At 66.0% G+C, this 43140-nt stretch carries 40 protein-coding genes and 3 pseudogenes; 22 read left to right on the forward strand and 21 right to left on the reverse strand.

Annotated features, from left to right (window positions below):
• Window positions 1–275 precede the first annotated feature (275 nt).
• A pseudogene (locus AB4061_RS34650) lies at window positions 276–945 on the forward strand (NAD(P)/FAD-dependent oxidoreductase).
• A gap of 9 nt (window positions 946–954) precedes the next feature.
• Here AB4061_RS34650 and AB4061_RS34655 read toward each other — a convergent pair.
• The gene (locus AB4061_RS34655; RefSeq protein ID WP_441640674.1) at window positions 955–2034 is read right to left on the reverse strand and encodes a maleylacetate reductase; all 1080 of its coding nucleotides are present in this window, start codon (window positions 2032–2034) and stop codon (window positions 955–957) included.
• Between the two features lie 10 nt (window positions 2035–2044).
• Window positions 2045–3061 (reverse strand): tripartite tricarboxylate transporter substrate binding protein, encoded by a 1017-nt coding sequence (locus tag AB4061_RS34660; protein WP_441640675.1) that lies wholly within the window; start codon window positions 3059–3061, stop codon window positions 2045–2047.
• A 184-nt stretch (window positions 3062–3245) separates the two neighbouring features.
• Between AB4061_RS34660 and AB4061_RS34665 the strand changes: the two genes are divergently transcribed.
• Entirely contained in the window at window positions 3246–4178 is a 933-nt protein-coding gene (locus AB4061_RS34665; RefSeq protein ID WP_441640676.1) for a LysR family transcriptional regulator, read from the forward strand.
• 55 nt (window positions 4179–4233) lie between these two features.
• Here AB4061_RS34665 and AB4061_RS34670 read toward each other — a convergent pair whose 3' ends face one another.
• The 11 genes from AB4061_RS34670 to AB4061_RS34720 all read right to left on the reverse strand — a co-directional run bounded on the left by AB4061_RS34670 (window position 4234) and on the right by AB4061_RS34720 (window position 14949).
• A complete protein-coding gene (locus AB4061_RS34670) occupies window positions 4234–5007 on the reverse strand; it encodes a helix-turn-helix transcriptional regulator (protein WP_441640677.1) in 774 nt (257 codons plus the stop codon).
• Between the two features lie 49 nt (window positions 5008–5056).
• On the reverse strand, window positions 5057–6247 hold the full coding sequence (locus tag AB4061_RS34675; RefSeq protein ID WP_441640678.1) for an ATP-binding protein: 1191 nt from the start codon (window positions 6245–6247) through the stop codon (window positions 5057–5059).
• 5 nt (window positions 6248–6252) lie between these two features.
• Window positions 6253–6924 carry a response regulator transcription factor gene (locus tag AB4061_RS34680; RefSeq protein WP_441640709.1) on the reverse strand — a complete coding sequence of 224 codons (672 nt, stop codon included), beginning with the start codon at window positions 6922–6924 and terminating at the stop codon, window positions 6253–6255.
• 464 nt (window positions 6925–7388) lie between these two features.
• Window positions 7389–8417, reverse strand: coding sequence for a LacI family DNA-binding transcriptional regulator (locus AB4061_RS34685; protein WP_441640679.1), 1029 nt, complete (start codon window positions 8415–8417; stop codon window positions 7389–7391).
• Window positions 8418–8517: 100 nt separating this feature from the next.
• Window positions 8518–9486: a tripartite tricarboxylate transporter substrate binding protein gene (locus tag AB4061_RS34690; RefSeq protein ID WP_441640680.1), complete on the reverse strand. Its 969-nt coding sequence runs from the start codon at window positions 9484–9486 to the stop codon at window positions 8518–8520.
• A gap of 79 nt (window positions 9487–9565) precedes the next feature.
• On the reverse strand, window positions 9566–10624 hold the full coding sequence (locus AB4061_RS34695) for a porin (protein ID WP_441640710.1): 1059 nt from the start codon (window positions 10622–10624) through the stop codon (window positions 9566–9568).
• A gap of 223 nt (window positions 10625–10847) precedes the next feature.
• Window positions 10848–11186: a cupin domain-containing protein gene (locus AB4061_RS34700; protein WP_441640681.1), complete on the reverse strand. Its 339-nt coding sequence runs from the start codon at window positions 11184–11186 to the stop codon at window positions 10848–10850.
• The gene (locus AB4061_RS34705; protein WP_441640682.1) at window positions 11183–12160 is read right to left on the reverse strand and encodes a quinone oxidoreductase family protein; all 978 of its coding nucleotides are present in this window, start codon (window positions 12158–12160) and stop codon (window positions 11183–11185) included. The genes AB4061_RS34700 and AB4061_RS34705 overlap by 4 nt, the downstream gene beginning before the upstream one ends.
• Before the next feature lie 68 nt (window positions 12161–12228).
• Complete coding sequence (locus AB4061_RS34710; RefSeq protein WP_183034932.1) at window positions 12229–13113, reverse strand: 3-keto-5-aminohexanoate cleavage protein; 885 nt, start codon at window positions 13111–13113, stop codon at window positions 12229–12231.
• Between the two features lie 114 nt (window positions 13114–13227).
• Entirely contained in the window at window positions 13228–13995 is a 768-nt protein-coding gene (locus AB4061_RS34715) for an SDR family NAD(P)-dependent oxidoreductase (protein ID WP_441640683.1), read from the reverse strand.
• Between the two features lie 24 nt (window positions 13996–14019).
• On the reverse strand, window positions 14020–14949 hold the full coding sequence (locus tag AB4061_RS34720) for a dioxygenase family protein (RefSeq protein ID WP_441640711.1): 930 nt from the start codon (window positions 14947–14949) through the stop codon (window positions 14020–14022).
• A 147-nt stretch (window positions 14950–15096) separates the two neighbouring features.
• Here AB4061_RS34720 and AB4061_RS34725 point away from each other — a divergent pair, with 147 nt between their 5' ends.
• The 5 genes from AB4061_RS34725 to AB4061_RS34745 all read left to right on the forward strand — a co-directional run bounded on the left by AB4061_RS34725 (window position 15097) and on the right by AB4061_RS34745 (window position 21338).
• Window positions 15097–15840, forward strand: coding sequence for a YoaK family protein (locus tag AB4061_RS34725; protein WP_441640684.1), 744 nt, complete (start codon window positions 15097–15099; stop codon window positions 15838–15840).
• A 117-nt stretch (window positions 15841–15957) separates the two neighbouring features.
• Window positions 15958–17352, forward strand: coding sequence for a selenium-binding protein SBP56-related protein (locus AB4061_RS34730; RefSeq protein WP_441640685.1), 1395 nt, complete (start codon window positions 15958–15960; stop codon window positions 17350–17352).
• A 62-nt stretch (window positions 17353–17414) separates the two neighbouring features.
• Window positions 17415–18098 carry a hypothetical protein gene (locus AB4061_RS34735; protein WP_441640686.1) on the forward strand — a complete coding sequence of 228 codons (684 nt, stop codon included), beginning with the start codon at window positions 17415–17417 and terminating at the stop codon, window positions 18096–18098.
• Between the two features lie 103 nt (window positions 18099–18201).
• Window positions 18202–18969: an N-acetylmuramoyl-L-alanine amidase family protein gene (locus AB4061_RS34740; RefSeq protein ID WP_441640687.1), complete on the forward strand. Its 768-nt coding sequence runs from the start codon at window positions 18202–18204 to the stop codon at window positions 18967–18969.
• A gap of 263 nt (window positions 18970–19232) precedes the next feature.
• The gene (locus AB4061_RS34745; RefSeq protein ID WP_441640688.1) at window positions 19233–21338 is read left to right on the forward strand and encodes a TonB-dependent siderophore receptor; all 2106 of its coding nucleotides are present in this window, start codon (window positions 19233–19235) and stop codon (window positions 21336–21338) included.
• Window positions 21339–21817: 479 nt separating this feature from the next.
• On the opposite strand, the gene AB4061_RS34750 is transcribed toward AB4061_RS34745, so the two are convergent.
• Entirely contained in the window at window positions 21818–24004 is a 2187-nt protein-coding gene (locus tag AB4061_RS34750) for a TonB-dependent siderophore receptor (protein WP_441640689.1), read from the reverse strand.
• A 266-nt stretch (window positions 24005–24270) separates the two neighbouring features.
• Window positions 24271–25161, reverse strand: a complete 891-nt coding sequence (locus tag AB4061_RS34755; protein WP_441640690.1) for a LysR family transcriptional regulator — start codon at window positions 25159–25161, stop codon at window positions 24271–24273.
• A gap of 100 nt (window positions 25162–25261) precedes the next feature.
• Between AB4061_RS34755 and AB4061_RS34760 the strand changes: the two genes are divergently transcribed.
• From AB4061_RS34760 to AB4061_RS34775, 4 genes are all read left to right on the forward strand, one after another.
• Entirely contained in the window at window positions 25262–26815 is a 1554-nt protein-coding gene (locus tag AB4061_RS34760; protein ID WP_441640691.1) for an AMP-binding protein, read from the forward strand.
• 11 nt (window positions 26816–26826) lie between these two features.
• The gene (locus AB4061_RS34765) at window positions 26827–28008 is read left to right on the forward strand and encodes an acyl-CoA dehydrogenase family protein (protein ID WP_441640692.1); all 1182 of its coding nucleotides are present in this window, start codon (window positions 26827–26829) and stop codon (window positions 28006–28008) included.
• Between the two features lie 63 nt (window positions 28009–28071).
• Window positions 28072–29055: a tripartite tricarboxylate transporter substrate binding protein gene (locus AB4061_RS34770; RefSeq protein WP_441640693.1), complete on the forward strand. Its 984-nt coding sequence runs from the start codon at window positions 28072–28074 to the stop codon at window positions 29053–29055.
• A 17-nt stretch (window positions 29056–29072) separates the two neighbouring features.
• A complete protein-coding gene (locus AB4061_RS34775) occupies window positions 29073–30170 on the forward strand; it encodes a CaiB/BaiF CoA transferase family protein (protein WP_441640694.1) in 1098 nt (365 codons plus the stop codon).
• A gap of 20 nt (window positions 30171–30190) precedes the next feature.
• Here AB4061_RS34775 and AB4061_RS34780 read toward each other — a convergent pair whose 3' ends face one another.
• The gene (locus AB4061_RS34780) at window positions 30191–31150 is read right to left on the reverse strand and encodes a GlxA family transcriptional regulator (RefSeq protein ID WP_441640695.1); all 960 of its coding nucleotides are present in this window, start codon (window positions 31148–31150) and stop codon (window positions 30191–30193) included.
• A 139-nt stretch (window positions 31151–31289) separates the two neighbouring features.
• On the opposite strand from AB4061_RS34780, the gene AB4061_RS34785 reads away from it, so the two are divergent.
• The 5 genes from AB4061_RS34785 (at window position 31290) to AB4061_RS34805 (ending at window position 34043) form a co-directional block, all read left to right on the forward strand.
• Window positions 31290–31598 carry a DUF1272 domain-containing protein gene (locus tag AB4061_RS34785; RefSeq protein WP_441640696.1) on the forward strand — a complete coding sequence of 103 codons (309 nt, stop codon included), beginning with the start codon at window positions 31290–31292 and terminating at the stop codon, window positions 31596–31598.
• 107 nt (window positions 31599–31705) lie between these two features.
• Window positions 31706–32047 carry an FKBP-type peptidyl-prolyl cis-trans isomerase gene (locus AB4061_RS34790; RefSeq protein ID WP_441640697.1) on the forward strand — a complete coding sequence of 114 codons (342 nt, stop codon included), beginning with the start codon at window positions 31706–31708 and terminating at the stop codon, window positions 32045–32047.
• An 89-nt stretch (window positions 32048–32136) separates the two neighbouring features.
• Complete coding sequence (gene fabV, locus AB4061_RS34795; RefSeq protein WP_441640698.1) at window positions 32137–33333, forward strand: enoyl-ACP reductase FabV; 1197 nt, start codon at window positions 32137–32139, stop codon at window positions 33331–33333.
• A 17-nt stretch (window positions 33334–33350) separates the two neighbouring features.
• A complete protein-coding gene (locus AB4061_RS34800; RefSeq protein WP_441640699.1) occupies window positions 33351–33716 on the forward strand; it encodes a glyoxalase superfamily protein in 366 nt (121 codons plus the stop codon).
• A gap of 39 nt (window positions 33717–33755) precedes the next feature.
• On the forward strand, window positions 33756–34043 hold the full coding sequence (locus tag AB4061_RS34805; protein ID WP_150984935.1) for a DUF6881 domain-containing protein: 288 nt from the start codon (window positions 33756–33758) through the stop codon (window positions 34041–34043).
• Window positions 34044–34075: 32 nt separating this feature from the next.
• Here the strand turns inward: AB4061_RS34805 and AB4061_RS34810 are convergent, their stop codons facing one another.
• The 3 genes from AB4061_RS34810 to AB4061_RS34820 all read right to left on the reverse strand — a co-directional run bounded on the left by AB4061_RS34810 (window position 34076) and on the right by AB4061_RS34820 (window position 36486).
• Window positions 34076–34402: a cupin domain-containing protein gene (locus AB4061_RS34810; RefSeq protein ID WP_441640700.1), complete on the reverse strand. Its 327-nt coding sequence runs from the start codon at window positions 34400–34402 to the stop codon at window positions 34076–34078.
• A 186-nt stretch (window positions 34403–34588) separates the two neighbouring features.
• A complete protein-coding gene (locus tag AB4061_RS34815) occupies window positions 34589–35833 on the reverse strand; it encodes a glycosyltransferase (RefSeq protein ID WP_441640701.1) in 1245 nt (414 codons plus the stop codon).
• Window positions 35830–36486 (reverse strand): TetR/AcrR family transcriptional regulator, encoded by a 657-nt coding sequence (locus AB4061_RS34820; RefSeq protein WP_441640702.1) that lies wholly within the window; start codon window positions 36484–36486, stop codon window positions 35830–35832. Before AB4061_RS34820 ends, AB4061_RS34815 begins: the two co-directional genes overlap by 4 nt.
• A 291-nt stretch (window positions 36487–36777) precedes the next feature.
• Here AB4061_RS34820 and AB4061_RS34825 point away from each other — a divergent pair, with 291 nt between their 5' ends.
• Window positions 36778–38496 (forward strand): serine hydrolase, encoded by a 1719-nt coding sequence (locus AB4061_RS34825; RefSeq protein WP_441640703.1) that lies wholly within the window; start codon window positions 36778–36780, stop codon window positions 38494–38496.
• A 98-nt stretch (window positions 38497–38594) separates the two neighbouring features.
• Here the strand turns inward: AB4061_RS34825 and AB4061_RS34830 are convergent, their stop codons facing one another.
• Window positions 38595–39221, reverse strand: a complete 627-nt coding sequence (locus tag AB4061_RS34830; protein WP_441640704.1) for a LysR substrate-binding domain-containing protein — start codon at window positions 39219–39221, stop codon at window positions 38595–38597.
• Between the two features lie 14 nt (window positions 39222–39235).
• Between AB4061_RS34830 and AB4061_RS34835 the strand changes: the two are divergent.
• The 3 genes and pseudogenes from AB4061_RS34835 to AB4061_RS34845 all read left to right on the forward strand — a co-directional run.
• A pseudogene (locus tag AB4061_RS34835) lies at window positions 39236–39553 on the forward strand (short-chain dehydrogenase/reductase); the annotation flags it as partial.
• A 174-nt stretch (window positions 39554–39727) separates the two neighbouring features.
• Window positions 39728–41359 (forward strand): FAD-dependent oxidoreductase, encoded by a 1632-nt coding sequence (locus AB4061_RS34840; protein WP_441640705.1) that lies wholly within the window; start codon window positions 39728–39730, stop codon window positions 41357–41359.
• Window positions 41356–41688 carry a 4Fe-4S binding protein gene (locus tag AB4061_RS34845; protein ID WP_441640706.1) on the forward strand — a complete coding sequence of 111 codons (333 nt, stop codon included), beginning with the start codon at window positions 41356–41358 and terminating at the stop codon, window positions 41686–41688. The genes AB4061_RS34840 and AB4061_RS34845 overlap by 4 nt, the downstream gene beginning before the upstream one ends.
• Window positions 41689–41820: 132 nt before the next feature.
• Here AB4061_RS34845 and AB4061_RS34850 read toward each other — a convergent pair whose 3' ends face one another.
• Window positions 41821–42057, reverse strand: a complete 237-nt coding sequence (locus tag AB4061_RS34850) for a hypothetical protein (protein WP_441640707.1) — start codon at window positions 42055–42057, stop codon at window positions 41821–41823.
• A 174-nt stretch (window positions 42058–42231) separates the two neighbouring features.
• Between AB4061_RS34850 and AB4061_RS34855 the strand changes: the two genes are divergently transcribed.
• Both AB4061_RS34855 and AB4061_RS34860 read left to right on the forward strand, forming a co-directional pair.
• Window positions 42232–42762: an isochorismatase family protein gene (locus AB4061_RS34855; RefSeq protein WP_441640708.1), complete on the forward strand. Its 531-nt coding sequence runs from the start codon at window positions 42232–42234 to the stop codon at window positions 42760–42762.
• Between the two features lie 194 nt (window positions 42763–42956).
• Window positions 42957–43140 (forward strand): annotated as a pseudogene (locus tag AB4061_RS34860) (hypothetical protein); the annotation flags it as partial.

Genomic DNA, 43140 nt, shown 5'->3' on the forward strand with positions numbered 1-43140 from the left:
CGGCGAAAAGGCGAAAAGAGCGGAAAAGAGGGACCCATGTCTGAGTATCGCCTTAAGGCGATGCGAGTTTGGGTCCCGGCCGCTCTTTTCGCCGAAGCCCGAGGGGGTAGTCGCCCCATCCGGCGCGCCTTTTTTGCCTACTTTTTTGGCAAGACAAGAAAGTAGGTCGCCGCCCCGCAGGGGTGGTGAAACTGCAGTTGCCTTTGACCTTGAAGTTAAGCAGTTGCAGTGACAACCAACAACCCCAATCCCCCATCAACCGGATCCCCCCAAAAATGGAAAGCGTTGACTGCGCCGTCATCGGCGCCGGCGTAACCGGCCTCGCCATCGCCCGCACCCTCTCCGCCACCGGCCGCGAAGTCATCCTCCTCGAAGCCGAAAACGCCTTCGGCACCCACACCAGCGCCCGCAACTCCGAAGTCATCCACGCAGGCATCTCGTACGCCCCGGGCTCGCTAAAGGGCTAGCTCTGCGTAGCCGGCAAACAAGCGCTATACGCGTACTGCGCCGAGCGCGGCATCGGCCATGAGCGCATCGGCAAGCTGATCGTGGCGGTGCAAGAAGCCGACATTCCCGAGTTGCACAAGTACGTGCAGCTGGGCACTCTCCCGCCCCTCGCCCTTTCGCCGCCTGGTCTATCCCACCGGCCGCGAAGGCGCGCTGCGCGCGCACGTTACGCTGGACCTGGGCGGGCAGTGCAAGTTCGGCCCCGACCTGGACTGGCGCGACGGCGACCTGCAGCCCGGCTACACCGGCATCCGCCCACGCCTGGCCGGCCCGGGCTCGTCGATGCACAACAGTGCAACCGATTTCATCGTGCAAGACGCGAGCGAGCACGGGATTCCCCGCCTGATCAACCTGTTTGGCATCGAGTCGCCCGGGCTGACAGCATCGCTGGCGATTGGCCAATACGTGGGTGAGCGGGTGGCGGCGCTGGCGCACTGATTGCGGCCCTCATGCCGCAGGCCGCGCCCCTTCAAACGCATCCTGCAGCAACTGTCGGATCGCTGCCCTCTCCAGCGGGCGCGGATTCGGGTACTGGTTCAGCAAGGCGAGCTCGCAAGCACGATCCAGGTCGCCGCCCTGCATGCCGATATCGCGCAGCGCAACCGGTGCGCCATTGTCGCGGGCCAGATCGAACAGCGCTTGTGGAGCGCTCGCCGCGCCAAGCGCCGATGCCACCGTGGCGATCGCCTCCGGCGCGGCGCTCGCGTTATAGGCCAGCGCATGCGGCAGCACGATGGTGTGCACCTCGGCGTGCGGCAGGTTGAAGCTGCCGCCCAGCGTATGGCACAGCTTGTGATGCAGCGACATGCCAACGTTGGCCAGCACGCTGCCGCACAGCCACGCGCCATACAGCGCATCGCTGCGCGCGGCCAGCATGGCCGGTGCGCTGCCGCTGGCGTGCGCCTGGCGCAGGGCGGGAAGCGCGCGGCCCAGCGCGGCGATGCCTTCGCGCGCCATGAGGCTGGTGACGGGATTGGCGTCGCTCGCGTAGAGCCCTTCGGCAGCGTGCGCGATGGCGTTGATGCCGCTGGTCACGCTCAGCATCAGCGGCAGGCCGAGTGTGAGCTCGGGGTCGTACACCACGGTGCGCGGCAGCACGCGCGCGTCGCGGCCGGTGCGCTTGATGCCGCCTTCGGTCAGGCCGAAAATCGGCGTCATCTCGGAACCCGAGTAGGTGGTTGGCACCGCCACGACCGGCAGGCCCGACTCCAGCGCGATGGCCTTGCCCAGCCCGATGGTGGAGCCGCCGCCGATCGCCATCGCGCAATCCGCGCCCAGGCGCGCTGCCTGCTCGCGGGCAGCGCGCGCGGATTCGATCGGCACGTGCATCACGGCACCGTCGAAGACGCCCGCGGCACGCTCGCCCAGCAGGTCCGCCACATGCTCGGCCTGGCCGCGCTGGCCTGGCGTGCACAGCACCAGGACGCGGCGCGCGCCTAGCGCGTCGATCTCGGCCCCGAGCCGGGYCAGCGCGCCGGCGCCAAACACCACGCGCTGCGGATGACTTTGGTAGATGAAGGATTTCATGATGCGATGCTCAGTCGGCCACGATATTGCGGCTCTTGATCACGCGGGACCAGCGCTGGGACTCGCTCTTGACCAGCGCATTCATCTCCTGCCGGCCGCCCGCCACCACCTCGAAGCCACCGTCGGCCAGGCGCTGCGCCACCTTGGGGTCGCGCAGGGTGGCGCTCATGTCCGCCGCCAGCCGGTTCAGGATGGCCTCCGGCGTCTTGGCCGGTGCGATCATGCCCACCCACGAATAGACTTCGAAGCCTTTGTAGGTCTCGGCAATCGCCGGCACCGCAGGCAGGTGCGCGTCGCGCTTGGGCGAGGTCACCGCCAGCGCGCGCAGCTTGCCGCCCTGGATATGCGGCAGCACCAGCGGCAGGCTGGCGATCATCGAATCGACGTGGCCGCCAAGCAGATCCGAGATGGCCGGGCCACCGCCCTTGTAAGGGGTGTGGATGCCGCTGGTGCCCGCGGTCTCGTGGAACAGCTCGGCCGCGAGCTGGTTGGAGCTGCCGGCACCCACCGACGCATAGGAAACGGTGGCCGGCTTCTTCGCGGCGGCCACGTAATCCTGCAGCGTCTGGAACCGCGAGCTGGCCGGCACCACCAGCACCATGGGCGAGCGCACCATGTATGACACGCCGGTGAGGTCACGCTCCGGCGCGTACGGCAGCTTGGGGTACATCGACGATTCAGTGGCGAAGGAGTCGAAGATCATCCCCACCGTGTAGCCGTCCGGCGCGCTGCGGGCGATGGCGCCGGTGCCGATGGTGCCGCCCGCGCCGGCGCGGTTCTCGATGACCACCGTCTGGCCAAGGCGGCCGCGGAAGTCCTCCTGGACCATGCGGCCCACCTTGTCGACCGTGCCGCCGGCTGCAAACGGGATGATCAGCGTGACCGGCTTGGCCGGGTAGGTTTGCGCCTTGGCACCGCCAGCAAGACCGAGCGCCAGCGCTGCTGTGGCCGCCAGGCGCCACAGCAGCGCCTGGCCGCGTGCGGCGCGGGGTTGATCGGAACGGCTTGTCTCCAGTCTTGTTGTCATTTTGTCTTCCTGTTGCGGTGATCGCGCCTCGCCCGGCGTGCACGCCGAGACAGGTGCACGATGGCGTTCTTTTGCCAAAATTGCGAAGATAGCCCGAGCGAAAGGCATGGATTCGATGCTAACCTGTCGCATCGGCCAGGGCAATCTGGCCTGGCCGCGAAATGCCTTTGCACAGGACGCACAAATGGAATCGGCAAAATTTGCGGAGAATCTTTCGATCTTTGTCGAGGTGGCCCAGGCGCGCAGCTTCTCCGCCGTGGCCCGCCGCAAGGGCATGGTGGCCTCATCGGTGGCCCGCCAGATCGACGCCCTGGAAAACGAGCTGCAGGTGGCGCTGTTTACCCGCTCCACCCGCGCGCTGGTCCGCACCGATGCCGGCAACCTGCTGTTCGAGCGCGCGGTCAAGATTCTGCACGACATGACCGACGCGCGCAGCGAGGTCACCTCGCTGGAGCAGGGCGTGAGCGGCCTCTTGCGCGTAAGCTGCCTGCCCGCCTTTGGCCGGCGCCACGTGGTGCCGCACCTGGCCGCCCTCTATGACAAGTACCCGCGCCTGGCCATCGAACTGGACCTGACCGAGCGCATCGTCAATCCCGTGGTGGAGCGCATCGACCTGGTGATCCGTGTGGGCCAGCAGGCGGACAGCAGCCTGATCGCCCAGCGCGTGGCCAGCCAGCGCTACGTGATCTGCGCCTCGCCGGCCTACCTGGCACGCCACGGCAAGCCGCGGCACGCCAGCGAGCTGGGCAGCCACCGGCTGATCGACCGCCGCCACAGCACCAGCATGCGCGGCTGGCGGGAGCTGCTGGACAGCGACGCCACGCAGCAGGCCATGTTCGCCTTCGAGTGCGACGACTGCGACGCGCGGCGGCTATCGGTGCTGCAAGGGCTGGGCATTGCCCTGATGCCGGACTGGTCGATCGGCGGCGATATCGGCGATGGCCGCCTGATCGAGCTGGAGATGGATGGGCTGGCCCCGCAACCGGAAACCGGCATCTACCTGCTGCGTGCGCTGCCGCGCGCCAGCGCCAAGGTGCGGGCGTTCTGCGAGCACCTGAGCGCCAGCATCGGCAGCCCGCCGCGCTGGCAGGTGGCCATGGCGCCGGTGGGCGAATAACGCCGGGCTGGGTGACACAGGATCGTGGAGGATCGCGCAGGCGAACCTGGCCGCGCTATTCGCCTGGCAGCAGCCCCAGGGCAATCGCCGTGCGCACTGCCTGCAAGCGGTTTCCCACATCAAGCTTGCGCATCACGTTGCGCATGTGGTGGGAAATACCATGCTCGGAGATGCCGAGGATCTGCCCGGCCTCCCAGGAAGTCTTGCCCAGCGCCACCCAACGCAGCACCTCCAGCTCCCGCGCCGTCAGCGACACCGCCGGCTCGGCGCGCCCGCGCGCGATCACGCAGAAACGATCGAGCACGGCTTGCGTGATGGCCGGGCCGAACAGGCGCGCGCGACAGACAGCGGCCTCGTCGTCGCCCGCGCTGCCATCGAGCGACAGCAGCGCCAGCGTGCCCATCTCGTGGCTTGGCATGCTGGCGGAAAAGGCAATGGCCGCGGTCAGCCGGCGGTCCAGCTCGGCCCGTGCCAGCGCCGCGTCATCAGGGGCCCGCACCAGGGGTTCCGCGCTGCTGCACACCACCGGCCCCAGGGAGTCGCGCGCCTTGACCACCAGCGCCGCCAGGGCCTCGCCGTGGGCTTGCAGCGGCAGGCTCGTGCCGCCAGGCAGGCTGGTCAGCGAACCGGCATGCGCCGCGCCAGAGCCCGGCAGCCCCTTGTAGCGCAAATAGAAATGATTGAACCCGAGCAGCCTGGCGGCGGTGCAGACGGCGTCCGCCAGCCCCTCGATATCCTGGGCACGGTTGATGTCGCCAAGCAGCACGGCCAGGGCGGGGGGCGCATCCGCGGGAATCGCGGCGCCAAGCGAAATATCGGGAGAACGCATGTGTGAAAACCGCCGCTCCTGCTGCGGGATGGCATCTGTCAGACACCAATCATAAGCGCGTTTCCCGCACGGGGAGCGTAAAGCGGAATGTGGCGCCCGGACCCGGCTGCTCGTCGACCCAGATGCGCCCGCCGTGCGACTCCACCACCGAGCGGCAAATCGACAAGCCCATGCCCAGGCCCTCGGGCCGGGTGGTAAAGAATGCGTCGAACAGGTTGGGAATGTTCGCCGGCGCGATGCCCGGGCCCGTGTCCTGCACCGTGCAGAGCAGCCGCGGCGGCGCCGCGCCGAGCCGTTCGCACCGCACCAGGATCGAACGCAGGCCGGCTGGCACCGCCGCGCAGGCCTGCATGGCATTGAGCAGGAGGTTGATCAGCACCTGCTGCAGCTGGATGCGATCGCCCAGCACCGCCGGCAAGCCGGGCACCACATGGGCGGACACCGCCACGCCCTGGTTGCCCATTTCCGGCATCAGCAGCGCCAGGGATTCCGCCAGGGCGGCGCCCAGGTCCACGGGCGCGCGCTGCGGCACGCTCTTGGCCGCCAGCGAGCGCGTGCGGCCGATGACGGCGCTGGCGCGCCGGCCCTCGCTGATCATGCGCTGCACCGCGCTGCGCGCCTCCTCCAGGTTGGGTTGCGCCCGGTCCAGCCAGCGCAGGCAGGCTTCCCCATGCGTGATGATGCCCGCCAGCGGCTGGCTGACTTCGTGCGCGATGGATGCCGTCAGTTCGCCCAGCACGGCGATGCGCGACACGTGCGCCAGCTCCGCCTGCGCCACACGCAGTACTTCCTCGGCGCGGCGGCGCTCCGTGATATCGACCACGGTGCCGACAAAGCCCAGGCTGTGCTCGCTGCCCCGGCGCGGCTGTCCCACACAGATGAGGTGTTTTTCTTCGCCGTTGTGGCACAGAATGCGGAACTCCTGCTGGAACGGCGTGCCCTCCTTGCACGCGCGGGCCATGCCGGCGAGCACGCGGGCACGCTCGCCGGCATGGATCATCGCCACCAAGGTGTGCATGCCCGGTGCGCCAGGCGCGGGGTCGAGCCCGAAGAGCCGGTACATCTCCGCCGACCAGCGCATCTCGCGCCGCGCCGGCCACCATTGCCAGCTGCCGGTCTTGCTGATGCGCTGGCCCTCGGCCAGGGAGACCTCGCTTTCATGCAGGCCGCGCCGCCTCGCGCGGGCATTGCCCAAGCTGCCTTTGCGCAGCGAATGACGTGAGGAATAGGGTCTGCGCATCGTGATCACGCCTGCGCCGCCGCGTTGTTCAGGCCAAGCACGTGCGCCATCACCACCAGGTCGGCAAAGGTGCGCGCGCCCATCTTCTTCATGGCCTGCGCGCGGTGGATCTTGACCGTGACCGTGCTCAGGCCCACGTCGTCGGCAATCTGCTTGTTCATCAGGCCCGCCGCCGCCAGCGTCATGACTTCGCGCTCGCGCGATGTCAGCGTCTCGAACGCCGCCCTCAGTTCGCGCCCGCGCCGTTCGCAAGCGCGCCGCTGCACGTCCCTGCCGATGGCTTCCGTCACCGCATCGAGCAGGTCCTGGTCGCGGAACGGCTTGGTCAGGAAATGCGTTGCGCCGGCCCGCATCGCCATGACCGACATGGCAACGTCCGCGTGGCCGGAGATGAACACCACCGGCACCGGGCAGCCCACCTCGGCCAGCATGGCCTGCAGCTCCAGCCCGCTGGCCCCCCTGAGGCGGACATCCAGCACCAGGCAGCACGGCACATCGGGCATCGGAACGCTCAGGAACTCGGCTGCGGAGGCAAAGGTCCTGACCTGGATGTCCATCGAGCGGAACAGGCTGGCAATGCCATCGCGCAAGGCTGCGTCATCGTCCACGACCAGCACCACGCCGTCGTCGACGAGCCAGGCGCCGCCGGGACTGGGATAGCTGCCGGATATCGCCATGCCGCGTCCTATGCCCGGCACCTGGGGAAAAGGCATGCGACGATCATTGAATCCTCTATTCTCAAACTCCGGGATAAACGGCAACGCGAGATGCGCCAACCTGCCTGGCGGACAGCGCGATTCTTCCCTATCCGCATGGGGCCGGCCATTGTCCAGGGGTGTGCACAGCCCATCCCTGGGTGTAGCCGGGCCGTGAGCCCATGCAAAGGCACCTCGCCAGCCTCACGATTCCGGCTAATTCCAGCCGCTTCGCGTCGATTTTGCAATCGTTTGCATTGTGGATGAAAGCACCGAAAGGTCAAGGCCGAAAACGCTGCCGCATCGGGTCCGCACAACGCGGAAATGGCCTGCAGCCCTTACAGCGCATGACTTTGAAGCCGATGGCCCATGCCCACTACAAGGATGTGTAGTTGACCACCGTTGCGATTCCCGGAAAATGCGGGTTGCTCGCCTGCGCGAGCCGCCTAGTGCGCCGGCGGCGCCGTCGAGCCGCGTACGATCAGCTCCGGGCGGAGCACCACGCTGGCAGCCTCGGCCTTCGCGTTCTCGATGCGCGCCAGCAGCAGCGTCGCCGCCTGCACGCCCATCTCGTGAACGGCAATCCGGATGGTGGTGAGCGGAGGGGTGAGCGCATCGACAAAGGGCATATCGTTGTGCCCGATCACCGAGACGCGCGCGGGGCATGCGATCCCGGCCTCGCGCAGGTAGTCATAGCATCCCAGCGCCACCAGGTCGTTGCCCGCGGCGATCGCGGTCAACGCGGGAAACTGCGCCAGCAGCGCGCGGCAGGCTTCGCGCCCCGCTTCGCGGCCGTAGCTTGCCGCTTCCACGATCATCCATTCGCCTTTGCGCAGCTTGTTGCGCCGCACCGCATCGATAAAACCCTGCTTGCGCTGGTGGCCAGTGGACAGCGAGTCCGGCCCGGCGATATGGCCAATGCGGCGATGCCCGAGCGCCACCAGATGATCGACGGCGAGCCGCATCCCGAGCAGGTTGTCGCTGACCACGCAGGGCACCCGGCCGAGATCTTCCCCGCGATTGACCATCACCACGGGGATGTTCTGCTTGACGCAGTAGTCCAGCACGGCATCCTCGCGCTCGGCGGTCGCCAGGATCAGGCCGTCGACCTGGCGGCCCATCATCTGGTCGATGACAAAGCGCTGGCGCGTCTTGTCGGCGCCCACATTGACCACGATGGGCACATAGCCCTGCGCGGCCAGCACGCCCTCGAGCCCGGCCAGGATCGGCGGGAACACGGGGTTGGAGATATCCGGCAGCACCACGCCGACGAGCCCGGAGCGCTTGGTGCGCAGCCCGGCGGCGATGCGGTTGGGCCGGAAGCCGAGCTCGTCCGCCATGCGCAGGATACGCTCGGCCACCTCATCGGCGACCAGGTGCCGCGTGGCGGTATTCATCACCCGGGAAACGGTGGAGTAATGGACATCCGCCTTCGCCGCCAGGTCCTTCAGGGTAATGCGCTTGCGCTGGTCCATGCGGGCAGGGAGGCTGGTGTGCGGTGAGTGAGAACAAGCCATTTTAAGCGAAGACGCACGCGCCGCGCCGGCTTGCCTGCCAACCGCCCTCTCGCGCCTCCTACTGCCCGGCCTGCACGCCGGACTGCCGCACCACCGGCGCCAGCTTGGCGATCTCCGCCTTGATGTAGCGCTCGAACTCTTGCGGCGTGGACGTCCGCGCTTCGGCGCCTTGCACCGACAGCCGCTCGCGCACCGCTGGCGTGGCCAGCGCACTGGCGATCTCGCCATTGAGCGCGGCCACGATCTCCTTGGGCGTGCCCGCGGGCGCCAGCACGCCGAACCATGACTCGAAGGCATAGCCCGGCAAGCCCGATTCCGCCACCGTCGGGATATCCGGCAAGGCGGTAGCCCGCTTCGGCGTGGTGACCGCCAGCGCCTTGAGCTTGCCCTGGCGCACGAACGGCATGGCGGAGACAGTGGGCGCAAACATCAGGTCGACACGGCCCGCCATGACATCGGTCAGCGCCTCGCCCGTGCCCTTGTAGGGAATGTGCGCGATATCCACGCCGGCTTCCATCTTGAACAACTCCCCGCTCAGGTGGGTCGAGCTGCCGGACCCGGCGGAGTCGAAGTTCATCGTGCCAGGCTTTGCCTTGGCCGCTGCCACCACATCCTTGACCGAATCCAGCTTGCTGGCGCTGCTCACCACCAGCACGTTAGGCACCGTCGCCACCAGCGTCACCGGCGCGAAGTCCTTGACGGTGTCGTACGACAGCTTGGGATAGAGCGTGGCATTGATGGCATGCCCGACCGATACCAGGATCAGGGTGTAGCCATCCGGCGCGGCCTTGGCGACCAGCCCCGCGCCGAGCGTGCCGCCCGCACCGGGCCGGTTCTCCACGATCATCTGGTAGCGCCCGGATTCGCCCAGCTTGTTGCTGACGATGCGGGCTAGGATGTCGGTCGCGCTCCCGGATGAGAATGGCACCACCAGGCGGATCGGCTTGGCGGGATACTGGGGCGGCTGGGCGAGCGCGCCCCCGGCGCTCACCGCGAGGGTGGCGCATAGCAGGATGTTTCGAATCACGGTTGTCTCCTCCACCGCCTCGGGTCCGGCCGGATCGTGGTCCGGCCGGGCTGGGCGGCGCGATGGTCAGGTTCGAGGGTTAGAAGTTGTGGCGCATGCCTAGCGCAAAGGTCTGCGGATCGGCGCCTGCCGAAACGCCGAGGCTGTTGATGGCGAAATCGTAGATGGCGTTCTTCTGGTTGTTGATGCGGCTGTAGTAGGTAAAGAGTGCGGTGCGCTTTGACAGCGGGTAGTCATAACCGACCGTGATCTGGGTGGCGCCGGTGTGCGCGCCGCTGCGAAAGAACCCCACCGTCTCGGTGGCATTGCCGGCGCCGTTGCTGGCCAGCGCGAAACCCAGCCTGATGCTGCCGGGCCCGAGCTTTTGCACCACCGAGGCGTAGTAGCCGTTGCGCGTCAGGTCGCCCGTGGCGGTGCGGTAGTGCAGCCGCTCATACAGGGCGGCGACCTTGGCGCTGGCAAACTGGTAGGACACGCCCACCTTGATGGCATCGTCGTTGCGGCCCGCCGTCTGGTAGTGCTGGTGAACCTCGTAGGCCAGCGCCATGCCGAGCGGCCCGCGCTCATAGCTGGTGGCGAACGAGTACAGCGCCGGGTTGCGCGGCGTGGTGAGCTTTTCCTCGGGCACGCCCCAGCCCACGCCCGCGCGCAGGCCTTTCCATTCGGGGCTGCGGTATTGCACGATGTTCTGCTCGCGGCGATCGAAGGAGTGCGTGTCCTGGATGTTGTTGGTGCTCGATGCCGAGCCATTGCTGATCAGCGCCATATACCCGGCGGTGGTCGGGTAATAGGGGTCGTATTCCATGGTGGCTTCGGTGTAGGGCGTGGTCCAGTGCCCCATGAAAAAAGTACCGTAATCACCACTCAATCCGATGCGCGAGTTTCGTCCCGCAATCTGCCCGGACCCGTTATCGATCGACAGGTTGCTCTCGATTTGCCAGATTGCCTTGAGCGAACCGCCAAGACCCTCCTCGCCCCGCAAGCCGAAGACCGACCGGTTGTTGGTCAGCCGTCCGGTGCCGCCCAGCACTGCGCCGTCGGTGGCGGTGCTGGCTCGCGAGTACTCGATGCTGGTATTGAGCCGCCCATAGACCGTCATCGTGGATTGYGCATGAGCCGGCCCGCACACCGCCACCACGGCGAGCGCCCCGGCGCCAGCCGTCAGGCCCCGCCATCGGGGCCGGGACACGGGGCTCGCCGCGCTGCCCATCGTTGTCTCCTGGCACCCACGCAACCGGTGCTTCCTCTGCCTCCAGGCATTTCCCATGTCTCTCTTCCCCTTTGCGGATTCGCGGCGCGGCGCCGCGCGTCCGTCTGGTCAAGTTGAAGCATATGCAAACGTTTGCAATCTAATTGAAGATTCAAGGCGGGTACGGCATGGCCAGCAGCAGCATGGCGGGACGGTTGCCTGGATTCTCCACCTTGCGGGCTTCACCCGGCGCCAGGCAGACCGAGTCGTACTGCGACAGATGCACGACCTGCGCCCCGGTACTGATGGTGACCTCCCCCTCCAGCACCACATAGTGCTTTTCCATGGGCGACGCATCCAGCCCGGTGTGGCCGCCCGGCAGGATCACCGAGACACCGAGCCAGAGCGACGCTGACGGCCCGGCCTCAAACCCTTGCAGGCGCAGGCAGCGCATGCCCTCGTGGCGGGGCGGGAAATAGGCCGGCGCGGCGGCGAACCGGGTCGTGTTCATGGCATCAGCACCACGCGTTCCGGGGCGCCTTGCAGCACTGCGCGGTAAGCCTCGGCGGCGCGCGCCAGCGCGAAGGTGTAGTCCGCGTGCACCGGGAAGGGCCTGAGCTGCCCGGCGGCAAACATGGGGCCGAGCTGATCGAAGACCGCCGCGCAAGCGATGCTGTCCATGGCCAGCGTGTCGATGCCCACATACGTATGCTGGCCGCGGTAGAAGGCGAAGATGTCGAACGGCACGGCGCGGTCGATGGTCGAGATGAAGATCTGCGCGGCACCGATCGCCATGGCCTTGTTGGCTTGCTCGAAGTACGGGCTGCCGACCGTGTTGTAGACGATATCCGCGCCGTGCCCGCCGGTCTCGTTGCGCACCACTTCGGCGATGTTGTCGCGGCTGGCGTCCAGCATGCGCACGGTGCTGCTGGCGTGGCCGCGAAACGGCCCGGCCTCGCGCGCCACGGCGAAGACGCGCGCGCCCAGCGCGGTCGCAATCTGGATGGTGGCCTGGCCAACCTTGCCGCTGCCGCCGCACACCAGCACCACGCTGCCCGCCTTCGGCAGCCCGGCGCGGCGCAGGCCCTCATAGGCGGTGACAAACGGCACGCCAACCGCGCCGGCTTCTTGCAAAGTCACATTGGCGGGCTTCTCGCGCACCGCGGCAACGTCGAGCGTCAGGTAACGGCTGTGCGTGCCATCGCGGCGAATGCCAAGCTCGCCGCCGCTGCCCCACACTTCCTTGCCCAGCAGGTGCGCGGGGCCGTCCACCACCACGCCGGCGTAGTCGCGGCCTGGCACACGCGGCCATACGGCGTGCGGCATCAATCCCAGCGTGGCCTTGACATCGCTCGGGTTGACGCCCGCACTGGCGACTTCGATGACGCATTGGCCGGAGCCGGGCACTGGCTTGGGAATGCCGACGAACTCGAGTTGCAGCGCGTCGATGTTCGCTGCCTTCTGGGAGACGCGGATAGTGTTCATGATGATGTTTGTGTATGTGTTCGTGCTTGCGTTCGTGCTTGCGCTTGTGTATGCGTTGGTCTGTTCGTTCATGCCGCCCGCAGGCCGAGCGTGGCCCGGGCCTCGTGCGGCGACGCCAGCGCGCCGCCCAGCGATTTGATGATGTCGCGCGCCTTGGCGACCAGCGCTGCGTTGTCCGGGGCGAGCACGCCCTTCTCCAGGTAGATGTTGTCCTCCAGGCCAACCCGGACATGCCCGCCCGCCAGCCATGCCTGCGCCACGATCGGGAACTCCGCCCGGCCAACGCCAAAAGCGGACCAGTGCGCGCCCGGCGGCAGCATATTGCGCGCGTAGAACAAGGTTTCCGGCGTAGCCGCGAAACCGTATTTCACGCCGAGCACGAAGGTCCACAGGCCGGGGCCGTCCAGCACGCCTTCCTGGATGAAGTCGCGCGCCATGTGGAGATCGCCGGAGTCGAAGATTTCAAGCTCCGGCATGACGCCCGCCTCGCGGATGATGGCCGCCATCTTGCGTACGTTCCGGGGCGTGTTGATGACCACGTCCGCGCCGGAATTCATGGTATTGAGGTCCAGCGAACACACATCGGGGCGCAGCGCGGCGATATGCGCGACGCGCACTTCCGGACGGACCAGGGTGGTGCCCGGGGCCGCGTTGCGGGGTTCGTCCTCGCCCGGCACGAAGCGCCCGCCCGGGCCGGTGGTCAGGTTGATGATGAGCGCCTTGTTGCGCTTGCGGATCAGCTCGATCACCTCGGCGTAGTACTCGAGCGCCATCGAAGGACGCCCGGTCTCGGGGTCGCGCACATGGATATGGGCTGCGGCCGCGCCCGCCTCGGCCGCCTCCAGCGCCGCCGTGGCGATCTGCGCCGGCGTCACCGGCAGGCCGGGATGTTGCTCTGGGGTAACGATATTGCCGGTGACGGCGCAGGTAATGATGGTCTTTCTGCTATGCATGGTGAACGTGTTGGTGTCTTGGTGTCTTGGTGTCTTGGTGTCTTGGTGTCTTGGTGTCTTGCCGTGTTGGTGTCTTGGTGTGTTGCTGTCTTGAACCATGCGCCAGGGGCGGGATCAGCCGAGCTGGCGCCCGCCGTCGACCACGATGGTGGTGCCGGTGGAAAAGCGCAGCGAAGTGGCACAGGCCACGATGGCATCGGCGACGTCATCCGGCTTGCCGATGCGCTTGAGCGGCGTAGTCCGGGCAGCTCGGTCGTTGAAGGCGCTGTCGCGCCCGGGCACGAAATCGGTGTCGACCACGCCGGGCGAAACGTTGAGCACGCGGATCTCCGGCGCCAGCGCGCGGCCTAGCGAGATGGCCATCATGTCGAGCCCTGCCTTGACCGCGCAGTACGCCACGTTGCTGCCCATGCCGGTGCGCCCCGCGATGGACCCCACATTGACCACCAGCCCCTCGCCCGTTGCCTTCAGGTGCGGCGCCATGGCGCGGATCGCGGCGAACTGGCCGCGCCAGTTCACCGCGAACATCTCATCGATCAGCGCATCGTCCAGCGCGTCGAGGTCAGCATGCGCAATTGCCTTGGTGAAGCCCGCGCTGTTGACCAGCATGTCGATGCGGCCGTACTTGCGCTGCACGTCATCGGCCAGGCGCACGAGCGATGCGGTATCGCTGATCTGCGCCACCGCCGCAAGATGGTTGCCCGGCGGCAGTTCGGCCACCGCTCGCGCGGAAGTCTGCGCGTTGCGGCTGACCAGCACCACGCTGGCGCCCAGGGTGGCGAGCTTGCGCGCCGTCGCCATGCCGATGCCCCCGGTGCCGCCAAGGATCACGGCAACCTTGCCGGCAAGTTGCGGTGTCGAAGCTTGTTGTTGAATGGTCATCGTCAGTTCTTCCGTGGTCGGTTATCAGTCGATCGGCGGCGTCGGGAAGGTCTGCTCGCCCGGCTCCAGCACAAAGTTGAAATCCAGCGTGTAGAACGGCGCCGCGAAACCGCCCCATGGGCTAGTGCCTTCGTCCACACGCCGGAAATGGCCCACCAGTTCGCGGTGCACGCCAAAGGTCACGTCCGATTCCAGATGCTCGGAATCGTCGGCAAACACCTGCGTGACAAGCGTGCGATAGCCCGGTGCCGCGGCAATGAAATGAATGTGCGCGGGGCGGTACGGATGGCGGTTCTGTTCGGCCAGCAGCTGGCCGACGGGGCCGCCCGTCGGCACGGGATAGCCCGCCGGGCGCACCGTGCGGAAATGGAAGCGGCCTTGCGCATCGGCCCGAAAGGCGCCGCGCAGGTTCTTGTCCGGTTGCGAGGGGTCTTGGTTGTCATAGAGGCCAACCGGCGAAGCCTGCCACGCTTCCACCAGCGCGCCGGCCAGGGGCTCGCCGGCGGTGTTGCGCACTTGCCCGCTCACAAACAATGGCAGCCCCGGCGTCTCGCCTTGCACCACGCAATCCCCGCACGCGTAAATCGGCGCGCCGCCGCGGTAGAACGGGCCCAGCAGGGCGCCCGGCGTGCGGCCATCGGTGATGCCGTTGTTCATCAGCGTCACCAGCGTCGACAGCCCAAGCACATCGGCCGCCAGCACCACCTCGTTGTTGGTTGCGTTGGTCGCATGACCCAGCGCCGCGACAAAGCGCAGCCCGAACTCGAACTCCTCGTCGCTGGGCCGCACCTCCCTCAGGAACGCGTGCAGATGATCGACCAGCGCGTCGACGACCTCCCGCAGGCGCGGGTCAGTGGTATCGCGCATCGCCTGCTTGACCAGTTGGCTGAGCGTGTGTTCGTCGTCCACCACGGACAGGCCGCGGCCGAGCCTCGGGGCAAGTGTCGTCTCCATATTCATCTCTGGTTTCCGTTCTTTGCAAACGTTTGCATTATGGACCGGGTTCTGGAAAAATCAAGGACATTTGCAATTGGACCGGCCCGCACGTCCTATGCTGTAGTACGGGCGAGCGCCCTCCTCTTCACAAACCTGAACTCCGCCATGCAGACCACACCACAGTCCTCGCCGCCCACGCAACCTGAGGCAATCGCCAGCCAGGTGTTCAAGGGCGCCATGCTCAGCCTGGTAGCGGGCTACGTCGATGTCGTCGGCTTTATCGCCCTGTTCGGCCTGTTCACCGCGCACGTCACCGGCAACTTTGTCATGCTCGGCGTGGCGCTCGCGCACGCGACCGGTGGCGTGCTGGCCAAGCTGCTGGCACTGCCGGTGTTCGCGCTAGCGGTGGCGGCGACGAAGATCGCCGTCGATGCCATGCAGGCGCGCGGCAGGCCGCCGCTGCCGCCGCTGCTGGTCACGCAAGGCGTGTTGCTTGCCGCCTTCATGCTGGCGGGCTGCGTGGCCTCGCCCATGGCCTCGCCCGACATGCCATCGGCCATTGCCACCGGAATGCTGGGGGTGGCCGCCATGGCGGTCCAGAACGCGCAATCCCGGATCGTGCTGACCGACCATGTGCCGACCACCATCATGACGGGCAACAGCACGCAGGTCATCATCGACCTGGTCGAGCTGCGCAGCGCCTCGGCCGACAAGGTGGCCGCAGCAAAGAACCGGCTGCGCAAGATGGTCCCCGCCATCGCTGCATTCGCGGCCGGCGCCGTGTCAGGCGCGTATGCCTATGTGCAGGCGTTGTACTGGTGCCTCGCCGTGCCGATCCTCATCCTGCTGGCGCTGGCGTATAGCTACCGGTCCGGCCCCGCCGCATCCCTGGCCAGGAGGCAGGCGTAGCGCCAGGATGCAACCATGGGAGCGTGCCTGAGCCAGCCTGAGCCAGGAACCGGCGCCCGACGTCCGCCGCGATGTGTCCTATAGTTCAAAGCCAGTGGTGGCGCAAGGAGATGCACCATGGCAACCTGGAAGCCCGACCCGAGCTTTTACCCCTCCCCGCGCCTGGCGGCTAAGGCGCCTGCCGAAGCACTCGCCTATGTGGCGATGTTCGATCCCACGCGTACCCAGCCTGACGGCATTGCCGTAGTCGACGTCGATCCCGCCTCCAAGGCCTACGGCACCATCGTCGGCCAGGTCATGGTGCCCAACGCGGGCGACGAACTGCATCACTTCGGCTGGAACGCCTGCTCGTCCTGCCTGTGCCCGAACGCCCCGCACCCGCATATGGAGCGGCGCTACCTGGTGGTGCCGGGCCTGCGCTCGTCGCGCATCTACATCATCGACACCAAGCCCGATCCGTTGCGGCCTGCCATCGCCAGGATCATCGAGCCGGGCGAACTGGCCGAGCGCACCGGTTACTCGCGCCCGCATACCGTGCATTGCGGCCCCGGTGGCATCTACGTGACCGCGCTGGGCAACGGCGAGGGCAAGGGGCCGGGCGGCATCATGCTGCTGGACCAGCAGGGCTTCGATCCGCTCGGGCAATGGGAAGTGGAGCGCGGCCCGCAGCATTTTGCCTATGACGGCTGGTGGCACCTTGGCTTCGACACGCTGGTGACCAGCGAATGGGGCACGCCGGACATGATCGAGGACGGCCTGGTGCCGGAGATCCTGCTCGGCTCGCGCTACGGCAGGCGGCTGCATTTCTGGGACATGACCAAGCGCAAGCACCTGCAGGAGATCGACTTCGGCGAGCAATACCAGCTCGTGTTCGAACTGCGCCCCGCGCACGACCCCACCAAGGCGTACGGCTTCGTCAACTGCGTGATCAGCCTGAAGGACCTGTCCTCGTCCATCTGGGTCTGGTATCGGGACGAAGGCAAATGGGCGATCCGCAAGATCATCGACATCCCTGCGGAGGCGGCGGACCCCGACCTTCTGCCGCCCATCCTCAAGGGCTTCAAGGCGGTGCCGCCGCTGGTCAGCGATATCGACCTGTCGATGGACGACCGCTTCCTCTACGTATCCTGCTGGGGCACTGGCGACCTGCTGCAGTACGACGTCTCCGACCCGTTCGCGCCGAGGCAGACCGGCCGCGTGCGCATAGGCGGCATCGTCTCGCACGCCACGCATCCGGGGGCAGGGGGCGCCGCGCTCAACGGCGGCCCGCAGATGGTGGAGGTCAGCCGCGACGGGCGGCGCATCTACTTCACCAACTCGCTTTACGGCGCGGTCGATGCGCAGTTCTACCCGGAGGGCATCGAGGGCTGGATGGTCAAGCTCGACGCCGCGCCCGAAGGCGGCATCCACTTCGACCCGCGGTTCTTCCTGCGCTGGCCGGCCGGCCATCGCCCGCACCAGGTCAGGCTGGAAGGCGGTGATTGCTCGTCGGATTCGTATTGCTTCCCGTAGCCGCATGGCGTCATAACCAACGTCATAACTAACGCCAAAACCAACGCCATAGCGCCCCCGCCATGTTCGCCACCACAGGCGTGCCGCTGGGCACGCAGTTCGCCACGCAGTGGTCCGCCCTGTGGCCGCTCTGGTGGCCGTGGCTGGCCATTGCCGCGCTGGGCCTGTTCCACGGTGTCAATCCCGCCATGGGCTGGCTGTTTGCCGTGGCGCTGGGGCTGCATCGCGGGCGGCGCAAGGTGGTGCTGCTGGCGCTGCTGCCGATCGCGCTCGGCCACGCCATCGCGGTGGCCCTGGTGCTGGCCGCCACGCTCACGCTTGGCAGCCTGCTAGATCCCCAATGGCTGGCGCGCGCCGGCGGCGCGGTGCTGATCGGCTGGGCTGCCTGGCATGCGCTGCGCGGCCATCGCCAGCGCCCCCGCGTAGGCATGCAGGCCGGCATGGCCGGGCTGGCGCTATGGTCGTTCCTGATGGCGGGCACGCACGGCGCGGGGCTGATGCTGGTGCCGGCGCTGCTGCCGTTGTGCCGCGCCGCCGGCGCACCGGCAGCAGGCGGGCCGCTCATGCCAGCGCTGCTGGCGCTCGGGCTGCACACGCTGGCCATGCTGCTTGCCATCGGCACCGTGGCGCTGCTGGTGTACGACCGCATCGGCGTGGGCTTCCTGCGCACCGGCTGGATCAACCTGGACCGGGTGTGGACGGTGGCGTTGACCGGGTGCGGCACGGCATTGCTGTTGATGGCATAGGCCGATGGCAACCCGATAGAATCGTGGGCCTATCGATTTAGCGCAGGTTTTAGCGCATATGCAAGCTATGCAGTCTCTGACTCCGGTGCGATTGGCCCGGCTGGTGTTCGCCGGCCTGGCGCTGGCTTTGTCGCTCCCGGCGAGCCCGGCATCTCAACAGTGCGACAGGAGCCGTTTCGCGATCGCCATTGACGCGGGGCATACCGCCAGCCATCCGGGCGCAACAAGCGCGCGCGGCGTGCCCGAGTTCGAGTTCAACTCGCGCCTCGCCGCAACGCTGGTGCCCGTGCTGGCGGGCATGGGGTTCGCCAAGGTATTCCTGACCAACGAGCGCGGCGCGGATATCTCGCTGACAGACCGCTCCGAGCTGGCGAATCGCCGCGGGGCGGATCTGTTCCTGTCGCTCCATCACGACTCGGTCCAGCCGCGCTATCTTTCCGCATGGACCCATGAGGCCAGCCCGCAGCGCTACAGCGACGACTTCAGCGGCCACTCGATTTTTTACTCCGGCCATAACCAGCAGCCAGATGAAAGCCTGCGGTTCGCGCGTGTGCTGGGGTCCGAGCTGCACAAGCGCTGCCTTCGCCCTACCCTGCACCATGCCGAACAGATCGAAGGCGAGAACAGGGAACTGGTCGACCCGGACCTGGGCATCTACAGGTTCGATGCACTCAAGGTCCTGGCCACCACGAAGATGCCGGCGGTGCTGTTCGAAGCCGGGGTGATCGTCAACCGCGCCGAGGAAGCCCGGCTTGGAGATCCGGCACACAGGCAGATGATGGCCGAGTCGATCGGCGCGGCGGTCGCCCGGTTCTGTGCCGGCGACAAGGGGGCGGCAACAGCAGGTGCTCAATCATGCTTTCCTCCCTGATGGCGCCGGGCCGGCCAGTGCTCGCAACTTGCGCGGCACGCTGCATGGGCGACAGTCGTCGCCTTGCTCGCCCTGTGCGCCGTGGCACCAGTTAGCGTCATTCCCCTCCGGCGCCCAGCGCATCTTGCCTCTGCAGCCGCGCCGGCACAGCCGTTACCACAAGTTTGGTCGCTCAAAAGCAATCCCTTTCAAAACATACGAAATACGAATCAATCGTATTTAATTAGGTACATTAGACGGTCGAAGTTCTTTTGATTGCCGTCATGGTTGTTTTCCCATTTTCCGTTCGCCGCTTCGCCTGGCATGCCGGCCTCGCGCTGCTCCCCGTCGCCCAGGCCGTCCACGCGGCATCGCAGGACGCGGCCGCACCGACCGAACTGCCTGAAGTGCGCGTCAGCGCCAGCACTGGTGGGTACATGCCATCCGTCGCCAGCGGTGCCACCCGAACAGAAACGCCGCTACATGAGGTACCGCAGTCGGTTCGCGTCGTGACTTCGCAACTGATCGACGACCTGGGTGCAACGCGCCTGTCCGAAACCGTGGACTACGTCAGCGGTATTGCCCGCCTGAACGATTTTGGTGGTACCTGGGACAACTACGCGATCCGCGGCTTCAGCAGCACCGACATGGGTTTTCTGGTCAATGGCTTCCCCGGTGCCCGCGGCTATAACCCGATGCGAGACACTGCTACGGTGGATCGGTTCGAGTTCCTGAAAGGCCCGGCCGCAGCGCTCTATGGCAACAGCGAACCCGGCGGCACCATCAACATCGTGACCAAGAAGCCGCAGTTCACCAGGGCCAATACCGCAGACCTGAGTATCGGCTCGCTCGGTTTCCGGCGCGCGGCGCTGGACAGCACCGGCCCAATCACGGAGAACGTGGCCTACCGGCTCAATGTCATGGCGGAAGACGGGGCCAGCCGCAGCTCGCTGCTCGACAACAGCAAGTACCTGGTAGCCCCTGCCTTCGCGTGGGTAATCGACAACAAGACGCTACTGCAGTACGAGGGCGAGTTCATGCGCGCGCGCACGCCGCTGGACCGGGGCCTGATCAACGTCAACGGCCGCATCGACCTGCCTCGCGACCGCGTCTTGGGTGAACCAGGGGACCCCAACCTGCATCTGTCCAGCGACACCCATCAACTCACACTGGACCGTGAACTGGCGCCTGGCTGGCGCACGCGCATCGGCATGAGCTACAAGGAATCCGGCTTCTACGGCGAAGCCGCAGAGTTCGGCAGCCTGCTAGCCGATGGTCGCACCCTGACCCGCCGCAACAGCTGGCGCAGCCTGCCGTCGCGGGACACCTCGGCACAGGCCGAAGTGGAAGGCAAGTTCCAGACCGGTGGTCTGGGGCACACTGTGCTGGCGGGAGTGGAGGCATCGCGCCTCTACATGGGCATGGATATCGCCTACTCCAGCGTTGCATCCAACCCGTATGCTATCGACATCTACCAGCCGGTGTACGGCCAGGCGCAGCCGCCGGTGGCGCTGAGCATCAGCACCCGGGAGAATCAGCGCAACCTCGGTGTGTACCTGCAGGACCAGATCGATCTCTCCGAACAATGGAAGCTGCTTGCCGGCGTGCGGCTGGACAACTATCACCAGACGGTGGACAACCTGATCACGGCGAAATCCACCAGCCAAAGTCAGAGCGCGGTGTCGCCACGCGTGGGCCTGACTTGGCTGCCGGGCGCGCAGACCTCGCTCTACCTGTCGCTGGGTAAGTCCTTCCGTCCCAACAGCGGCGTGGACGAGGCGGGGAATGCCTTCGACCCGCAGCACGGCCGGGCGCTGGAGGCCGGCGCAAAGTGGCAGTCTGCCGACCAGCGGCTGGGTGCGACGCTGGCTGTGTTCGATATCGTCAAGCAAAACGTGCTGACCCGCAGCCCCACCAATGCCAACTTCAGCGTGGCTGCAGGCGAGGTACAAAGCCGCGGACTGGAGCTCGATGCGTTCGGCCAACTCGACACGCACTGGCGCGTTAGTGGCAGTTTCGCCCTCATCAACGCCAAAGTGACGGAGGACAACTCAATTGCCGTGGGCACGCGCCTGACCAACATCCCCAAGGTAAGCGCGAGCCTGCTGGCGATCAGAGAGGACGCAATGCCGCTAGGCGGGCGCTACGGTGTAGGCAGCGGCCTGGTCTACGTGGGCTCGCGCTCCGGCAATGCCACCGACACCTATTCGCTGCCTGCCTACGCCACCGTCAAGCTGGTGACATACTGGCAGATTGATCGTCACACCCGGATCTCGCTGGACGTGCACAACCTGTTCAACAAGAATTACTACCCGGCATCATGGGGAAACCTTGCGGTCACCCCGGGCCTGGGCCGTCAGATCGTGGCCGGCCTGCGGTACCAGCTCTGAAGAAAAACGCCCACGCCCCTGAATCTCTGAATTCCGGAATGTCCGCCTTTGCCGCCGGCCTTCATGCCAACTGGTATGGGAGCAAATCATTCTTTGCTGAATAAAAACCGATGGCTATATTTTTCTTCGCGAAAATTCCCGAATGTAAAAACCAATTTTTGCGTCGAAAATCTACTCTGCCAGCCGAATCATACGCTTTACACCTTCAACAGAAGAACCATGTCCCATCGGTCAATGCCCGGTCCGTAGCCATCCGGCGTCACGTCCACGGGGACAAAGCCAAACCGGAGGTAGAACTAGAATCGCGGCGTGTTACCGTCGAAAAGACGCAGACAGGCGTCGCTATCAATGATTTTGTAAGGACGGATATTATCCATTTTTGCTCAAACTGAGACTTCCATTGGTGATACGCAAAGTGAGTATATCGATACCCTACGCGCAGCGCGCGATACTTGCTTCGGCAATTTCCAAACGGGCTCTTAAAACTGCACGGTGGCATTCGCCAGGAACGTGCGCGCCGCGCTCGGCAACACAAAGCCGCCGTACGTGGTAGTCCAGTAGCGGCGATCGAACACATTGTTGACCGCGGCCCGCAACGTCACCGTCTTGCCAGCGTAGCGCGTGGTGTACCTGGCGCTGAGGTCAGCGGTGGTGTATGACGGCACGTACTGGGTATTGGCCGCATTCACCCACATGGCGCCGGTAACCTTGGCGCCGGCAGCCAGCGTCAGGCCGCGCAGGAAGGGCGCATCGTACTCCACGCGGCCGCTGACGATGTAGCTGGGGGTGGCAAAGATGCGCTTGCCGTTGACCGCGGGATCGTCGATGCCGGTGGCCTTGGTGTCGAGCCACAGCACGCCGCCCATCACCCGCCAATCGCGCGCCACGCGCACCCAGCCGCTGGTATCCAGCCCGGTGTAGCGCTGAGTGCCGTCCTGCACGAAGACGTTGGCCGTATTGGTGTACTCGTAGCCGCGGTCGACGCGGAACAGCGCTACGCTGGCACCCCAGTCGCGCCGCTCGGTCTTGTAGCCGAGCTCATACTGCTTGCTCTTGAGCGGGCCGTAGACCTTTGGAAAGTTGGCGTTGGTGTTGCTGGCCGAGCCGCCTTGCTCAAGCGACTCCACATAGCTGACGTAAGCGGTGGAGTCATTGTCGGTCTTGACCATCAGGGCCACGGTGGGAGAGACCGGCTTGGCGCTGTAGCTCGCGGTGACATTGGCCGAACTGTTGAAATTGTCCTGGCTGAAATCGGTGTAGCGCAGGCCGGCCAAGACCGAGAAGCGCTGGGTGAACTGGATGGTATCGCTGGCGTAGACCGATTTCTGCGTAATCTTGTAATCACGGAACGGTACATACACCAGGCCGGAAGCCTGGTTGGTCAGCAGCGTCGGATTGTAGAGATTGTTCTCGCCCAGGAAGATGCCGTCGGTGGCGCCAACGCCTGCATCGTTTACGCGCACCTGGGACTGGTAGCCCATGCCGAACACCACGTCGTGCTGGATGCTGCCGGTGGAAAACCTGCCCTGCACCATGCCGTCATAGGCCTGGTAGTAAAACGCCGACTTCCAGTTGTACTGGGTGTCGGAGAAGTTGCCGGCGGCGTCGTTGACAAAGATGTAGCTGTCCCCGCTGAAGCGGCTCTCGCGCGCGAAGCGGTACTTGAAGCTGGTCTTCCACTTGTCGTTGATGCGGTAGTCCACGCCGGTGCCCACCGTGGTGGTCTCGGTCTCGTGGAAGCTGTAGGGCTGGACGAAGCGGCGCGAGACCCTGCTGGCATCGGCGATCGGCAGGCTGGCATCGAACCCCAGGCCAAACAGGGTGCCGTTGGTCTTGCGCTTCCAGTACATCACGTCGGCGTTCCATGTCAGGTCCGGCGTAATGCGGAAATCCGCGGCCAGCGACACCACGTCGCGACGCAGCCGCACGCCCGGATCGGCCGTGYGGCCTTCCTCAAAGGCCGCGTTGAGGCGATAGCCAAAGCGCTGGTCCGGCCCGAAGCGCCCGCCCAGGTCGATCTTCTCGCTCCACACGTTGTTGGCCTGGTAGCCCACGCTGAACTGGCGCAACGGCTCGTCGGTGGGGCGCTTGACCACATAGTTGATGATGCCGCCGGGGCTGCCAAAGCCGTACATGAAGCCCGACAGGCCCTTGAGCAGTTCTACCTGCTCGAACGGTTCCAGCGGCAGGTCGGTGTTCCAGGAGACAAAGTTCTGGCCGTCCACCTTGGTGCCGTTGAGCAGGTCGATGGCCATGCCGCGCACGGCGAAATAGGAGTTTTCGGTACGGCCGTTCTCGCCCAGGATGGACACCGCGGGATCGTACTTGAACACGTCGCTGGCGGTCTGCGCCATGCGGTCCTGGATCTCCTCGCTGCTTGCCGCCACCACCGAGAACGGCGTGTCGACAGGCTTGCGCTCACCCAGCGCCCCACCACCAATGCTCTCCACCTTGGCCGGCTCGGTCAGCCGCTCGGCCATGACGGTGGCCACGGGCAAGGTGGCATCGGCTTGCGTGGCTGCCGGCGTGGCGGTCTGCGCCAGGCTGGCGGCCGGCAGCGTGGCGAACGCGACGGTCAGGCCAAATACAGCGCTGGCAATGGGCGAAAGGCGGGGCATTGCCTGGCATGCGGCGGCGCGCAGCGGCAAGCGGCGGTGATTAGACATCGGCGGAAACGTCCTTGGGAAGGTTGGGTCTGGCGTGAACCTGGGCTGCAGCGTGGTGCGAAGCGTCAATCCAACCGTTAATACGGATACGAATACGAATACGAATACGAATACGAATGAGAATGGTTTGTTTTTGTATCACGAAGAAGGATGCCAGCTCAACGGCCGTAAGAAATTTCCCAAAGATTTGTACTCTGTACGCAACATAGGCCGGCAAGCCGGCCTATGGGATCTACGTGGCGTGCGCAAGCGCATTGCCAGGCAGGTCAGGCGCCCTGCTCGCGCACCAGCGCCGTCATGCGCTGCGCGAGCGGCGAGAGATAGGCGCCGGCCCGGGTGATCACGCCCACGCGCCGGCGCAGGTCCAGTTCTTCAAGCCCCAGGTCGAGCGGGCGCAGCCCGGTCGTCACCGCATTGGAATTCGTGCCCGATATGCTCAGCATCTGCGTGCCGCGCATCAGGTCGAAGAGCGAGGAGCTGCCAAAATCGGTCTCGATGCGCAAGTTCGGGGCGGCCAGCCCCTGCTTGCGGAACGCCGCGTCGACCTGCTGGCGCAAGATGATATGGGGCCCGGGCAGCAGCCAGTCCTGGCCGGCCAGATCCGCAAGGGTCAGCCTGCGGCGGCGCTGCAGCGGGTGCGCTTCATCGGCCACCACCACCAGCCGGTCGTCGAACAGTTCTTCCACCGCGAACTCGCTCGCGCGCTCCCTCGGTGTGGGGGCAATGGCAAGGTCCAGCTCGCCCGCAAGCAGCAGTTCCATGAGGTCCCGCGCCAGCAGCCGGCGCAGCCGCAGCCGCGCAACGGGCCGCTCCCGCAACAGTTGACGGCAGGCGTCCAGCACCAGGGCATTGGGGATCGAAGGCGAATAGCCCAGGCGCAGCATGCCCTGCTCTCCGGTGCGGATGCCTTGCATCTCCTTGAGCGCGTCGTCGAACTCCAGCCGGATGCGGCGCGCGCGCACCATGAATTGCATGCCCGCCTGCGTCGGGGTCATGCCATGGGCCGTGCGCTCGAACAAAGGCAGGCCGATCTGCGCTTCCACACGCTGCACCGCCTTGGTCAGGGCCGGCTGGCTGATGCCCAGCGACTCCGCGGCGCGGCCGATGCCGCCGTGCGCATCCACGGCCAGCACGTATTCAAGATCTCTCGTCTCCATCGCGACATTCCCGCTGGTTATGCCTTTATAGCTGGTACGGCATTGTAGTGATGCCCCGCATCTTACAGACTACGGCGAAGAACCATCAAGGAGACAACCCATGGGATTCGCTTTCTTCCTGCGCCGCGCGGCGCGCTACTGGGGGGATCACGCCGCCGTGCTTTACAACGACCGCGTGCTGACCTATCGCGAACTGGACGAGCGCTCGAACCGCCTCGCCAATGCGCTGCTGGCCCTCGGCCTCACCCGGGGCGATCGCGTGGCGATTCAATCACGCAACCGCCCCGAGCTGGTCGAGATCGAGTGCGCCCTGTACAAGGCCGGGCTCGTCAAGGCCGCGCTCAACCCGCGCTTCACGGCGGCGGAGGCATCGGATGTGGCCGAGAACTGTACGCCGCGCATCCTGTTTGCCGGACCTGGCTATACCGGCTACTCGCCGCAAACCGCGGGCTTTGGATCCGTGCAAACGTTCATCGCGATTGGCAAACCCGCGGACGGCTACGGCGACTACGAGGCCCTGCTCGCAGGCGCCAGCCCTGCGCCGCTCGACATCACGCCGCAGCCCGACGACCTCGCCGTCCTGCATTTTTCCTCGGGTTCCACCGGCAAGATCAAGGCCGCCATGCAGAGCTATGGCAACCGCCTGGCAGCGCTGCGCAAGATGCTGCTGAGCATGGACAAGCCGGCACGGCCCGGCGACCGCCTGGCACTGATCGGCCCCATCACCCACGCCTCCGGCATGCTGATGCAGCCGTATCTGTACACCGGCGCAACGTTGGTGCTGTTCGACAAGTTCGAGCCCGCGCATTTCCTGGCGGAGGTGGCCAGGCTGCGCCTCACCCATGTGTTCATGGTGCCGGCCATGATCAATATGCTGCTGACTGAGCCAACCCTGGCCAGCGCGGACCTGAGCAGCCTCAAGACCCTGGCCTACGGCGCCGCGCCGATGGCGCCCGCGCGCATCCGCGAGGCGTGGGAGCGCATCGGCCCCATCCTGTCGCAAGGCTATGGCGCGAGCGAGTCCACCTCCGGCGTGACCCGCCTCTCGACCGCCGATCATGCCGACGCCCTGGCGCACCGGCCCGAGCGGCTGGCGTCGTGCGGGCGGGCGCTTGGCGAAACGGAGGTGCGCGTGGTCGACGAACAGGGCCGCGAAGTGGCCGGCGACGACATCGGAGAACTGGTGATCCGCGGCGAGGATGTCTTCCACGGGTACTGGGGCGAGCCGGAGCTGACGCGCGAAGTGCTGGTGGACGGATGGCTGCGCACTGGCGACCTGGCGCGGGTGGATGAAGAAGGCTACATCTACCTGGTCGACCGCAAGAAAGACATGATCATCTCCGGCGGCTTCAATGTGTATCCGACCGAGGTCGAGGCCGCGCTTTACCAGCATCCGGACGTGATGGAAGCCTGCGTGATCAGCGTGCCCGACGACACCTGGGGCGAAAGCGTCAAGGCCGTCGTTGCCCTCAGGCCCGGCCGGCAAGGCACGGCGGAAGACCTCATCGCGCACTGCCGCGCGCGCATTGCCGATTACAAATCGCCACGAACCATCGACTTCGTCACCGAACTGCCCAAGAACGCGAGCGGGAAGCTCGCTCGCAAACTGGTGCGCGAGCCGTACTGGCAAGGCGTATCCCGTCGCGTGAACTAAGGAGAACCGCCATGTTCGACAACCTGACCAATCCCGTGCTGGTCGAGACCCGCGCCAGCATCCAGCGCTACATCCATGAAGAACTGCTGCCGCTGGAGCGCGAGCTGGGCCTGGGGTCCGAAGATGCCTGGCCGCGCGATGTGCTGCGCGGCGTGTGGCGCCGCTCCAGCGAGCTGGGGCTCTATGCCGCCTGCCTGCCCGTCGAGCTCGGCGGCAAGGGCCTGAACATCGCCGAGCAATGCGCGCTGAAGGCAGACCTTGCCGCCAGCGGCGCGGTGCTGGCGCCGCACGTGCTGGGCGACCTGGGCGGCCCGCCGCGCGTGGGCAATATGCTCAAGTACGCCACGCCGGACCAGCTTGCGCGCTACTTCCAGCCGGTCATCCGGGGCGAAAAATCCACTTGCTTCGCCCTGACCGAGCCGCATTCCGGCTCGGATGCCCAAAGCATCTCCACCACGGCCGTGGCGGACGGCAATGACCTCGTCATCAACGGCCGCAAGCACTACATCAGCGGCGCGCCGTTTGCCGACTTTGCCATCGTCATGTGCGTCACCGATGCCACCGTGTCCCCGCCCGCCATCACGGCCGTGCTGATCGACCTGGACCTGCCCGGTGTCAAGGTCAGCACCGAGTACGTGCCGATGTCGGGCCAGCATATCGATGGGGACATCGAGTTCGTCAATGTGCGGGTGCCGCGCGCCAATATCTTTGGCGGCGAAGGCAACGGCTTCAAGCTCGGCATGTCGCGCATCAACGTCAACCGGCTGCTGCACTGCCCTACCATGCTGGGCCTGGCGACCAAGGCCTATGCGTCCTCGCTGGAGTATGCCGGCCAGCGGCGCCAGTTCGGCGGGCCCATTGCGCGCTTCCAGGCCATCCAGCACATGCTGGCGGACATGGCTGCCGCGCTGTGGGCTTGCGAGAGCATGATCGCGCAAACCGCCGCGCTGGCGGACAGTGGCGCGGATCTTCGCGTGAAGGCCGCGGCGTGCAAGCTGTTCATCTCCGAGCGCTGCTTTGAGGTAGCCGACAAAGCCGTACAGATCCACGGCAACGTGGGCGTGACGCGAGGACATCCGGTGGAGCAGGCTTTCCGCAAGCTGCGCATGTTCCGGATCTTCACCGGCACCAGCGAGATCCAGCGCAATACCATCGCCCGCGCGATCCTTGAACCCATGCAGGCCAAAGCCTGAGCTGGCAGCGGTTGATCAAACCGACGCAGGCGAACTGCGCAGCCAAGAACTGGAGACACCCCCATGAAACGCCGAACCTGGCTCGCCACCGCGGGCGCAGCCGCACTTAGCAGCATGCTCACGCCGGTGCGCGCCGCCGCGCCCTACCCCAATCGTCCCGTGCGCCTGATCGTCCCGTTCCTGGCGGGCAGCGCGCCGGATAACATCGCACGCACGCTGTCGGCTGAACTGGCCCGCACGCTTGGCCAGCCGCTGGTCGTGGAGAACATGCCGGGCGCGGGCGGCGTGATCGGCGCGAGCGCCTTGAAGCGCGCCGCCGCGGATGGCTACACGCTGGGCATTCTCGCGAACACGCATGTGATCAACGTGCATCTGTACCGCAACATGCCATACGATCCCGTGCACGATTTCACCGCGATCACGGCGATTTCCGGCGGCCCTACCGCTCTCATCGTGCCTGCCGATGCGCCATACAAGACCGCCGGCGAGCTGATCGCCGCGCTCAAGCGCGCACCCGGCAAGCTCAACTACGGCTCGGGCGGCAAAGGCAGCATCGCGCATCTGGCGGTAGAGGCCTTGCTGCACCAGACCGGCACGCAGGCCGTGCACATCCCCTACAAGGGCGCGACGGAGATCATTACCGCCATGCTCAGCGGCCAGACCCAGTTCGGCATGCCGGTGCTGGGCACCGCGACCCAGTACCTGCGCAATGGCCAGGTGCGGGCGCTGGCGGTGTCGTCATCCGCACGCTCCGTCTATTTCCCGGAGGTGCCGACGCTTGCCGAGGTCCTGCCCCCCGGCCTGGCACTGGACAACTGGAGCGGCCTGTTCGCGCCCGCGCACCTGCCCGCCGAACTCACCCAGCGGCTCTTTGCCGCCGTCACGGAACTGCAGGCCAGCGGGCGCCTGGATGCGCAGTTGAAGGCCAACGCCGGGGAACTGCGCCGCAGCGCTTCCCCGTCGCAGTTCAACGGCATGGTGGCCGCGGATACCGCCCGCTACGGCAAGCTGATCCGCTCGATCGGCATGGACGGCGACGTCAGCTAAAGCACCGGGAACCGGCAATGAAACCAGAGTGGTCCTGCCTGAAGGACGTCAAGATCATTGATCTCAGCCAGCTCCTGCCCGGCCCGCACGCCACGACCCTGCTCATGCAGCTGGGCGCGGACGTGGTCAAGGTGGAGCAGCCGGGCACGGGCGACACCTCCCGCCAACTCGGGCCTGCCGTGTTTGCGCAGTTCAATCGCGGCAAGCAATCCGTCGCGCTCGACCTGAAATCCGACGAGGGCCGCGCGGCGTTCCTGAGCCTGGTGAAAGCGGCGGACGCCGTTGTCGAAGGCTTCCGGCCCGGCGTGATGCAACGCCTCGGCCTGGGCTATGACGCGCTCGCGCAAGTGAACCCGGCCATCGTGCTGTGCTCCGTGTCCGGGTTCGGCCAGACCGGCCCGTATGCGGACCATGCCGGCCACGACCTGAACTATCTCGCGCTGGCAGGTTACTGGTCCGTGCCGGTGCAGGTGGACGACAAGGTGTCCCGGCCACGCGTGCGCGCCTCCGACTACGCGGCCTCGGGCTATGCTGCGCTGGCGCTGGCCGTGGCGGTCATGAGCGCGCGGCAGCATGGACGGGGCCAGCATCTCGATGTGTCGATCCATGACGCCATCCTGTCATGGACCGCGCATGGCGCCTGGGCCGCGCGCGGGTACGAGGATCGCCCGCACGAATCGCCAACCGTCATGCCGGACAACGATATCTTCGAGACCAGCGACGGCCGCCATCTCGCCATGGGCATCCTGGAAAACAAGTTCTGGCTCAACCTGTGCGAGGCGATTGGTGCGGACTTTCCAGCGCTGCTCGATGCCCGGTTCACGTCGCGGCCCGGCCGCCAGCAGCACAAGCCGGAAGTGAACGGCCTGCTCAACGGGATCTTCCGGTCGCGGTCCCTCGCCCGATGGGCGGAAGTCTTCGCGCCCTTCGACCTGCCGTTCTCTCCCGCGCTCAGCGCGCAGGAGCTATTCGCGGACCCGCACGTCAAGGCGCGAAACATGGTGCGCGAGGTGCCCTCGGAGAACGCCATCGCGCTGAACTTCCCCGTCAAGTTTTCCCTTGGACTGCCCGCTAGCGACGATTACGTTCCCGCGCTTGGCGAACACAACACGTAGCACAGGGACATAGGGAGACATCAAGCCTGCGCCCGCCAGCGGGACGGCGGCAGCGCCTCCTCCTGCCGCCACGCGGCGCGGAACGCCTGCGGGCTGGCAAAGCCGCAGCGCTCCGCCACCAGGTCGACCGCCCAATCGCTGTCCTTCAGCAACCGGCGCGCCAGATCCAGCCGCAATTGCTGCTGGTACTGCTTGAGCGTGATGCCGCTCTCCTGCTGGAACAGCCGGGCCAGATGCCGGTAGCTCAGCGCGAAGCGGCCGGCTAGCTCGCTGTACGACAATGCGCAGGCCGGCTGCCCGGTCAGGAAATCCTGCACAGCGTGGATGAGCGGATGATGATGATTGCGGTAGCGCAGCTGCACGTCGAGCGCCGGATCCTGGCCCAGCCTGCGGAACGGCACGACGTTCTCGCGCGCGGCCTGGATCGCGGCGGCAGCGCCGAATGCCCGCCAGATCAGATGCAAGGCGAGGTCGATGCCCGCCGTCACGCCGGCCGAGGTCATCAGCGGGCCATCTTCGACCAGCACCCGGTTAGCCAGCACCCGCGCGTGCGGATGGCGTTGCTGCAATCGCGCCAGGTGCTCATGGTGCGTCGTGCAGCTGCGCCCGTCGAGCAAGCCGGCCGCGCCAAGCAGGAATGCGCCGGTGCAGACACTGGCCAGCGTCACCTCGCCAAGGCAGGGCCGCACCACGGCCTGAAGCCACTCGACGATCTGCCGATGCTCCGGCGTGGACAGCGCGCTGAACACCAGCTTGAAACCCACCACGATCACCACGTCGCCCGGCGCCAGCCGTGCCGGCAGCGGCTGCACCCCGCTCAAGGCCAGGCCTTGAAAGCTGGTTACCGTCTTTTGCGGCCCGACGCAGTGCAGCGCCAGCGGCGAAATCCCGAGCGCTGCCACGGAACCGAGCACCTGCATCGGCCCGCCGAGATCCAGCATGTGCACCTGCGGCGGCAGCACTAGGAAGATGCGTTTCATGGCTGTCCCTGCTCATTTATTTATGGGTGGCATGATTTTTACCATGCCTGTCATTTTTTCGAATTGCCGTGCGATTTCTCCGTCATTAGTATGGCAGTGGATTTACCAACATGACACGCCATAGCGGAGGAGAAAGAACATGCTGGAACTCAGGCCAAGCTGCGAGCACTGCAACAAGGCGCTTCCGCCAGCGTCGCTGGAAGCGCGCATCTGTAGCTATGAATGCACATTCTGCGCGTCATGCGTGGACGATGTCCTGGGCAATGTCTGCCCGAATTGCGGGGGCGGCTTCATGCCAAGGCCGATCCGGCCGTCGCGCAACTGGAAGGGCAACAACTTCCTGGGCAGCGATCCGGCGAGCACGAAAGCCAAGCACCGGCCGGTGGATCCGGCCACGCATGCGCAATTCTCAGCCGCCATTCGCGGGATGCCTCCCGAGCAACGATAGCCGCCCGATTGCAAAAATCCGTCCGCGCCCCTTCTGGTGACACTGCCATGGGATGTAAACTCTGCCTCCTCGGTCAATGCACCCATGACCATGAAAAAGAGCAGCGGATGAGCAACGAACTACAGGTTGAAGACATTCAACTCGGCGACGGCAAGGCGGTGGTCAAAGGCGCCTTGATCACCACCCAGTACAACGGCTACCTGGAGGACGGCACCCGGTTCGACTCTTCCTACGATCGCGGCAAGCCCTTCCAGTGCGTGATCGGCACCGGGCGCGTGATCAAAGGCTGGGACCTGGGGCTGATGGGCATGAAAGTCGGCGGCAAGCGCAAGCTCCATGTCCCCGCCCACCTTGCTTATGGCGAGCGGCAGGTCGGCGCCCATATCAAGCCAAACTCGAACCTGGTCTTCGAGATCGAGTTGCTGGAAGTGCTAACGCGGGACGATTGATACAGGCGCCCAGCCAAGCTGGCGCGTGCAGGAGGCCGGGGTTCCGCCGGGGTTCCATTACAATCCACCAAAATTGCAAGGAACCCACCATGATCATCGGACCCCGCGTGCGCGGCTTTATGTGTGTCACCGCCCACCCCGCCGGCTGCGAAGCCAACGTCAACCAGCAGATCGCCTACGTGAAGGCACACGGCCCGGTCGCCAACGGACCCAAGAAGGTCCTGGTCATCGGCGCCTCCACGGGCTATGGGCTTGCCGCTCGCATCACGGCAACGTTCGGTTGCGGCGCCGACACGCTCGGCGTGTTCTTCGAACGCGCCGGCACCGAGAGCAAGCCTGGCACCGCGGGCTGGTACAACACGGCGGCGTTTCACAAGGCGGCAACGGCAGAAGGCCGCTATGCCATGAGCATYAATGGCGATGGCTTCTCCGACGAGATCAAGCAGCAAACCATCGACATCATCAAGCGCGATCTCGGCCAGGTCGACCTGGTCGTCTACAGCCTTGCTGCGCCGCGGCGAAAGCACCCGAAGACGGGGGAAATCTTCAATTCCACGCTCAAGCCCATAGGCAAGGAAATCCGGCAGCGCGGCCTGGACACCGACAAGGAGGTGATCAAGGAAATCAACCTGCTGCCGGCAACGCAGGAAGAGATCGATCACACGGTCGCCGTGATGGGCGGCGAAGACTGGCAAATGTGGATCGATGCCCTGCTCGCCGCCGGCGTGCTCGCCGACAACGCAAAGACCACCGCGTTTACCTACCTGGGCGAGAAGGTCACCCACGACATCTACTGGAACGGCTCCATCGGCGCCGCCAAGAAAGACCTGGACCAGAAGGTGCTGGACCTGCGCGGCAAGCTGGCCGCCACCGGCGGCGACGCCCGCGTGGCGGTGCTCAAGGCCGTGGTGACCCAGGCCAGCTCCGCCATCCCGGTGATGCCGCTGTACCTGTCGCTGCTGTTCAAGGTCATGAAGGAAACCGGCACCCACGAAGGCTGCATCGAGCAGGTCTACTCGCTCTACCAGGACTGCCTGTACAGCCAGTCGCCACGCCAGGATACGGAAGGCCGCCTGCGCACGGATGAGAAGGAACTCAGCCCGGATGTCCAGGCCCGCGTGACGCAGTTGTGGGACCAGGTCACCGACGACAACATCTACGCGCTCACCGATTTTGCGGGCTACAAGGCGGAGTTCCTGCGCCTGTTCGGATTCGGCATCGACGGCGTGGACTATGCAGCCGACGTGAATCCCGCCGTGGAGATTCCCAACCTGGTCGAAGCGTAAGCCGCAGGCACAACGCCATGAACCTGTCCCCCGCCATCCCCATCATCCGGATCTTCTCGGTCGAGAAGGCCAAGGAATTCTATCTGGACTATCTTGGCTTTTCGCTCGATTGGGAGCATCGTTTCGGTGAGGAATTTCCGCTCTACGCCCAGGTGAGGCGATCCGGCCTGACGCTGCACCTGAGCGAGCACCATGGCGACGCCACGCCGGGTTCGACGGTGTTCGTCCCCGTGGAGGACATCGATGCCCTGCATCGCGAACTGGATGCCAGGCAGTATCGCTATGCAAAACCAGGCATCGACGTGGTGGGCTGGGGACGGCAGTTGCAAGTCGCGGATCCGTTTGGCAACCGCCTGCGGTTTTGCGAGCTATCCAAGGACTAGGTTTTTGTTTGGCGACACGCGGCTTGAGGGGAGACCCCGATGGAATACATCGACGTCATCTGGCGGCACGAACTTCCCTCCGAGCCGGTTCGGCTCGTGTCGGAGCTTGACGGCGCACGCTTCGAAACCAGGAAGCTGGAATTCTTCCGGGATGGAACCGTTGGCTTCGCGAGCACCGGCGCGGCGACGGGCAGCACCAATCTCGGGCTGGTGCCGGTTCCCGGCCTTGCCGAGATCAACGCGGATCCGGAGTTCGACGGCACGGCGATGACACCGGAGGAATTTGAGGTCCTCTGGCTATTGCACGCGCGTCCGGCAAAGCACTGAGCGTTTCCTGGCGACGCCGGCTATGGCACCTGCTACAGCAGCACCAGCGTCACCAGCAGCGACGCGTTGCTGATCGCCGTCACATCGTGCATCACGTTGGATTCCAGATAGACCAGGTCGCCCTGGCGCAACAGCCGGTGCGCGCCCTCCACGCCGATATCGACCTCCCCTTCCAGGCATTGCACCGTGATTGGCCCGGCTACCGCATGGGCCGGCATATGCTTGCCGGCGGTCAGCACCAGGCGCATGACCTCCAGGCGGCTTTCCTTGAAGAAGGCGGTATTGGGTGTCTTCGCGAGACGCTCGCCTAGCGGCAGCACGCTGGCCACCTGGCCGGAAGCTAGATGAGGCAAGGACATGGGCGGCTCCTCTGGTGTGAACGGCGTGAGCGAGGTGAACGACGTGAGCGATGTGGGGCGTGGCGGGCACTTCAGCGCGAAGCGCCTCGCTCCGGACAATCCATTCTAGTCGTGCCCGCCAGTGATCCGGAAATTAGCGGACACGGAAAAACCCCGATACCAGGCCGCCCGCGGACCCCAGTAACATCAGGTGCCATCCCGCATCATGGCCTCGATGGCCGAGACCGCATCGGCCAGGCCGTTTTCGCCCGCCATCCTGGCGCCGAGCTCGCGCGCCCGGGAACGGGCTTCGGCGCCCTGGGCGAACGCGATGGCGCGCGCGAGTGCCGAAGCTTGCAGGTGCTTTCCGTTCACGGCTTCACCGGCCACGCCGGCCAGCCTGAGCCGGTCCGCCCAGAAGAACTGGTCACCCGCGAACGGCACCACCACCGAAGGCACGCCCGCCCGCGCGGCGCAATGGGTCGTGCCGGAGCCGCCGTGATGGACAACGAGCGATGTCCGGGGAAACAGCCAGTCGTGCGGCGTGTCGCCAAGCACATGCACATTCGCCGGCAGCCCGGCGGTATCCACCCCGCTCCACCCGGGATAGAACAGCGCCCGCTGTCCTGCGCACGCCGTGATCACCGCGTCCAGCATCTTCTGCCGATCGAACCCCGCCATGCTGCCGAAGCCGAAATACATCGGCGGCTCCCCTGCGGCGAGGAAATCCGCAAGCGGCTGCGGCGCGGTCCAGTCCGGTGACGGCGCGATCCATTGGCCGCAGACACGCGCCGCATTGCCCGGCCAGTCCGCCGGCCGGGGTAACAGGCTGGGCGAAACCCCGTATAGCATCGGATGCCGGGTCCACAGCTGCCGCCGCGGCGGCAGCCCGCATACGGCCGCGCGCGCCGCGTTGGTCTGCTTGCGAAATGCCCGCCACAGCATCCCGTTGACGAAGTGGTGGCTCGTGCGGTTGAGCCAGCCCGGCAGCCGCGCCTGCGCCAGGAACGGCGAGGCGAAGTCCGCCGTCGGCGTGATCGGGATCAGCCCGGTGCCGATCGCCTTCACGCCCAGATGCTCGGCAGCCGACAAGCCGGCAAAAGCCGCCAGGCCCGAGACGAGGATGGCATCGCAGCCAGCGCCCGCCGCCGCCACGATCTCCCGCAGCCATGCCTCGGCATTGGCATTGGCAATGCGCGCCAGCGCGCTCGCCGTGCTGGTGAAGCCGCCATTGCGCGCCACCACGCCGGAGATCGCAAGCTCCGGCTGCAACGCGCCCTTGATGTCCCCCGCCAGCGCGGTTGCCGGAACACCAAGGACCCTGGCCGTGCCAAGCGTTGCGCCATCGGCAAGTAGCCGGGCCTGGTGGCCGGCATCCATCAATGCGCGGCACAGTGCGGCCAGCGGGCGGGCGTCGCCCTCCGTGCCATAGGTTGCGACGATGAAATTCATGGCGTCTTGCGGCTCCTTGCACGTGGCGCCAGCGGGCGGGCGCTTCCCTCCACGAACAGTGTCACCACCACCGCGAACTCCTCGCGCAGCGTGAGTCCCGGCAAGCTCAGCCAGCGCATCAGCGCAGCGAGATAGAGGTGATGGAAAAGCGACGCCAGATGCGCCGCGCCGATATCGTCCCGCAGTTCGCCCGAGCGCTGGCCCAAGGCGATCAGCAGCCCGAAGACATCGGTCATGTCGCTGGCCCCGGCGGCCTCTTGCGCGGGCGGGGCAGCATCAAGACTCAGGAAACGAAAGCGGAGGTAAGGAGAAAGGTAGGCGCGATGCCCCTCGCACCAGGCGGCGGACGCATCGAGCAGCAGCGCCAGCGCCGGCCGGAAGCTTGCCTGCTGCTCGACCTCGGGCTGCAGATGCGCCAGATCGGCCGCCAATTGCATGTGGATCCAATGCGCGAGCACGGATTCCTTGGTTGGGAAATGGTTGTAGAGCGTTCCCTTGGCAACGTCGGCCTCGGCCGCGATCTGCTCCATCGTCACGGCGTCATACCCCTGCGCCTCGAACAGGCCCATGGCAGTCTGGGCAAGAAGATCCAGCGTTTGCGCGCGCTTTCGGGCGCGGCGGCCCGGCATGTCGGGGTCGGCCATCTCATCCATATAAATGAACGAAGAACATTATTGAACTACGTTCAAAATATCGTAGCGCGATCCTGGCGGTAAATCAATCCGGCTGGGAACCGTGCGGGATCGCGCTGCATCCTGCCCGTCGCGCCGCCACAACACACCCTCCTTAGTGGCGATAACAGTTTGCCGGGCCGGTGCTAACGTCTGGCGCACGCAGCGATTCCGATTCCCGGATTCCCGCGGGCGATCCGGCGCGCAACGCGCAACGCAAACCGCGCCGGTCTCCAATAAGCCATGCCATTGCAGAGACAAGGATCCCGCGCCATGCTCAGTGATTTCGATGATCTCGTCCAGGCGTCGATGCAAGAATGGAAGGTACCAGGCCTTGCGCTCGCCATGATCCGGGATGGCGAAACGGTGCTGGCAAAAGGCTATGGCGTGCGCGACACCGGCGACACCGAAGCGCCGTTGCCCGTGACGGCGGACACCCAGTTCCTGCTGTGCTCGCTCACCAAGTCTTTCACCGCCGCCGGGCTTGGCCTGCTGGTGGACGAGCGCAAGCTCGACTGGACCCGGCCCGTGCGCGACTACATACCGGAGTTTCGGCTGCACGATGCGGTTGCGACCGAGCGCGTGACCGTGCGGGACTTGCTTTGCCATCACAGCGGCGTCCCGCGCCACGACTGGATCCACTCGCCGGGCGACCTGTCCATGGCGCAGATCCTGGCGGCCTTGCGCCATCTGGAGCCGAGCCGGGACGTGCGCGAGGCCTACCAGTACCAGAACCTGGGGTATCTCGTGGCCGGGCATATCGCGGAGCGCATCAGCGGGCAGCGCTGGGAGGATTTCACCACCGAACGCCTACTCCGTCCGCTGGGCTTCGCGCACTTCGGGCTATCCATCGAAGCGCTCGCCGCCGCGCCAAACCATGCGCATCCGCACATCATGCAAGGCGACGAACGCCAGCGGGCGATGCTGACGCCTATCCGTGCCCTGCCCGCCGGCGGACTCAATGCCTGCGTGTCGGACCTGGCGAAGTGGATGCGCTTGCTGATCGATGAAGGCACCGTGGACGGCAAGCCGCTGCTGTCTGCAGACATCGTCCGGCAAATGATGACTCCGCGCGTGCATGTGGGCCGCTCCGTGTTCGAGGAGGTGGGCGAGTTCCACTACGGGCTCGGCCTGTCGCTGGAACACTATCGCGGCGAACGGAAGGTCTCCCACACCGGCAGCTGGGTCGGCTGGGCCAACTCAATGGCGATGCTGCCGGAACGCCGTATCGGCGTCGCGGTGCTGACCAATCGCGCCCCAAGTGCCGTCACCGAACTGTTGACCTGCACCGCGCTCGATCAGCTTTGCGGCCACAAGCCGCTTGACTGGCTCGACCGGTTCCGCACCATGCGCCGCCAGGCGCTAGCGCAGCAGAAGGTCGACCAGCAGGCGCGCAGCGAATTGCGCCGGACCGGCACCACGCCGAGCCATCCGCTCGACGACTATGCGGGCGAGTATGAACACCCGGCTTACGGGCGGATTGGCATCACCAAAGAGAACAACGCTCTGGCATGGTGCTGGCGCGGCATGTCGGGCCAGCTCGAACACCGCCACTACGACGTGTTCACTACGCCCGACAAACCCGCCGAGATCCATCCCGACAACCTCACACTGAGCTTCGGCTATGACCGGGAAGGCAACATCGACCGGATCTGCGCGCCTTTGGAGCCGATGGTGGCGGATATCGTATTTCGCCGCGCGGCAGGCGGCGACGTGCTCGACCCGGCGTTCCGCGCCCTCTGCGCTGGCAGGTTCATGCACGGCATGCAGGAGATCAGCGTCACGCTCGATGCGGCGGGCCAGCTATCGCTGCGCATCGGCAGCCAGCAGAGTTGGCCACTGCGGCCGTTTGACGGGCGGACCTTTGACCTGGAAGGCCTCCAGGGGTATCGGGTCGCGTTTCGCCGCCCCTTGCCCGGCATCGTGGACGCGGTCATCTTCTACCAGCCAGATGGCACCTTCCTGGCACTGCGGCAGGCTGTGTCAGCGTAAATCGCCTCGCGGGCGCAAGCCGGCGCCTTTGTCCATTGCCGCCCGCACCGCATGGCAATGCCGGTAACACCGGCCCGGCGCTGATGACGGCGTCCCCGCTACCTGCTATCCGCCAGCGCCGTCCTGGCAAAATCGATAAAGACGCGCAACTTCTTCGGCATCCCCGTCCGGTTGTAGTAGTAGAGGTAGAGCCCCGTGCGTGGTATCCACGCGTCCAGCACGTTCACCAGTGCGCCGGCCCGCAAATGCGGCTCGGCGTTGCGGTATTGCAGGTAGGCAAAGCCGAACCCGTCCAGGGCGGACTGCAGCAGCAAGCCGTTGTCATTGGTCGCGATGCGCCCGGCCACGGCGATCTGCATGGTTTCACCGGCCTTCTCGAACTCCCAGCGATACAGCGCGCCGGTATCGGCGCTCCTGTAGTTCACGCATCGATGCTTGAGCAGATCTCGCGGGTGCCGTGGCTTTGCCTTGTCTTTCAGGTACGCCGGAGACGCAACCACGCAAAAGCGCATCTGCGTGACGAGCGGCACGATCACCATGTCCTCGTCCAGCACATTGTCGTAGCGGATGCCGGCATCGAAACCCTTGCCGACGATGTCCACCAGGCTGTTATCCGCGATGACCTCGACATTGATGTCGGGGTAGGCCGTCAGGAACGCTTTCAGGATGGGCTGGATCACCAGCGGGATGGCGGTCGGGGGCACGTTCAGGCGCAGCGTGCCCATTGACTCGCTTCAAGGTGACCGCGATCGAGCCGGGCGCCTTCCGCACGGACTGGGCAGGCCGCTCCCTGCAGCGCACGGTGCGCACGATCGAGGACTACGCGGCAACGCTGGAACCGCTGAGCGCCGCGCGTGCGGCAAGATCCGGCAAGCAGCCGGGAGATCCCCGCAAGGCCGCGCAGGCGATCCTCAAGGTGGTGGCGTCGGAGCAGCCGCCGGTGCATCTTCTGTTGGGCACCGATGCGCTCGGCTTCGTTCGCGAGAAGCTCAAGACATTGCAGGAGGAAATCAACCAGTGGGAAGCGCTGACCGTCAGTACTGACCTTACCGATTGAATGGGTTGCCAGCGCAACGGATTGCCGCGCTCGCCGCCGCTGCGGCGAGCGCATATGGATTGCACCAAAGCTTCGTTGCGCGGCCCGCGCCAGTTGGCTACTGTCATTCGATCGTTCGATATGTCCATTGCCAATTGCCCATTGCCAATCGCCACTGCCGGGAGGAATCGCCGCATGCCATCCATCGGGACCGAGTACCGCGCCAGGACACCCGCACCGCAGACCGATGTGCTGGTCATCGGCGGCGGCCCTGCCGGCACCTGGACAGCCATTGCCGCGGCCGGATGCGGCGCGCGCGTCGTGCTGGCCGACAAAGGCTACTGCGGCACCTCGGGCGCAACGGCGGCAGCCGGCACCGCCATCTGGCACGTTGCCCCCGACCCCGCCGCGCGCGCGGCGGCCAAGGCCAGCCGCTACACACTTGGCGGCGAACTGGCCGAGCCGGCCTGGATGGACCGGGTGCTGGAGCGCACCTGCGCGGGACTCGAACAGCTTGCCGAATGGGGCTACCCATTTCCGCAGGACGCATCCGGCCAGGCGCAGCGCATCTCCCTGCAAGGGCCGGAGTACATGCGGCTGATGCGCCGGCGCGCCAAGGCGGCGGGCGTTCGCATTCTCGATCACAGCCCGGCGCTGGCCCTGCTGGTGGATGGCGGCGGCGCGGTGCGCGGCGCACGCGGCCTGCACCGCCAGCCCCGCGCGGACCAGCCGGGCGAGTGGACGCTGCGCGCCGGCGCGGTGGTGATCGCCACCGGGGGCTGCGCCTTTCTCAGCCGCGCACTGGGCTGCAACGTGCTGACCGGCGACGGTTACCTGATGGCAGCCCAGGCCGGCGCCGACCTGTCCGGCATGGAGTTCTCCAATGCGTATGGCCTTGGGCCCGCGTTCTCGTCGGTCACCAAATCGCTGTTCTACCAATGGGCGACCTTCTATGACGCACGGGGCCAGGTGCTGGAAGGCGCGGGCTCCGCGCAGGGCCGCAGCGTGATTGCCCGCGCGCTGCAAACGCAAGCGGTGTACGCGCGGCTGGACCGCGCGGACGTCAAGGTGCGTGCGTGGATGCGCAGCGCCCAGCCAAACTATTTCCTGCCCTTCGACCGCCTTGGCATCGACCCCTTCACGCAACGCTTCCCGGTGACCTTGCGGCTCGAAGGCACGGTGCGCGGCACCGGCGGCCTGCGTATCCTGGACGCGCAATGCGCCACCAGCGTCGCCGGCCTGTACGCTGCCGGCGACGCTGCCACGCGCGAGCTGATCTGCGGCGGCTTTACCGGCGGCGGCAGCCACAACGCCGCATGGGCGATGTCGTCCGGCTGGTGGGCAGGCCAGGGCGCGGCCGCCTTCGCGCAGGAAGCGCGCCTCACTGCCGGGCAAACCCTGTACAGCGCCGGCTACGGCAACCCGGCGCACACGCAGGCAACCCCGGCCGAGGCTGACGCATCGGCACTCGTCAGCGCCGTGCAAGCCGAAGTGTTTCCCTACGCGCGCAACTGGTTCCGCCATGGCGAGGCGCTCACCGATTCACTGGTGCGGCTCGATGCGCTGTGGCGGCAATGGGGCAACGCGGCTGCACTACCCGGCGCAGAGCATGCCTTGCGCACACGCGAGGCCACCGCCATGCTCGCCACCGCGCGCTGGATGTACCGCAGCGCGCTGGCGCGCACCGAGACGCGCGGCATGCACCGGCGCATCGATCACCCGGACCAGGATGCAAGCCAGCGCCACCGGGTGATCAGCGGCGGGCTGGATGAAGTCTGGACCGCGCGCGAAAGCATCGCCGGCACCACCTGGAAGGTGGCCGCATGATCGAGCTGCTCAACAGCGCGCGCTGCACCGGCTGCAATATTTGCGTGCGCGTATGCCCCACCAATGTCTTCGCCATCGTGCCCGGCCAGCCGCCGGCGATCGCGCGCCAGCATGACTGCCAGACCTGCTTCATGTGCGAGCTGTACTGCCCCGAAGACGCGCTCTTCGTGGCGCCGCTGGCCGACGCCTGCCAGCCGGCGGACAACGCAGCCACCACGCAGCCCCGCCACGCCGGCAGCTACCGCGCGGCAATAGGCTGGGGCAGCGGCCGCACATCCACCGCCGCGCAGGACGGCAGCCACGCGCTGCTGGGGCTCGTGCGCCGCTAGGGAAGCAGGGAATGCCATGAAAGACCTGATCGACTGGATTACCGCCATCGCCACCGTCGCGCTGGTGTACGCGGCACTGCGCTATCCGCTCTATCCCCCACGCTTTGGCGCCACGGATGAGGAGCATGACAGTTAGCCCTGCGCCACATCGACCCACTGCGCCTTGATCAACTGCGCCGGGTGCTCGGGCGAAATGCGAATCGCGGCATGGGTTGCGCCGGCCGCCGGCAGGACCGCTTTGTCCTTCAGTTTCAGGGACAACGTCTTGGCTATTTGAGCGGATGCCACGCCGTGGGCCTCGGCCGCCTCGGCAATCATCACAGTGTTCGTTGCCTGCTCGATGATCTTGATCTCGGGCGCGTGTTGCATCGGGCGGGCTAGGTTCCTCCAGGATCATCTTGATGCGTTTCGTGTACCCAGGTCATGATCGACCTGCCTGAGCCGGCCTCAAAGCGGGACAATGCGGCTTGAGACTTCAACCGCTCCCACCGGGAATTGCATGCAGGAAGCGATGGGGACCCCAACTCGCCAAAGGAAATGAACATGCTGCAAAACGCCGCCGAATCCGTTCTAGTGCTGGTGGATTTCCAAGGGCGCCTGATGCCGGCGATCCACGAAGGCGATCGCGTGACAAAGGAGGCCGTACGTCTTGGCAACATCGCGCGTGTGCTGGGCGTGCCCGTGATCGGCACAGAACAAAGCCCCAGCAGCCTGGGCGGGAATATCGATGAAATCAAGCGCCTGTGCGATCTGACCCTGGCCAAGGATTACTTCGACGGCTGCCGGGACGGTCTGCTAGACATGCTTCCTGAAGGCCGGAAGAACGTGGTGGTGGCCGGCTGCGAAGCCCACGTTTGCGTGCTCCAGACCGTTGCCGGGCTGCTCGGGAACGGCTTGAAAGTCACCGTGGTGCTGGATGCCATCGGCTCGCGGCAGGCGTCCAGCCGGGAGGCGGCAATCGACAGGATGCGCAACGGCGGGGCAACCGCGGCCACGGTCGAGATGGTTGCCTTTGAATGGATGCGTACGAGCCAGCACGAACGGTTCCGGGAGGTGCTTGGCTTTGTGAAGTAGTGGGCCGCGGCGCACCCGCGCCTGCCCACTAATTCAAAAATTCTGAACAATGTATCCGGATAAGTCTAGTCTAACGCACCGATGACTCTCCTATAGTTCGTTACATGGACGGCGCGCACAAACAAAGCAACGTTCTGGCAGTCGCAGCGAACAATCAACGAAATTCAACGAATTTTAAGATACTGGAGAACATCATGACCAAGACCTTCGCCCTCAAGCTCGCTTCCACGCTCGTGCTGTCGCTCGCCGCCATCGGCGCCGCCCAGGCCGCTTCCGCCAAGGACACCCTTGCCGGCGACAAGTACGGCTATGAATTCCGCACCTCGGTGCCCGCCGACAAGTACGGCTACGACTTCCGCGCAACCGACGCCTTCACCA

Source organism: Cupriavidus sp. YAF13, from assembly GCF_052113425.1.
Lineage (GTDB): Bacteria > Pseudomonadota > Gammaproteobacteria > Burkholderiales > Burkholderiaceae > Cupriavidus.

Coding starts and splice junctions, on each gene's coding strand:
- AB4061_RS34660 (WP_441640675.1), bottom strand. CDS start 3,061: ATGACAACAAGACTGGAGACAAGCCGTTCCGATCAACCCCGCGCCGCA.
- AB4061_RS34665 (WP_441640676.1), top strand. CDS start 3,246: ATGGAATCGGCAAAATTTGCGGAGAATCTTTCGATCTTTGTCGAGGTG.
- AB4061_RS34670 (WP_441640677.1), bottom strand. CDS start 5,007: ATGCGTTCTCCCGATATTTCGCTTGGCGCCGCGATTCCCGCGGATGCG.
- AB4061_RS34675 (WP_441640678.1), bottom strand. CDS start 6,247: ATGCGCAGACCCTATTCCTCACGTCATTCGCTGCGCAAAGGCAGCTTG.
- AB4061_RS34680 (WP_441640709.1), bottom strand. CDS start 6,924: ATGGCGATATCCGGCAGCTATCCCAGTCCCGGCGGCGCCTGGCTCGTC.
- AB4061_RS34685 (WP_441640679.1), bottom strand. CDS start 8,417: ATGGACCAGCGCAAGCGCATTACCCTGAAGGACCTGGCGGCGAAGGCG.
- AB4061_RS34700 (WP_441640681.1), bottom strand. CDS start 11,186: ATGAACACGACCCGGTTCGCCGCCGCGCCGGCCTATTTCCCGCCCCGC.
- AB4061_RS34705 (WP_441640682.1), bottom strand. CDS start 12,160: ATGAACACTATCCGCGTCTCCCAGAAGGCAGCGAACATCGACGCGCTG.
- AB4061_RS34710 (WP_183034932.1), bottom strand. CDS start 13,113: ATGCATAGCAGAAAGACCATCATTACCTGCGCCGTCACCGGCAATATC.
- AB4061_RS34715 (WP_441640683.1), bottom strand. CDS start 13,995: ATGACCATTCAACAACAAGCTTCGACACCGCAACTTGCCGGCAAGGTT.
- AB4061_RS34720 (WP_441640711.1), bottom strand. CDS start 14,949: ATGGAGACGACACTTGCCCCGAGGCTCGGCCGCGGCCTGTCCGTGGTG.
- AB4061_RS34725 (WP_441640684.1), top strand. CDS start 15,097: ATGCAGACCACACCACAGTCCTCGCCGCCCACGCAACCTGAGGCAATC.
- AB4061_RS34730 (WP_441640685.1), top strand. CDS start 15,958: ATGGCAACCTGGAAGCCCGACCCGAGCTTTTACCCCTCCCCGCGCCTG.
- AB4061_RS34735 (WP_441640686.1), top strand. CDS start 17,415: ATGTTCGCCACCACAGGCGTGCCGCTGGGCACGCAGTTCGCCACGCAG.
- AB4061_RS34745 (WP_441640688.1), top strand. CDS start 19,233: ATGGTTGTTTTCCCATTTTCCGTTCGCCGCTTCGCCTGGCATGCCGGC.
- AB4061_RS34755 (WP_441640690.1), bottom strand. CDS start 25,161: ATGGAGACGAGAGATCTTGAATACGTGCTGGCCGTGGATGCGCACGGC.
- AB4061_RS34760 (WP_441640691.1), top strand. CDS start 25,262: ATGGGATTCGCTTTCTTCCTGCGCCGCGCGGCGCGCTACTGGGGGGAT.
- AB4061_RS34765 (WP_441640692.1), top strand. CDS start 26,827: ATGTTCGACAACCTGACCAATCCCGTGCTGGTCGAGACCCGCGCCAGC.
- AB4061_RS34770 (WP_441640693.1), top strand. CDS start 28,072: ATGAAACGCCGAACCTGGCTCGCCACCGCGGGCGCAGCCGCACTTAGC.
- AB4061_RS34775 (WP_441640694.1), top strand. CDS start 29,073: ATGAAACCAGAGTGGTCCTGCCTGAAGGACGTCAAGATCATTGATCTC.
- AB4061_RS34780 (WP_441640695.1), bottom strand. CDS start 31,150: ATGAAACGCATCTTCCTAGTGCTGCCGCCGCAGGTGCACATGCTGGAT.
- AB4061_RS34785 (WP_441640696.1), top strand. CDS start 31,290: ATGCTGGAACTCAGGCCAAGCTGCGAGCACTGCAACAAGGCGCTTCCG.
- AB4061_RS34790 (WP_441640697.1), top strand. CDS start 31,706: ATGAGCAACGAACTACAGGTTGAAGACATTCAACTCGGCGACGGCAAG.
- AB4061_RS34800 (WP_441640699.1), top strand. CDS start 33,351: ATGAACCTGTCCCCCGCCATCCCCATCATCCGGATCTTCTCGGTCGAG.
- AB4061_RS34805 (WP_150984935.1), top strand. CDS start 33,756: ATGGAATACATCGACGTCATCTGGCGGCACGAACTTCCCTCCGAGCCG.
- AB4061_RS34810 (WP_441640700.1), bottom strand. CDS start 34,402: ATGTCCTTGCCTCATCTAGCTTCCGGCCAGGTGGCCAGCGTGCTGCCG.
- AB4061_RS34815 (WP_441640701.1), bottom strand. CDS start 35,833: ATGAATTTCATCGTCGCAACCTATGGCACGGAGGGCGACGCCCGCCCG.
- AB4061_RS34820 (WP_441640702.1), bottom strand. CDS start 36,486: ATGGATGAGATGGCCGACCCCGACATGCCGGGCCGCCGCGCCCGAAAG.
- AB4061_RS34825 (WP_441640703.1), top strand. CDS start 36,778: ATGCTCAGTGATTTCGATGATCTCGTCCAGGCGTCGATGCAAGAATGG.
- AB4061_RS34830 (WP_441640704.1), bottom strand. CDS start 39,221: ATGGGCACGCTGCGCCTGAACGTGCCCCCGACCGCCATCCCGCTGGTG.
- AB4061_RS34840 (WP_441640705.1), top strand. CDS start 39,728: ATGCCATCCATCGGGACCGAGTACCGCGCCAGGACACCCGCACCGCAG.
- AB4061_RS34845 (WP_441640706.1), top strand. CDS start 41,356: ATGATCGAGCTGCTCAACAGCGCGCGCTGCACCGGCTGCAATATTTGC.
- AB4061_RS34850 (WP_441640707.1), bottom strand. CDS start 42,057: ATGCAACACGCGCCCGAGATCAAGATCATCGAGCAGGCAACGAACACT.
- AB4061_RS34855 (WP_441640708.1), top strand. CDS start 42,232: ATGCTGCAAAACGCCGCCGAATCCGTTCTAGTGCTGGTGGATTTCCAA.